Annotated in this window: 52 protein-coding genes (1 of these 52 running past the window's edge); 27 read left to right on the plus strand and 25 right to left on the minus strand. The window is 44.0% G+C overall.

Translation table 11 applies throughout. The features are described 5' to 3' along the window. Window positions 1-189: 189 nt before the first annotated feature. From IW644_RS18330 to IW644_RS18340, 3 genes are all read right to left on the minus strand, one after another. Window positions 190-639: a flavodoxin gene (locus tag IW644_RS18330; RefSeq protein WP_179982595.1), complete on the minus strand. Its 450-nt coding sequence runs from the start codon at window positions 637-639 to the stop codon at window positions 190-192. A gap of 53 nt (window positions 640-692) precedes the next feature. Then, window positions 693-1,472: a tRNA pseudouridine(65) synthase TruC gene (gene truC / locus IW644_RS18335; protein ID WP_269918850.1), complete on the minus strand. Its 780-nt coding sequence runs from the start codon at window positions 1,470-1,472 to the stop codon at window positions 693-695. A gap of 68 nt (window positions 1,473-1,540) precedes the next feature. After that, complete coding sequence (locus IW644_RS18340) at window positions 1,541-1,885, minus strand: YqcC family protein (protein WP_269918812.1); 345 nt, start codon at window positions 1,883-1,885, stop codon at window positions 1,541-1,543. Between the two features lie 237 nt (window positions 1,886-2,122). Here IW644_RS18340 and IW644_RS18345 point away from each other — a divergent pair, with 237 nt between their 5' ends. Continuing rightward, a complete protein-coding gene (locus IW644_RS18345) occupies window positions 2,123-3,172 on the plus strand; it encodes a DUF3549 family protein (RefSeq protein WP_269918813.1) in 1,050 nt (349 codons plus the stop codon). After that, window positions 3,173-3,475: a DUF3301 domain-containing protein gene (locus IW644_RS18350; protein WP_269918814.1), complete on the plus strand. Its 303-nt coding sequence runs from the start codon at window positions 3,173-3,175 to the stop codon at window positions 3,473-3,475. A 981-nt stretch (window positions 3,476-4,456) separates the two neighbouring features. Here IW644_RS18350 and IW644_RS18355 read toward each other — a convergent pair. Beyond that, window positions 4,457-5,104: a GNAT family N-acetyltransferase gene (locus tag IW644_RS18355; protein ID WP_179982591.1), complete on the minus strand. Its 648-nt coding sequence runs from the start codon at window positions 5,102-5,104 to the stop codon at window positions 4,457-4,459. 227 nt (window positions 5,105-5,331) lie between these two features. After that, a complete protein-coding gene (locus IW644_RS18360) occupies window positions 5,332-5,697 on the minus strand; it encodes a DUF3192 domain-containing protein (protein WP_179982590.1) in 366 nt (121 codons plus the stop codon). Between the two features lie 376 nt (window positions 5,698-6,073). Here IW644_RS18360 and IW644_RS18365 point away from each other — a divergent pair, with 376 nt between their 5' ends. After that, window positions 6,074-6,385 carry a hypothetical protein gene (locus IW644_RS18365; RefSeq protein WP_269918815.1) on the plus strand — a complete coding sequence of 104 codons (312 nt, stop codon included), beginning with the start codon at window positions 6,074-6,076 and terminating at the stop codon, window positions 6,383-6,385. 62 nt (window positions 6,386-6,447) lie between these two features. Here IW644_RS18365 and syd read toward each other — a convergent pair whose 3' ends face one another. Continuing rightward, the gene (gene syd / locus IW644_RS18370; protein WP_269918816.1) at window positions 6,448-6,990 is read right to left on the minus strand and encodes a SecY-interacting protein; all 543 of its coding nucleotides are present in this window, start codon (window positions 6,988-6,990) and stop codon (window positions 6,448-6,450) included. Window positions 6,991-7,152: 162 nt separating this feature from the next. Here syd and queF point away from each other — a divergent pair, with 162 nt between their 5' ends. The 7 genes from queF to IW644_RS18405 all read left to right on the plus strand — a co-directional run bounded on the left by queF (window position 7,153) and on the right by IW644_RS18405 (window position 15,087). Continuing rightward, window positions 7,153-8,013, plus strand: a complete 861-nt coding sequence (queF, locus tag IW644_RS18375) for an NADPH-dependent 7-cyano-7-deazaguanine reductase QueF (protein WP_269918817.1) — start codon at window positions 7,153-7,155, stop codon at window positions 8,011-8,013. A 74-nt stretch (window positions 8,014-8,087) separates the two neighbouring features. Beyond that, entirely contained in the window at window positions 8,088-9,644 is a 1,557-nt protein-coding gene (locus tag IW644_RS18380) for a diguanylate cyclase (RefSeq protein ID WP_269918818.1), read from the plus strand. 10 nt (window positions 9,645-9,654) lie between these two features. Continuing rightward, window positions 9,655-11,016 (plus strand): nucleotide 5'-monophosphate nucleosidase PpnN, encoded by a 1,362-nt coding sequence (ppnN, locus tag IW644_RS18385; RefSeq protein ID WP_269918819.1) that lies wholly within the window; start codon window positions 9,655-9,657, stop codon window positions 11,014-11,016. A gap of 197 nt (window positions 11,017-11,213) precedes the next feature. Continuing rightward, window positions 11,214-11,588 carry a DUF3192 domain-containing protein gene (locus IW644_RS18390; RefSeq protein ID WP_269918820.1) on the plus strand — a complete coding sequence of 125 codons (375 nt, stop codon included), beginning with the start codon at window positions 11,214-11,216 and terminating at the stop codon, window positions 11,586-11,588. A gap of 11 nt (window positions 11,589-11,599) precedes the next feature. Next, window positions 11,600-13,210 (plus strand): histidine kinase, encoded by a 1,611-nt coding sequence (locus IW644_RS18395; protein ID WP_269918821.1) that lies wholly within the window; start codon window positions 11,600-11,602, stop codon window positions 13,208-13,210. Between the two features lie 219 nt (window positions 13,211-13,429). Next, complete coding sequence (locus IW644_RS18400) at window positions 13,430-14,437, plus strand: isocitrate dehydrogenase (RefSeq protein WP_012517475.1); 1,008 nt, start codon at window positions 13,430-13,432, stop codon at window positions 14,435-14,437. A 338-nt stretch (window positions 14,438-14,775) separates the two neighbouring features. Further along, entirely contained in the window at window positions 14,776-15,087 is a 312-nt protein-coding gene (locus IW644_RS18405; RefSeq protein WP_269918822.1) for a ComEA family DNA-binding protein, read from the plus strand. Between the two features lie 128 nt (window positions 15,088-15,215). On the opposite strand, the gene galU is transcribed toward IW644_RS18405, so the two are convergent. The 4 genes from galU to wecA all read right to left on the minus strand — a co-directional run bounded on the left by galU (window position 15,216) and on the right by wecA (window position 19,337). Further along, window positions 15,216-16,109 carry a UTP--glucose-1-phosphate uridylyltransferase GalU gene (gene galU / locus IW644_RS18410; RefSeq protein WP_118490083.1) on the minus strand — a complete coding sequence of 298 codons (894 nt, stop codon included), beginning with the start codon at window positions 16,107-16,109 and terminating at the stop codon, window positions 15,216-15,218. Window positions 16,110-16,405: 296 nt separating this feature from the next. Beyond that, window positions 16,406-17,278, minus strand: coding sequence for a glycosyltransferase family 2 protein (locus tag IW644_RS18415; protein ID WP_269918823.1), 873 nt, complete (start codon window positions 17,276-17,278; stop codon window positions 16,406-16,408). Then, a complete protein-coding gene (locus tag IW644_RS18420; RefSeq protein ID WP_269918824.1) occupies window positions 17,275-18,162 on the minus strand; it encodes a glycosyltransferase in 888 nt (295 codons plus the stop codon). The genes IW644_RS18415 and IW644_RS18420 overlap by 4 nt, the downstream gene beginning before the upstream one ends. A 113-nt stretch (window positions 18,163-18,275) precedes the next feature. Continuing rightward, on the minus strand, window positions 18,276-19,337 hold the full coding sequence (gene wecA / locus IW644_RS18425) for a UDP-N-acetylglucosamine--undecaprenyl-phosphate N-acetylglucosaminephosphotransferase (protein ID WP_269918825.1): 1,062 nt from the start codon (window positions 19,335-19,337) through the stop codon (window positions 18,276-18,278). A 519-nt stretch (window positions 19,338-19,856) separates the two neighbouring features. On the opposite strand from wecA, the gene IW644_RS18430 reads away from it, so the two are divergent. The 8 genes from IW644_RS18430 to galE all read left to right on the plus strand — a co-directional run bounded on the left by IW644_RS18430 (window position 19,857) and on the right by galE (window position 27,844). Next, window positions 19,857-20,255 (plus strand): hypothetical protein, encoded by a 399-nt coding sequence (locus tag IW644_RS18430; RefSeq protein ID WP_179982578.1) that lies wholly within the window; start codon window positions 19,857-19,859, stop codon window positions 20,253-20,255. A gap of 4 nt (window positions 20,256-20,259) precedes the next feature. Then, on the plus strand, window positions 20,260-22,089 hold the full coding sequence (locus IW644_RS18435; RefSeq protein WP_269918826.1) for a polysaccharide biosynthesis/export family protein: 1,830 nt from the start codon (window positions 20,260-20,262) through the stop codon (window positions 22,087-22,089). A gap of 2 nt (window positions 22,090-22,091) precedes the next feature. Further along, entirely contained in the window at window positions 22,092-22,871 is a 780-nt protein-coding gene (locus IW644_RS18440) for an ABC transporter permease (RefSeq protein ID WP_269918827.1), read from the plus strand. After that, window positions 22,868-23,542 (plus strand): ABC transporter ATP-binding protein, encoded by a 675-nt coding sequence (locus IW644_RS18445; protein WP_269918828.1) that lies wholly within the window; start codon window positions 22,868-22,870, stop codon window positions 23,540-23,542. Before IW644_RS18440 ends, IW644_RS18445 begins: the two co-directional genes overlap by 4 nt. A gap of 12 nt (window positions 23,543-23,554) precedes the next feature. Next, window positions 23,555-24,673, plus strand: a complete 1,119-nt coding sequence (locus IW644_RS18450) for a capsule biosynthesis protein (protein WP_269918829.1) — start codon at window positions 23,555-23,557, stop codon at window positions 24,671-24,673. A gap of 215 nt (window positions 24,674-24,888) precedes the next feature. Further along, complete coding sequence (locus IW644_RS18455; RefSeq protein ID WP_269918830.1) at window positions 24,889-26,409, plus strand: peptide MFS transporter; 1,521 nt, start codon at window positions 24,889-24,891, stop codon at window positions 26,407-26,409. 113 nt (window positions 26,410-26,522) lie between these two features. Beyond that, window positions 26,523-26,825: a DUF6170 family protein gene (locus IW644_RS18460; RefSeq protein WP_179982573.1), complete on the plus strand. Its 303-nt coding sequence runs from the start codon at window positions 26,523-26,525 to the stop codon at window positions 26,823-26,825. Next, complete coding sequence (gene galE, locus IW644_RS18465) at window positions 26,822-27,844, plus strand: UDP-glucose 4-epimerase GalE (protein ID WP_198814628.1); 1,023 nt, start codon at window positions 26,822-26,824, stop codon at window positions 27,842-27,844. Before IW644_RS18460 ends, galE begins: the two co-directional genes overlap by 4 nt. Window positions 27,845-28,045: 201 nt before the next feature. Here the strand turns inward: galE and IW644_RS18470 are convergent, their stop codons facing one another. The 10 genes from IW644_RS18470 to ccmA form a co-directional block, all read right to left on the minus strand. Next, the gene (locus tag IW644_RS18470; protein ID WP_269918831.1) at window positions 28,046-28,978 is read right to left on the minus strand and encodes an MlaA family lipoprotein; all 933 of its coding nucleotides are present in this window, start codon (window positions 28,976-28,978) and stop codon (window positions 28,046-28,048) included. Between the two features lie 2 nt (window positions 28,979-28,980). Then, window positions 28,981-30,270 (minus strand): c-type cytochrome biogenesis protein CcmI, encoded by a 1,290-nt coding sequence (ccmI, locus tag IW644_RS18475; RefSeq protein WP_269918832.1) that lies wholly within the window; start codon window positions 30,268-30,270, stop codon window positions 28,981-28,983. Then, the gene (locus tag IW644_RS18480; protein ID WP_442864468.1) at window positions 30,267-30,824 is read right to left on the minus strand and encodes a cytochrome c-type biogenesis protein; all 558 of its coding nucleotides are present in this window, start codon (window positions 30,822-30,824) and stop codon (window positions 30,267-30,269) included. Before IW644_RS18480 ends, ccmI begins: the two co-directional genes overlap by 4 nt. Continuing rightward, complete coding sequence (locus tag IW644_RS18485) at window positions 30,821-31,477, minus strand: redoxin family protein (RefSeq protein ID WP_269918833.1); 657 nt, start codon at window positions 31,475-31,477, stop codon at window positions 30,821-30,823. Before IW644_RS18485 ends, IW644_RS18480 begins: the two co-directional genes overlap by 4 nt. After that, window positions 31,477-33,534, minus strand: coding sequence for a heme lyase CcmF/NrfE family subunit (locus IW644_RS18490; protein WP_269918834.1), 2,058 nt, complete (start codon window positions 33,532-33,534; stop codon window positions 31,477-31,479). Before IW644_RS18490 ends, IW644_RS18485 begins: the two co-directional genes overlap by 1 nt. Window positions 33,535-33,537: 3 nt before the next feature. Beyond that, window positions 33,538-34,032, minus strand: coding sequence for a cytochrome c maturation protein CcmE (gene ccmE / locus IW644_RS18495; RefSeq protein ID WP_269918835.1), 495 nt, complete (start codon window positions 34,030-34,032; stop codon window positions 33,538-33,540). A 73-nt stretch (window positions 34,033-34,105) separates the two neighbouring features. Next, window positions 34,106-34,315 (minus strand): heme exporter protein CcmD, encoded by a 210-nt coding sequence (ccmD, locus tag IW644_RS18500; RefSeq protein ID WP_269918836.1) that lies wholly within the window; start codon window positions 34,313-34,315, stop codon window positions 34,106-34,108. 1 nt (window position 34,316) lies between these two features. Next, window positions 34,317-35,105, minus strand: coding sequence for a heme ABC transporter permease (locus IW644_RS18505; protein WP_269918837.1), 789 nt, complete (start codon window positions 35,103-35,105; stop codon window positions 34,317-34,319). After that, on the minus strand, window positions 35,105-35,770 hold the full coding sequence (gene ccmB / locus IW644_RS18510) for a heme exporter protein CcmB (RefSeq protein ID WP_179982563.1): 666 nt from the start codon (window positions 35,768-35,770) through the stop codon (window positions 35,105-35,107). Before ccmB ends, IW644_RS18505 begins: the two co-directional genes overlap by 1 nt. Next, window positions 35,770-36,393 (minus strand): cytochrome c biogenesis heme-transporting ATPase CcmA, encoded by a 624-nt coding sequence (ccmA, locus tag IW644_RS18515; RefSeq protein ID WP_269918838.1) that lies wholly within the window; start codon window positions 36,391-36,393, stop codon window positions 35,770-35,772. Before ccmA ends, ccmB begins: the two co-directional genes overlap by 1 nt. Window positions 36,394-36,652: 259 nt before the next feature. On the opposite strand from ccmA, the gene IW644_RS18520 reads away from it, so the two are divergent. Then, the gene (locus tag IW644_RS18520) at window positions 36,653-39,214 is read left to right on the plus strand and encodes a flagellar hook-length control protein FliK (RefSeq protein WP_269918839.1); all 2,562 of its coding nucleotides are present in this window, start codon (window positions 36,653-36,655) and stop codon (window positions 39,212-39,214) included. Between the two features lie 11 nt (window positions 39,215-39,225). Next, entirely contained in the window at window positions 39,226-39,543 is a 318-nt protein-coding gene (locus IW644_RS18525) for an EscU/YscU/HrcU family type III secretion system export apparatus switch protein (RefSeq protein WP_025254245.1), read from the plus strand. A gap of 51 nt (window positions 39,544-39,594) precedes the next feature. Here the strand turns inward: IW644_RS18525 and IW644_RS18530 are convergent, their stop codons facing one another. The 4 genes from IW644_RS18530 to IW644_RS18545 all read right to left on the minus strand — a co-directional run bounded on the left by IW644_RS18530 (window position 39,595) and on the right by IW644_RS18545 (window position 43,608). Next, window positions 39,595-40,791: an ABC transporter permease gene (locus IW644_RS18530; protein WP_269918840.1), complete on the minus strand. Its 1,197-nt coding sequence runs from the start codon at window positions 40,789-40,791 to the stop codon at window positions 39,595-39,597. After that, window positions 40,775-41,596, minus strand: a complete 822-nt coding sequence (locus IW644_RS18535; protein ID WP_269918841.1) for an ATP-binding cassette domain-containing protein — start codon at window positions 41,594-41,596, stop codon at window positions 40,775-40,777. The genes IW644_RS18530 and IW644_RS18535 overlap by 17 nt, the downstream gene beginning before the upstream one ends. A 305-nt stretch (window positions 41,597-41,901) precedes the next feature. Continuing rightward, window positions 41,902-42,948 carry a recombinase RecA gene (gene recA / locus IW644_RS18540; RefSeq protein WP_179982559.1) on the minus strand — a complete coding sequence of 349 codons (1,047 nt, stop codon included), beginning with the start codon at window positions 42,946-42,948 and terminating at the stop codon, window positions 41,902-41,904. 120 nt (window positions 42,949-43,068) lie between these two features. Continuing rightward, window positions 43,069-43,608: a CinA family protein gene (locus IW644_RS18545; RefSeq protein WP_269918842.1), complete on the minus strand. Its 540-nt coding sequence runs from the start codon at window positions 43,606-43,608 to the stop codon at window positions 43,069-43,071. 144 nt (window positions 43,609-43,752) lie between these two features. Between IW644_RS18545 and mutS the strand changes: the two genes are divergently transcribed. From mutS to eno, 3 genes are all read left to right on the plus strand, one after another. Then, the gene (gene mutS, locus IW644_RS18550) at window positions 43,753-46,365 is read left to right on the plus strand and encodes a DNA mismatch repair protein MutS (RefSeq protein WP_269918852.1); all 2,613 of its coding nucleotides are present in this window, start codon (window positions 43,753-43,755) and stop codon (window positions 46,363-46,365) included. Between the two features lie 156 nt (window positions 46,366-46,521). Then, window positions 46,522-48,153, plus strand: a complete 1,632-nt coding sequence (locus IW644_RS18555; RefSeq protein ID WP_269918843.1) for a CTP synthase — start codon at window positions 46,522-46,524, stop codon at window positions 48,151-48,153. Window positions 48,154-48,212: 59 nt separating this feature from the next. Then, on the plus strand, window positions 48,213-49,505 hold the full coding sequence (eno, locus tag IW644_RS18560) for a phosphopyruvate hydratase (RefSeq protein WP_269918844.1): 1,293 nt from the start codon (window positions 48,213-48,215) through the stop codon (window positions 49,503-49,505). A gap of 192 nt (window positions 49,506-49,697) precedes the next feature. Here eno and IW644_RS18565 read toward each other — a convergent pair whose 3' ends face one another. Continuing rightward, window positions 49,698-52,655, minus strand: a complete 2,958-nt coding sequence (locus IW644_RS18565) for a TonB-dependent receptor (protein WP_269918845.1) — start codon at window positions 52,653-52,655, stop codon at window positions 49,698-49,700. Between the two features lie 521 nt (window positions 52,656-53,176). Here IW644_RS18565 and IW644_RS18570 point away from each other — a divergent pair. From IW644_RS18570 to leuC, 4 genes are all read left to right on the plus strand, one after another. After that, window positions 53,177-53,929, plus strand: coding sequence for a hypothetical protein (locus tag IW644_RS18570; RefSeq protein ID WP_269918846.1), 753 nt, complete (start codon window positions 53,177-53,179; stop codon window positions 53,927-53,929). A 433-nt stretch (window positions 53,930-54,362) separates the two neighbouring features. After that, a complete protein-coding gene (gene leuA, locus IW644_RS18575) occupies window positions 54,363-55,922 on the plus strand; it encodes a 2-isopropylmalate synthase (protein ID WP_269918847.1) in 1,560 nt (519 codons plus the stop codon). Beyond that, entirely contained in the window at window positions 55,923-57,020 is a 1,098-nt protein-coding gene (gene leuB / locus IW644_RS18580; RefSeq protein ID WP_118490115.1) for a 3-isopropylmalate dehydrogenase, read from the plus strand. 9 nt (window positions 57,021-57,029) lie between these two features. Next, window positions 57,030-57,671, plus strand: partial view of a 3-isopropylmalate dehydratase large subunit gene (gene leuC / locus IW644_RS18585; RefSeq protein WP_269918848.1) — the start only. Its footprint extends 759 nt past the window's final position; the window shows 642 of its 1,401 coding nt (coding positions 1-642); its start codon is at window positions 57,030-57,032; the stop codon falls past the right edge of the window.

Below are 57,671 nucleotides of genomic sequence, written 5' to 3' on the forward strand. Positions count from 1 at the left end.
TTCAACTTGGTCTACAACTGCCAATTTAAAAGCGAGAGAATAATCTCGTTGAGTTCTTTTACTATCTGATTTCATAACACTCTCCAAATTAAGTTTGAAAAGTGTCAACGCTATTTAGGATGGGTCACGCATATAAAAAAGAGGCGCCTTAGCGCCTCTTTTTATTCTTAACCCATAAGCCATCAACGCTTAAGACAAAAGCTTGTCCTTGATGGTGTTAACCCACTCTACCACGTCTTTTTCTGGCTCTAGGGTTTCAATAGCATCAACTTCTAGCATATTAGTAACCGCGTTACCTTGCAGTTCAGTAAGTAATTCTTGGAATTGTTTACCTGCTCCACAAAAGCTTTCGCCATAGCTACTATCACCTAGCGCTGCAACAGCGAAAGGCTTGCCCGTTAGCATCGGTGATTCGTCTTTTAAATCTGAAAACACAAACTCTAGGTTAGGTGGAACATCGCCCTGACCTGTCGTTGAGGTGATAATTAACAGTGCGTCAGCATCAGTAAAATCGGCTACTGAAGGGTCGCTTTCGAGTGAACAATCTACTCCCTGCTCAGCTAAATTTTCTTCCACCTGCTCAGCTACGTGTTGCGCGTTACCGTATACTGTACCCGCAATAATTTTCAATGTTGCCATTTTTACCTCTTAAACCAATGATCGTCGCCCATGTCGACAGGCGGAAAGTATTTCTATCTTATCAAGCTAAACGGTTTTAACCTGTTTACGAATTGTTGCATTTCATTGTGCATCTCACCATTAATCGTTATCCATTTACCGCTAACAGGATGAGAAAAGCCCATATGAGTACAACTTAAGGCCAAATTATTAAAATTAAAGTGCTGTTTAGCGAATTTGTTTTGCTTCCCATCGCCGTGAGTTGTATCGCCAATAATGGGGTGACGAATGTGTACCATGTGTCTTCGAAGCTGGTGCTTACGCCCAGTACTGGGAGAAAGTTTTACTAAAGAATACCTAGCACTTTGGTATCTACCTACAGGCTCGGGCACTTCAAACTTTGCGAGTGACTCATACATAGTGGACGCTGGCTGAGGAGCTTGCTGTGGCCTTTTATGTTTGTCTGCAATTTTGTCATAACGGTACTTAAGGGCATAATCAATAAAGCCGGTATGGTTGACGAAGCCTCTAACCACAGCGTGATATACCTTAACCACCTGCTTATCCATCATTTGTTGGCCTAGCTTTGCCGCATTTTCTGAGCTAAAACTAAATACCAAAACGCCTGATGTAGGTCTATCTAAGCGGTGAGCTGGAAACACGTGCTTGCCGATTTGATCTCTAAGCGTCTGCACCGCAAAAACGGTTTCATGCCTATCTATAGGGCTCCTGTGTACTAGCAGGCCCGGGGGCTTATTTATCGCAATGATATGATCATCTTGGTATAAAACAGGCAAATGCAGAGAGCTCGCGCTGTCTTGTTCTTCAACATTGGCTTTTTGACTAGACTGCATTTCTAGGCGCTCTATTGCATCATCTGACAGGCCCTTCTGTGGGATACCTGAAGCTTGGCCTAGCTTACTCATCCAATGTCTCCACTGGCAATATCGTCAATATTTTTTAGCGCGGACAGAGTACTTTGATTCGCGGGTGATAAATATACTTCTGCTGCGGGTGTAATTTGCATCGCTGGTATAGGGTGCGATTGGCTCAGTAAAATGCGCATTTTGGGTATAAAAATAAAAGCTAGCCAAGCTTCAAAAGAAAAACAATCCGCTGCGAAAGGTACTTCACTTCCTATAGCATTTTTAAGCGCTTGGTCATTGGGTACTTCATCTGGCCAAACACCATCTTGCTGCATTACAGCTTCTAATTGCTCAAGTGCGTTGATGAAAGCTAAATGACGGCTACTATTCGCTTGATTCACTACTTCTCCGCTATCCTAATATGCTTCAATTTATAGCGCGCAGTATATCAGGGGCTTAAGGTCAACATAAGTCAGTGTGTTGTATCGTTGAAATTCTTCTGCTGTGATACCATTAATGAGGTTTGCTGATGGCCCCCTGCAAATATAAGCACGCCCTAGAGGTGGTTGATCTTTGCTGAACATCAAAGGTCTACGGACCTAGCAACATTTAATTAAAGCAGTATTTTGGAACGAGTTATGAGCGCTAACAGTATCAATTCTATCAGTGAGTTTTTGTTACACGCAGGCACTGAATATCATGTTTTTGATTTAGGTCGACGTATTGAACCCACAGATAATCAGACGTTTCTAGAAATAGAAAATGGCAGTGCTTACGCGCCCTACCCTCGTCAACAACATGCGTGGTTCGGTATTGTTTTTTGGAACAAAAATGCTTCTTCGCAACACTATATATGGTTTATAAAGCTGCCACTTGATGAGCAAGGCTTGGTCGTTGCAGCTGCTAGAAATCATTTTCTAGAGATTATTGTGGATGCATTAGGGAAGTCGATTGCAGAAGATACCGAAAATGCACAGCAATTGCCCGACAACCCTTACTCCTTCGTTCCGAACCAATCGCAACTTGCTCAGTTTAATGCGCTAGTCAAAAGCACGTTAAACCATCCCTTAAGCGAAGAAGCGCAGAAAGTTGAAGCTTACATCCAAGCCCCGCAGCTTGTGGATTGGCAACAAATATCTATGCAAAGCGTGGCAGATTTTATACATGGTTTCAGCAGGCACGCAAAGCGAGGTGTATTAGAAGAAGCAATTAAAGCCAATGTAGCACTTTACTCAGATGTGTTTGTTAATACGCTTATGGAGACAAGCGAGAGCGTTTCTTTGTCAGATAACTTATTGGCTATGTATTTGAGCAAAATTGATGATGGCGACGACATTAATCTAGCGGCTTTAAGAGGCACGTCTGAAGGAAGCTTTAACCCAACCATAAATAGTAAGCTACTAGACTTATTGAAAAATGAAAAAACGCAGCGTATCGATATTTTAAGTGTTATTGCGGCACGACATTTCGAGCAAATGGAACCGCTCCTACTTAGTACCTTTTTAGAACAAGCTGCAAAAGTTGACGAAAAAGAAGGTCACCAAGGCGCCTTATTTGCTGGTTTCTTTTCTGATTTAGTCCAAATTCCGAAATTACGCAGACAAGTACTTACGCTCCTACACTCAGACGCCAACTCGGATATTCTAAGCAAAGCATTTCAGCGGTTGTTTGCGCAGGCGAGAAAATAGATGACGTTACTTGAATTGGTCATATGGTTAACAATTGGTTTTACTGGCTATCAATTTTGGCGTATTCGGGCTATTTCAGAACGCACAAACGCTTATCTAAACCAATACTGCGATAAACATGGTCTGCAATTGTTAAGTGTAGCAAGGGCTAAAACTCGGTTCTCATTTAAATTTGGTAAACCAGACTGGCACAGCTTATTTTACTTTGAGTTTTCAAGTAATGGTGAAGACAGGTATACGGGCGAAGTCGAATTGATAGGCGTAAGAGTTATGCGAACCGAAGTACCTCCGCATAGGGTGTAGATGCTTATGCTCAGGGGGTTACAGATTTTTCAGTACTAAGAAATAATTTTCAGAAAACTGGAAAATAGGCTTCCCAAAACCGCCAAAAAAAAGGGGAACCTGACGGCTCCCCTTTTTCCTGGAATTTTGAGTATCCTTCTCCGCGATCCTTTGCGACTAAAATCTTCCCGATTAAAATCCGTATACGCCCCTTTCCATCTACTCTCGCGACTTCCTGTGCGAGCTACACTTCCATGCGTAGGTCCCTTTCCTTTTTTCCTTTGTTACTGCACATCCTACATGCAGTGTTCCTCATCCTGAGGCTGTCCTTGTCAGACTCCGCTGACCTTCCCTTCCTTCGTCCTTTATTTGCTGCACATCCTGCTACAGCTTTGCTAATCCTTTAGCATGTCCCTCTTTCATCCTTGGTTTGCTCGTCCATGCAAACTAGAAATTCCTTAGAGGCCGCCTTGCCTTTGGCTCCTTGCCACTAGCTCCCTGCTAGCTTTGTCCTTATCCATGCTACATCCTGTCTGTGACATTCCTATCACACATGCTATCCATGAAATCCGTTCGTTCCCTTCAGTCCTTTGTCACTTCCTTGTTTCGCAATTCCCTACTGCGTCCCTTCCTTTTACTCACAACCTTGTGAGAATCTCTTCCTTAAGTTGTCCTAATTTATTCCTTTAATAAATTCCTGACTCAATCCATGACTCGTCGTGTTTCCTTGTGACATGTTCATAGTATCCCTTCCAAGTATTACCGCCATATTGAATTACAGAGATTTAAGAAAAGTTTTTGTACGACTTTTGACTAACAAGAAAAAGTCCTTAAAAAACAAAGGCTGTATACTTTAGTATGAATAACTCTTTCAGAATTTAGGTAAGATCACTCACAGCATTTGTAGGAAATGTCTTACAAACGCTGTGGTAAATTTGGCGTAAAGATTGGAACTGTTTTTGGCGATATTCTGATAGGTGCACTGTTTTGAATAATAAAGCATCATTTCTGTCTAAACATGACTTCCCCCTGAACATGGGAAAGGCTTAGTTGTCCAACAACCTGGTAGTTATCGTCGTTAAAAAACGTACGATGTTTATCTACGGTCACAAATACCGAAACGCCTTCGCTTTTGTCGTCTTCTTCGACAACACTGTCGATGGCGCCTAGCAATATATGCCCAAGACCGTGGTGTTGATAATCAGGATGCACCGCAATAAAACTCAACATATGAAAATTATCTGCAGGTACTAACGCTCTTACTTTCTCTTCTTTTTCCAGCATTTGTTTGGTGCCGAATAAACCTGCGGTTAGCAGCATTCTCAATCGCCAGTGCCAGTAACGCCCTGCTCCAAATGCCGCATCTGGTGCGGTAAGGCATGCCACTGCAATCAATCTATCTTCGTCAAATAAACCAATCATGGGCTGCTCTGCTACCCAAAATGCGTTAAGTTCCTCGCGAATGGCTGAACGAAGGCGACTTTCATAACCTTCTTTTTCCGCCTGAAAGATATCGATAAATAAGGGGTCGTCCACATAAGCATTGTAAAGTATAGATGCTGCGACTTTGAGATCGTCAACTGAAAGGTAAATCGCTTTGACTGTGTCTTGCAAGGGGGCTAACGCGTTATTGTGGGCATCGGTGTTCATAAGGGGCTCCTTGTACGCAAAGCTGTTTAGTTATTTTTACCAGTCTCAGTAAAAGTTCGGTAAAATAAGAACAAGTGGTCAACACGGCACTCACTTTATTTTCGCGCCATCACCCACTCACACTGTCTAAACTTTAGCCTACTTGAAAACCCCTTTCATGTTAACTTTTAATTAACATTTAACTTTTCATCAATTTCTACATCGCTACACATTTGCAAAATCACCAATTAGTGCATTAGGCTGTATGCGCTATCGCCCCACCCGACTAAGCTACTATTTCTAAAAACAAGGGGCGTACACTCATCTTTCGTCGTTATACCATCGCCCATTGTTTTTTGCGTGCGGTAATATAGTACGCGATATGTACCATCTTGCTTTTCAAACAGCTCGTTAAAGTCTGCAACGCCCATTTTTCTTAAAACACTTTCATAGCTTGTGCCCGTCTCAAGATTTGCGATATGTTTGCGATTATTAAACTCTCTATCTTCCCAATCAGCGCCATAGTGGCTATCTGACCCGCCCCCTACAGATACGACACAGCCAGAAAGCAAAACAGAAGATGCTAAAGCTACAGAAAGAAGAACCGTTTTCATGTGAATTCCTTAAATATTGTGTGTTGTTTTTTATTTTTAAATTAACAGCCTAATGGCCTTTCAGTTGCAAACCTTACAATTGCAAACATTGTCAGTACTTATAACCATGTAGAGTATTACGCCTACTATGTGAATTGACACTGAATGCTGACTGCACCGATTATTTTTCATCCACTTGATGGTGTGAAAAAACGTGATGCAAAACTAAATAAACAAGAATAGTACCAAAAGCATATCCTTCTGATTTATATAAACTTTATTTACCACTCAACTTTTACACATTTGAAAAGTAGTGAAATCAGCAACTTATTAGTGAAATTGACTATGTGAACGAGCTACACTAGCTACAATCGCGACCTAAAAACTTTTTACTCTCATGTCAAATTCGAACTTACAGCAACTTCACGTTTTATGTCTTCAAATGCATCAAGAAGGCAAAACGCCAACGGTAGGCATTTTAAGGTCTAAAGCCCCATTCAAGGTGTCAGTTACAGAAGCTATTGAAGCAATTAAGCGTTTCAATGCACATAAGCCTCAGCTTGACGTCACGGGCAAAGAAGCCCAATCTGCACAAAGTACTTCGTTAAATACACATCGACCAGACAGCCTTCAAGCGCGTGTGGAAACATTAGAAAAGGAAGTCGCTGAATTAAAACAGGCACTACTTAAATTGATGGATGCTCAGTAAACACTAATGCGAACAAAGAAAGTAGTGACTGTTTGTAGGTGGGTTATATAAAGGCGTTATTTTCAAGCACGAGGAGTGAGTTGCTCAAGAAATACGGCTAGAGATGGGGCAAGTATTTTAGCAGGCTCCCTTCCTACTTGTTCTAATGCAACTTCACCGCTTTCGTTGACAACCGTTAATATAAAATCCTCTTCGTCTGTTAACCCGAAAAACAACGTAGGTGCTTGTTTGAGCCTTTGCTTCATTAACAAGTGGCCGATTAAATTCTGTTGTAGCCTTTCAAAGTCTTCGCTATTAAACACTTGAAGCAATTCGCAGTTACCTTGAGGTGCCATTGCCTTTAAATTGTCACTGTAATAACGAGTGAAAAACTGACAATAATCTGGGTTGAGCGTTAAGGTCAGTGCTTCTTCAACATTATCGAAAGAGTGTGGAGGAGATTGCAGCACGGGAGCCCAACTGACAAGCTCACCGTCATTCGCACTATTTTTATAGCAAGGCGATGGCCACTCGCTGTCAAATTCGATTTTTAATCCCTTAACTTCAGCTTGTTCGACATAAGATGATACAAATTTATCTAATTGTGCAGGAATTGTTAGAGCCATTTTGACGTTACCCTCGTATTTTTGGGGTACACTATACAACTAAACAGTTAAGTCAATACTCGGCTTGCTTAGGCTGTGCTGCTAGTTCATAACGCACCCTCGTAAAATTACGCTGTAGCAGCACGCCAGTTAGCACTTTAAGTAGATAGATGAAAGGTTCTTATGTCGACTGACAATTCGCCTCAAAAAATTATTATCTCAGCACCTGATGACCTGTCTCTGGGCAAACAGGTCGATTATGAATTTGAATACAACCCAAGCTTATTGCAAGGGGTACCTCGCAGTTTAAGTCGAGATACGTTATCCCTTAACGATTCAGAATTACCGTTTGACGGAATAGACACTTGGACGGGATATGAACTTTCTTGGCTTAATGAAAAAGGAAAGCCTAATGTGGCAATTTTGGAGTGTCACGTTCCAATAACTTCCCCAAACCTTATTGAATCAAAATCGTTCAAGCTATATTTGAACAGTTTCAACCAATCAAAGCTTGCTTCACCAGAAGAGGTTCAAAAAGTTCTCCAAGCTGATCTATCTAAATGTGCAGGGGAGCAGGTTCAGGTAAAACTCATTCTTCCTCAACAGTTTACCGCATTGCAGTTTAAGGAATTCGAGGGAATATTATTAGATAACCTTGATGTGGAAATCGAGCAATACTCACCTAACACACAATATTTAGCGGTTACCGAGAATAATGCCGATACCAAGGAGACTTTGGTTTCTCATTTACTTAAATCTAATTGTTTAATCACAAGTCAGCCAGATTGGGCTAGTATTCAGATTAGATATGAAGGAAAAGCCATTGATCACGAAGGGCTTTTAAAATATCTGGTTAGCTTTAGGCAGCACAATGAATTTCATGAGCAATGCGTTGAGCGTATTTACAACGATATTATGCAGCATTGTAAGCCCGCTAAATTAACAGTGTGTGCTCGTTATACCCGGCGCGGGGGGTTAGATATCAACCCTTTCCGTTCGAATTTCGAAGCACCTTATGCTAACCATCGTCAGGCGCGTCAGTAATACAGCGATGAAGCACACAAACAAAAGCTAACTAAATCGCAACGGTAATTGCGAGTTAGAACAAAGACGAGATTATGGAAGCAAAACAACTACAAGCCCTAAAACAAAATAACGCGCTTCTTTGTCAGTTTATCGTGAGGCTCTCAGCATTTTATGAGGGCTTTTCCGATAAAATAGATTCCGAACTCAAAGTGCTGCGCGGTCATCTTTCAGGTACACCTAATTTTAGCCTTGCCGCTGTAAGCATTGAGAAGCTCAACAAATCTCTTCAGCGTCAAGAAATCACTTTAAGAAAGTACAGTGTTGACACCGTTTCGTCGCTGGAAGATGCAATGAAACAGTTGCAGAAAATTGTCTTTGAAGACAACGAATTGAAAAGCCTTACTACACAAGAGTTAATTAAACTAAACCAGCCTGTAGGCGATATCTTCAGTATCTATAAGCTTTACGCCAAAGCCATTGCGCTTCACCGCATTGCGCTGAATAAAGAAATGATAGGGCTTGAACCTTCTAATGAGATTGGAAGCTCCGCAGAGGTACAGCAAAATGTCCCTACTCGTTCGGTACAAGACGACAATCCACATTACCGTTCAATTCTCGTTGAACTCAATCATCTCATCGCTTCTTATGCACAAAAGAAACAGAACGACCAGCAGCTAAACGATATCAAGCAACGTCTTGATGAGGGCATGAGTGAAGACCAGTTGCTTAAAAGCTGCGTAGTTATTTTGCGAATGATTGTGCAAGATGCAATGTCTGAAGCAAGCCTAACTGGCAAAGTTATACAGAGCCTTCATCGTTCACTTGGTGAAGTCAGTAACGACGTTAATATAGCCATAGAAGATAGCCAAGCGCAGTTCGAACAGCGCAAAGCCGGTACAGAACAGATTAAACGGCACATTAGTTATATTGAAGAAACTGTTTCAGAGAGCGAATCATTAGAATCCCTCAAAGAGAAAACCCAGCTTCGCGTAGAAAAACTTGTAGCAACGTTAAGCGAACAGCAAGACAACGACGAGCAGGGGCAAGAAGCGCTTTTGGCACTGCTATCGTCCATGCAATCGCGCATTGATACATTGCAACAGCAAACCAGCGTTTATAAAAAGAAGCTAGCTGAACAAGCGATGCAAAGTCGTACCGACCCGCTCACTCGTTTACCAAATAGACAAGCTTATAACGAGAAACTGGATGCCGCTTTCGCTAACTATAAGGAAGATGGGACAACACTCGCCGTTGCCGTAGTAGATATTGATCATTTCAAATCGATCAACGATAGATTTGGTCATGCCGCCGGTGACAAAACTCTTCAAGTGGTAAGTAAGTTTTTGAAACAGAACCTTTCTGAAAAAGACTTTGTCGCACGGTGGGGAGGCGAAGAGTTCGTGATGCTACTGCCTGAATCACAGATGACAGAGATTGACGAAAAGCTTAATGAAATTAGAACTAAACTAGCTGCTATGCCGTTTAAATTTAAGCAAGAGAAAGTCAAAATTACTGCATCATTTGGCGCGACCTGCTTTGGTAAAGAAGACACAACAGAAACGGTTTTCGAACGCGCGGATGAATACCTTTACAAAGCGAAGCGAAACGGCCGCAATCTTGTAGTAACTGATTTAAGCACTGACTTATAAGGTGTGAAGTATGAAGAAAGTTCAGCTTAATCCCGTTGGCTCAATGAGTCAGCTTTCGCAAGTGGAAGTATCCCGCCTCCAAGATGCAACAAATAGCGAGCTCTTCTCCATGTTTAGAAACTGCAGCCTCGCAGTATTAAACAGCGGTGTGGATGAAGACAATTTTGAAGCGCTTTTCGCCCCTTTTGAAAATTTTGAAATAAAACTCATCCGCCGTGAGCGAGGCGTAAAGATCGAACTTATTAATCCACCAGAAGTTGCATTTGTAGACGAAAAGCTTGTTCGCGGTGTTCATGAACACTTATTTGCTGTACTGCGTGATTTACTTTACATGGGCAACAAGTATGCATTTCTCCATCAAACAGCGACTGCTGAAGGAAGTGAGATCACCGATATGGTGTTTGACATGCTACGTCACGCTAAAGCCCTTGAAGGTAACGATAGCGTGAATACTATAGTGTGCTGGGGCGGTCACTCTATCAATCAAGTCGAATATAAATACACGAAAGAAGTAGGCTATCAGTTAGGCCTGCGCGATATGAATATTTGCACTGGGTGCGGACCAGGCGCAATGAAAGGCCCCATGAAAGGGGCGACGATAGGTCATGCCAAGCAACGTCACAAATCCGGTCGATACATTGGTATTTCTGAACCCAGTATTATTGCCGCAGAACCACCTAATGCGATTGTGAACGAGCTCATTATCATGCCAGATATTGAAAAGCGATTAGAAGCCTTCGTGAGATTAGGGCACGGCATCATTGTATTTCCAGGCGGTGTAGGAACAGCTGAGGAACTGCTTTATTTACTTGGGATATTGATGAATGAGCGCAATGCGCAACAACCATTCCCTTTTATACTAACCGGTCCTGCAGGCAGCGAAGAGTATTTCGAAGCAATAGATACTTTTGTAGGGGCCACGCTAGGCGCACAAGCCCAGTCAAAATATCAGATTATCGTGGATGACCCTGAAGAAGTCGCCCGTACTATGAGTAAACACCTTGAAAAAGTCCGAAAATTTAGAGGGGCGATGGGTGATGCTTTCAGCTTTAACTGGTCACTTAAAATCGAACAGGACTTCCAACAACCCTTCATACCCACTCACGAAAGTATGGCAGCACTACAGCTTCATTTAGATCAAAGTAAAAGCGATCTTGCTGCAAATTTGCGTAAAGCATTTTCAGGCATTGTTGCCGGGAATGTAAAGGCCGAAGGCATCGCACAAATTAAAGAACACGGTCCCTTCGAGCTTACCGGCGATAGTACACTTATGGACAAAGTGGATACATTATTAGAGTCATTTGTAAAACAGCACAGAATGAAGCTTCCCGGCAGTGCCTACGAACCTTGTTATGTTGTAAAAAATGGCTAACCTAGCAAATTAAGAAGGTGACGCATTTGCTTACGTTTACTACTTATGTTTAATAGGCGTTTTAAGGTACACTTGCCTAGAGTATTGTTAAACAGAAAAATGTTACGAGCTGCAAGTTTACCTTGTTAAATGGTCATGCTTTTGGGCACTGATGTCCCTCACTAACATTTGAGTACAGAAAACGAGAAGTAACGGTCATGAATACCAAGGTTATTCGTCTAATTTTAGCTGGCGTCGCGTTATACGCGGTGTTTGTTTTTATGGTCATCGCCTTTTACCCTGATAAACCTGAAAATATGGATTGGAAAGACCGTGAAGAGTACAACCGCGTTCAAATTACTAAGCTGAAGTTGGGCAGTACACGAGAAGAGGTGCTTGCTTTGCTTGGCTCTCCTGACATCACAGAAGCTAAAAGGCAAGGTGCTACAGCGATTCAGGTTATGTTTTTTAGAACCCAGCATGTACGTGCAGACGGTTTAACAACACAAGATGAGTGTACGCCTTTACTGTTCGAAAACGATAAGCTTATAGCTTGGGGTGAAGGGGCTTACTCTAGCTATCAAAAAAGTTAAAAGGATGGGGAGTGACCGGCATCATTTCCACACTTAAACGCCTTATTCATATAGGCGAAGCTGAGTTATCAGTCGAGCAGCGTATTAATCATTGGTTAAAAAACGCAAAACGGATATTGACGTTAGTTAATGCAAACCCAGCCCTAGCTGCGGCCACCCTTCACATCGATAACGACTTACCTAAAGACACGCAACAACTTTTGCTATTGGCACTGTTTGGCAAGCTCTGTCGATTTAACGACCATTACCTACAGCACGTTCTCGCGTCTCTACTTGCCACCTTTTGGCTATCAAGCGCTAAAACACCACGAGATAGCATTCCTGAAGTCATTCGCTTTTTGCGTAAACACAATCTGGCCATTTGGCAAGATACGGTAAAATTGCAAAAAGCCTTTCAGACGGGAAAATACATTAACTTTATCGCAGATAACCGACTAAACCTAGCGCAGAGACTTAGCCTTCTCTCTGGTGTTTTCGCAACAAATGCGAAAAAAAACGATTACCAAACGGTGTTTACCCACATAGCCTGTCGCCTCCCTGCCTATCATCGCCATCATATCGCACCGCTTATTCAGCTATTCGAAGGTTCGCTTCCTGGATCAAAAGTTTTTGCTAATGGTGTGCCTGGCGCGTTGGTAGATGTTCAGCAAAATCATGGTTATGTATTTACGCTCAGCAAGGATGACGAAGATGGTAAATGGCTTCCTTTATCGGCTATTCAAGCTCCGGTGCTTTTATCATTACCCTTTGAGCATTTTATAGCACTGTATACAGACACCGCCAATGCCAGAGCGAATCAGGGCGGCACTCCGTACCTGCCTTCAACATTCGCTATTCAACACCCCCCAAAAGCGCTTATTACCATTATCGACGAATTGCAAAAGCAAGATGTGGTGATTGAACAACTGTGTGAAAAAATTGAAAAAGTCCCCACTTTTAATCATTTTTTGATGCTCACTGCGAGTCAAGACAACAGATTGCAACTGCCAGTGAAAAGCATAAAACAAGCTGTATTAACCTACGGTATAGAACGAGTGGGCGACATGCTTATTCAGTTCGCTCTTTTAGAGCGGCTAACGCAAAATCAATTTCCACTTATGGGAATGTGTAAGCAAATAACCTTACTAGCGTGCTCATTTTCTAGCTACTTTGCACAAATTGTAGATTCGAAGTTTACGCCGCAGTCGGCAGCCTTAACGATGACTTTTATTTGCACTCCCCTATTCACACTCCCAGGTTTCAAAGTATCTAAATCCTTGCCTGTTCGCCTCGACAATATCGTATCTATTAATAACGCGTTTAAAGTGAAGTCCGATACGCCTTGGCTAGCAATAGCGTCGGAACTCGCTGGTAGTTGGCACCAGAGTTCTACCTGGCGCGCGGTAATACATCAATGTGGAAAAGCGAGCACCGAAGTTCCAAAATCGATTCAAAAAGAACAGGCAGTCTTGGTGTTGAGCTTTTCACTTGCGAAAGCATGCTTATTTAATCAGGATGTTTATACGTTACTGCAAGATATTAACGCGAAAACCCTTTTAAGGATTTTAAGCTTAGAACCCAATGATGTTCTCAGTGCGCTTGAGTCTAACGGACAGCTACTTTTTTGTCCCCTCCCTTTATAGCGGATTAAGAACCTTACCACCTCAATTTATCTTTACGAATGGCTATAACTTAGGCCAGCTATCGGGTAAAATACTGCTACTTTTGCTGTGCTTTACCCTTTTTCCCTACATTTTCCATTATAATATATAAGCAGGCAAAATTTGGCACTTCACGCGCCAAACTAATAACTGAATAAACCTAACGATTTTGATAACAGAATTACCAGAGGATCCCTCCACATGACTCAGCAACGTATTACAGTCATTCGCGGTGACGGCATTGGCCCGGACATTATCGATGCGACCACAAAAATTCTAGATAAGGTTGGCTGTGACTTTGCCTATGACTATGCCGATGCGGGCTTAGTTGCACTGGAAGAACATGGCGAGCTTCTACCTCAAGAAACACTAGACCTTATCGCAAAAAATAAAGTTGCGCTTAAAGGCCCTTTAACTACGCCAGTTGGTGAAGGCTTTACGTCTATCAACGTTAGTCTTCGCAAGCAGTTTAAACTGTACGCTAACCTACGCCCGGTAATGTCTTTTAAAGGCACAAAAGCACGTTACGAAGATATTGATATCATCACTGTACGTGAAAACACTCAGGGTATGTACTCTGGTCTCGGGCAAGTTGTTTCAGAAGACGGCAACGAAGCTGAAGCAATGAGTAAGATTACTCGTGACGGCGCTGAGAAAATCGTAACTTTCGCTTATGAGCTAGCACGTCGTGAAGGCCGTAAGAAAGTAACAGCGGTTCACAAAGCAAACATTCTTAAGTCAACATCAGGTCTATTCCTAAAAGTTGCCCGTGAAGTTGGCGAGCGTTATCCAGACATCGAATCTGCTGAGATGATTGTAGATAACTGCTGCATGCAGCTTGTCATGAACCCTCATCAGTTTGACGTTATCGTCACCACTAACCTTTTCGGTGACATCCTTTCAGACCTGTGTGCGGGTCTTGTTGGTGGTCTTGGTATGGCACCAGGCGCAAACATTGGTGAAGACTGTGCAATCTTTGAAGCTGTTCACGGTAGTGCTCCAGATATCGCGGGTAAAAACCTTGCGAACCCTACATCTGTAGTACTTGCTGCAGCGCAAATGCTTGAATACCTAAACATGGGTGATAAAGCAGAGAAAATTCGCGCAGCATTGAAAGACGTTATTGAATCTGGTGACCGCACCACTCGCGACCTTGGTGGTGAAGCCGGTACAACAGAATTTACCCAAGCGCTTCTTGATCGTCTATAAGCGTCTTGTGCTGTAGCACTGTTATTATTTTAAAACGGGCTTTCTAGCCCGTTTTTTTATACATTACCCTCCACTTCCCGAATAAAAACTGTACTAAAACTGGACTACCGCTTTTTTAGCCCGCCTCTATTATCTTGCTTGTACACGCAGAGGTGCTTCGCGCTTTATTACTAATCGCTACATCGAATAGACTCTAATCTTTATGCCAAGTTAGATTCGATAGTTTTAAGACTAGAAAGCGTCAGAGCACTGTGGGTACATAACTTTAATCCCATTTAGCTAAAACGTAATACCAGAAAAACAGGTCGCGTATTTAGCAACACATACAAGGAAAGATGATGAAAAAATTAATCTCTGGCTTACTCGTTCTATCAGCGTTAGCTATTCAAGCTCCTGTGGTTCATGCTGAAGTAGAAAGTAATAAGCAAACACAGCATAAAGAAACAAACCTACAGCAGCGCATCGACTTAAACTCAGCGACCGTGGAGCAGTTAATTTCGCTACCAGGTGTTGGTCAGTCCAAAGCAAAAGCGATTGTTAAGTACCGCGAGGAAGTGGGGCCGTTTCTTGAAGTCGCGCAACTAACCCAGGTAAAAGGCATTGGCGAAAAAATGCTAAGCAAGATAGAAAATCATGTGCGTGTTAAGTAAATGACATTAGCTTAACGACTCTAAACGATAATCTATTAGTTAGTCTAGCGGCGTTCAAAGAGTGATTAAAAAAAAATGCGCCAATATCGGCGCATTTTTATATTACTTATAGCTTCCGAAATACTCTATTATTTCACTACCGACGCTAGGTACTCTTTAAACTCATCACCTAAAGAAGGATGGCGTAATGCATATTCTACATTAGCTTTCATGTAGCCTAACTTGCTTCCGCAATCGTGGCTCTTCCCTTTCATGTAGTAAGCATCTACTTGTTCAAGCTTCATCAGTGCATCAATAGCATCAGTAAGTTGAACTTCGCCGCCCGCACCTGGTGGTGTAAACTCTAGCAAGTCCCAAATTTTTTCTGAAAGCACATATCTACCTACTACAGCTAGGTCTGAAGGCGCTTCGTCACGAGGTGGTTTTTCAACCATTGCGTGAATTTTCGCTGAGTCACCTGGAGTGATAGCCGCGCCATCAAGATCAGCAATACCAAACTTAGAAATATCTTCTTCTGGTACCTGCTCAACCATAACTTGGCTAACACGGCTAGTATTGAATTTGGCTACCATATCAGCAAGGTTATCCTTTTTAGGATCGCTTGCCACATCGTCGATTATCACGTCAGGAAGCACGACAGCAAATGGAGCATCACCGATTAACGGGCGAGCGCATAATACAGCGTGACCTAACCCGTTAGCTACGCCTTGACGGATATGCATGATAGTTACGTCTTTCGGACAAATTGACTGAACTTCTTCTAAAAGTTGACGCTTAACACGCTTTTCAAGCGTTGCTTCAAGTTCAAATGAAGTATCAAAGTGGTTCTCAATGCTGTTCTTACTAGCGTGAGTTACTAGAATAATTTCCTTTACACCAGCCGCAACACATTCACTAACAACGTACTGAATTAGTGGCTTATCAACCACAGGTAACATCTCTTTAGGGATAGCTTTCGTTGCCGGAAGCATTCTCGTCCCAAGACCTGCTACAGGAATTACCGCTTTTTTAACCTGACTCATAAGTTAATATCCTTTTTTAAAATCCTAGTTACTCGCTTAAGACGGCGCTTTGCCGTCATTTATTTCTTAAGCTTATCTATATTCGCTATTATACAAAAGAGTAATGCAATCGATGTTCCAATTACCCTTTTAGAGCATTTGTGTCTTGAAAATGGGCATTACGGTTATTTTTCACTCATTAATGCACAAAACTTGGGATAAATAATATCTAATGCACCAATACAGTGAAAGCGCAGTGAGTATATTTTTCACTTTACTTACGGACCATTCGTTTAGAAGTAGCTGATTAGCGACGCTTATTTAACACACTTTTTTGATTGAATAGGACCGCCGGTGCGCATAAAACCATCTTTTAACCCGTGACGCATATACTGACCTCTCACTTTACCCTGCCTAAAGCAAAATCGATTAACAAGATACCTTACGGGTATTGCACAAACATGACGAAGCTTCCAATAAAGCGGAACGTAGCTACGTCGGGCTAGAATAAGCACGTTGCGAAATTGATAGTAGAGTCTAATTGGAGTACCTTGTTTAAACATAACGCCACATACTTTTACCCTATCATCGCCTTGCCGATGAGGCATACAAGCACTTAATGACTGGTAAATGGCCATACCCTTTGCTCGAGCTCGCCAGCACCATTCGTGATCAACACCATCAATGAAAAGTGCCTCTTCCTTTCCGCCCACTCTCTCAAAAGCCCGACGAGAGATAAGCATGCCCGAGGCAATAATTTGTTTCACTTCTTTCAAGCTATTGGAGATTTTTTTACCTTTTTGAAGCACACCCTGATCAACACAATCAGAAAATTGACAGTAAATAGAGGGACCTATTGCGGCGATAGGCGCTTCTTTCTCCAAAGTAGTAAACTGGCGTAATAATTCATTGGCAATGCTGGGTGTAAACTGGCTATCTTGGTCGAGCAGGAAAGCGTATTCAACACCTTTATCAAAGAGCTTTTCCAAACCTATGTTTTGAGCTTTGGCAATACCCAAATTGGTTCCGCAATGAATGTAAGTGCAGAGAGATGTATTCAAACGCTCATCAGTGTTGGCAGAATTATCGACCAATACTAAATCCCACTCAGGCGCCGAAAAAGCCTTAATCACATTATTAAGGTGCCCTATATCGGGGTTATAGAGAATTACGACAATCCCTGTTTTCAATGCTTACCAAACCTCTCTAACAAATGTCTGTCGAGCTTATATGCTAATTTAACCACTTTCCCTGGCATTAAGCGCAGTGATAAGACACCGCAAGCATAAAAAAAGTTATAGGGTGAAAATTGTCTTAGTTTGGTGATTGCAAAGATGCGCGCTTTAAACTCATTGAGAGACTTGCTCAGCCCACGTCGCTTATAGAAGTTATTTACTCTTCTAAACTTTAATAATCGGTCCTTCAGATTTCTAAAGATATAACCTTGCGAAGCTAGCGAAACCCAGAAAAAATAATCTTGGGTGTTAAGTAGGTCGCCATTGTATCTGTGGCCGTCATGAAACACGCTATAACGGATCACCACTGTAGGGTGATTTAGCGAGCAGCGCCTAGGTAGTATTCGGGTTATTTGTTTGTGCGAAGCGGGCATTACTCTCGCACCCACCTTTTTTCCACTTTCGTTTATCTCAGTAAGCGCTGAACCGAGTACGGAAATATTGCTATGCCGATTTAGGTAAGTGATTTGGCGCAAAAGTCGGTACTCTTCAGAGATATCGTCTGCGTCCATTCTCACGAAATAAGAGGGGTCAAACTGCAAACCAAAATCAATAGCAGAGTTCATGCTACTTGCAAGGCCGATATTTTGGCTATTTTGCGCTAAAATAATTCTATCGTCATTCTTTGCAGCTTCTTGAAGTACTTGAGTTATAGGCTCTGGTACCGGCCCGTCAATAACAATGATGAAGAGAAAATCGGTATAGGTCTGGCCTGTTATACTTTCGATGGCCTCTCGCAGCCATCTCGCATTGTCGGCTTGATAAACGGCCATTGCGACAATCGATTCAACATGCTTTTTTTTGTTTTCGTTGTGAATGACGGAGAATTGATTTATCAAGAATTATTTACCAGCAATAAAAATAACAGAGAAAATAAAAGCGCTTTTATGCGCTTCTTTTTCGACGGTATGTTACAGAGATTTCATGCAACCTGCTATGAGTTTTACCGAATCTACGTCCTGACTCGCTTAATAAAGCGAAGTACGCTCCATATATGCTGAATCACTAGACTATAAACAACTAGAAGCCCAATGAAACCATAAAACATGACCGCTTCAGGTACTTGATAAACTTCGCCTAGGATACCGATAAGGCAATAGCACGCACCTAGGCACAATATTGCTACCAATGACTGCCGACTGCTTAACCCTGCTCGCATGAAAATATTGTGAAGATGCTGCCTGTCTGGTTTCAACATAGACTGCCCCTTGCGCGCACGGCGATACATGATTGCAGCCATATCCATCAAAGGAAGCCCAACAAGCCACACTGCCGTTATAGGCCTAAACGCAGCCGTTTCACCTTGGGTATGATCAACAAGCAGCCATACAATCGTGAGACCGACAAACATACTGCCGGCATCGCCCATAAATATCTTGTTCCCTTTGAACCCTTTCCAACTCAGGTTAAACGCCAAGAAAGGAACAATAGCTGCCACAATAATAAGTGGCTCCATTATAGAGGCGCCATTACCAGTGAAAATTAAAAAACCTGCCACGGTAAGCAAAATAACTAAGCTCATACCGCCTGCAAGACCATCAATGCCGTCTATCATGTTAAACGCATTGATAACGCCAACAACACAAATAATGGTGAAGAAATAGCCACCTAGGTCGAGCAGCACCTCGCCGGTGCCAAAGATATTGCCTAACGACGTAATATAATTCTGCGCACTCCATGCCATGATGGCGGCCACGCCAAATTGACACATAAGGCGACCTTTCGCACTTAAGTCAAAGCGGTCGTCCAGCATACCAAGCAATACTACAAAAGCAGATGCGGTAAAGAACAGCGGGTTATTTTTCATCCACACATCGGTGGCGACGCTTGCAACAAGTACGGCCATAAATATAGCCACGCCCCCCGTTAAAGGGACAATACCTGCGTGGCGTTTACGTGCTGTAGGTTGATCAACTAAGCCAAACTGATGCGCTAGAGGCGTCATCACCACTAAAAGAATTAGGGCTACGAAAAATGCAGTAAAAAGCGGGACGAACTGCAAGTACGCTAGCATAAAACACACAACCTCTCGTCACCGGTTACCGAAACACGCGAGTTTTCCAGCTTGACCAATGCACTTGTAAATTTGTTTAAAAAGCTCAATATCGATTCCATATTTTTACAACTTCCATTTCTTCCAGCGCGATGAGGGTTTATCTTTATAACTATGCGGGTCGAAAACTGCCATATGATATAAAACATTTGTTTAAGTAACCACCCCAATTGCAAAATTATCGTTTCAAAACATTTCGTAATAGTTACAGTTACAGCTGCGATCACCCCGCACAGCGATTACGCTAATTGCCACATGAAACCGTTTCGTGATACCTCAGTTACTCGCAAATACAAAATGTAGACGTACCACAAGCGCAATTATTTCACTAAGTATTAAATTTCCTACTCATTGTGAACTTTCCAATAACAATATAGTCATTTTGAAGTCTTAAACCTCAGCGCCACTGCGATAGCAAACATGCTTTTTTTAAAACTTATGTTATCCTAGCGCGAAATTGCTATATGGATATGAAAGCTAATGTTCAAACAATTCCAACGTTTAATTTTGCCGTTCGCACTAATTGTGAGCGCCGCAGGGTGTACTAACTCACCTACAGTTACCGAAGCTGACATACCCTTGGTGCACTCTTCTCTTGCATATTCCCTAGCACCGGAAAAAGAGTCTGCAATAAATATTCCAAAAGCCAATATTTATTTTGATAAAAAGGAATCTTTTTCAATACGCTTTGGCGGCTATGATTACGCAGCCACCAAACACTACATTTCAGCCACCGGCAACAAGTGTATCCGCTTTTCTTTACAAGACAGTGACTCTGTTCAGACGGGCGCGCAGCGCAAAGTAACCACTTGCCAGCGGGATGGGCGATGGAAAGTCGTTTCTCCTCTCGTAGTTTCGGCAACCGCGCAAGGTGAATAAGTTAATGAAGTTTATGGATATAAAAAACACAATCAAAACGCTTTCAGTAACAGCGTGTTCAGCAGTAGTTGGCTGCCTTCTTTTGCAACCTGTTTTCGCACAAAGTGTCGAACAACTACAGCAACTAAGAGAAAGGGCTCAACAATCGCAGAGCGGAGGTGTTACACAATCGGTCTCTCCTCTGAGTATATCAACGCAACGAACTTTACCTGGCGCTACAGACTCAGCAAGTTCTATGGGGCAATTTTCCACTCAGCCGCGAAACGGTGTAAATTTACCTGGAGAGCCTACTATTGATACGGTTTTCCCTGCTCAACCCCCTATGGAAAATCCTCCATTTGCTGCGAACCTATTTATTGGTGGCTTTGAGTCAGAGCGCAGTTCAGGCTTAAACGACAATTACTTGGTTGCGCCTGGCGACAAGATAAATATTTGGTTATGGGGCGCGGTCAATTTCTCTAGCGTAGTTACCGTCGACAACCAAGGCAATATCTTTATTCCTAACATCGGCCCTATCCGCGTTGCGAATACACCGGCAGGTAGTGTAAACCAGACAGTTACTGCAAAGATTAGGCAAGTCTACACAAACGACGTGAATGTCTACGTAAACCTACTGACATCGACACCAGTATCTATATTTGTATCAGGGCCAGTATTGCGCCCCGGCCAATACGCAGGCCTTGCTTCAGATAGTGTGCTCTATTATTTAAAACGTGCAGGCGGCATCGACTTCCAGCGCGGCAGTTTTAGGCAAATAGATGTGGTTCGCAATGGTAAGGTTGTAGCAACCGCAGACTTGTATGCCTTTTTTAGAAGTGGAAAGCTTCCAGAGGTATCCTTTAAAGACGGCGACACTATTTTAGTGCACCCAATTGGCAACACTATCGTTGTTGAAACCGGAGCCCGTAATAGCTTTACCTTTGAATTTCTAAATGAAGAGCTTAACGGTGGTGTAGTTAACTACTTTGCACGTCCTGGTGAATTCGCTTCTCATGCCTCAGTATCAGGTGTTCGCAATAATAAACAGTTCGCACGTTATTTAGATTTAAAAGAGTTCGCTTCTTTAGAGCTAAGCGCAGGCGACACGGTAGAATACATTGCAGATCATGAGCCGCAAATATACCGAATCAATGTTGCTGGCGCTTTCGCAGGCGCATCACAAATCATGGTTGATAAAGGCGCACGCTTACTTGACGTGTTAGACCATATTGAAGCTGATACCACGCTCTCTGACACACAAAATATCTACCTACTTAGAGAAAGTGTTGCCGTCAAACAAAAGGAAATTATTGAAGAAGGCCTACAGCGTCTTGAGAGAAGCATGTATACCGCGCCGATAAGTTCGACTGGTGAAGGTGCTATACGCGCTCAAGAAGCACAGCTTGTTGCAGACTTTATTGCGCGAGCAAGGCAAGTAGAGCCCCAAGGCCGTGTTGTCGTATCTGAAAACGGCGACATAGCTAATATTTTACTTGAACCTAACGACACCATCGTCATTCCTGAAGTGACTGACTTGATACATGTAGGCGGTGAAGTACTACTACCGCAATCTGTAGTATTTAACCCAGATGCAACGACTGAAGATTATGTAGCTTGGGCTGGCGGCTTTACCGAACGCGCTGAAGACGAGCGTATACTTATTGTTCGCAAAAACGGTAACGTCACTTTTTCAAGCGTGAACGACTCATTCCTTTCAAGCGACGAAAGCAAGCTTGAGCCAGGGGATCAGATTATCGTTCTGCCTGCAATTGATACCAAAGTACTGCAAGCTGTTAAAGACATTACTCAAATTGTTTATCAAATTGCTATTGCAGCTAACGTTGCTACTAACTAAGCATGGTAACTTTTAAAGATCAGCTCTATGCATGGAGGGGCGTAATTTTTGCGCTTTTCCTGCGTGAGCTTCAAAGTAAATTTAACGATAAATTTGGCTTGGGCTGGGCATTTTTAGAGCCCTTTGCATTTATTTTCGCGCTGTCATACCTGCGCGGACTGATCAGTGGCGATGATATCCACTCTATCCCTCTCTTTCTGTTTATGATGATCGGAATGGTTGGACTGCAGTCTCTGACTACATGCCTACAATCAGTTTCAACGTCCGTGCGAAGAAATAAGCCGCTCTATGCGTTCAGACAGGTTCAACCTATTTCAGCAATACTCACAGCTGGCTTCCTCGAGTTTTCTGTAAAGGTAGTGGTTGTCGCATTACTATGCCTTGCGCTTTACCTGATGGGTGAGACCTTTACGGTAAACGACCCATTGCTGCTGATATCTTTATTTCTACTTTTATGGGTATTCTCTATATCCATTGGGATGATCTTTGCTATTGCTGCCGCATTCGTACCAGAAGTCGATAAAATTAAATCAATGCTAACTCGCCCGTTAATGTTTATTTCGTGCGTATTTTTCAGCCTGCAAGACTTGCCCGAAGAGTATTGGCCGTATCTGACGTGGAACCCGCTTGTACATTTCAATGAGCTCGCGCGCTATGCATGCTTCGAGTCCTACGGGACCAAAGGGGTGTCATTAAGTTTTGTTGTAGAAATTACCATCGCCTTCTTATTTCTAAGCCTTTCGATGTACCACATCACGTGGAAGAGGGTGCTATCTCGATGATCAGAATAGAAAACTTAACAAAGAGCTATCCCAGTAAAATGGGCCCTCAGTATATATTTAAAAACTTAAATTTTGATTTTCCAACCGAGAATAACGTCGCGATTCTAGGTAAAAATGGTGCGGGTAAGTCAACCCTTTTCCGCATGCTAGCGAAAAGTGAATACCCCGACAAAGGCCGCGTTTTAACAAACAAATCTATGTCGTGGCCGGTGGCTCTGCAAACGGGTGTGCACCCGCAAATGACCGGGCGTGAAAACACGCGCTTTGTGGGAAGAATCAACAATGTTAAATCGCTTCCTGAATACGAAGAAAAGGTGCAACAGTTCGCTGAGTTGGGCAAACGCTTTGATTTACCGGTCAAAACTTACTCGTCGGGCATGCGCGCCAAATTGGTGTTTGCATGCTGCATGAATATTAATTTCGATATTTACCTTATCGATGAAGCGACATCAGTAGGCGATCCGCTTTTCAGAAAAAAAGCGCGTTTATCGCTTAAGGAAAAAAGCGAGCAGGCCGGCGTTATCATGGTGAGCCATGAGCTTGACCAAATACGCGAATTCTGTACCTCTGCCGTCATCATTGACGATGGAAAACTCACTTATTATCACGATCTCGAAGAAGGCATCGACGTTTATACGCAGGATGCAGACAATAAGAAATCACTTAAATAGGTTCAAATCACAGTGGAAAAATCTCTTACACAGCTCAATGCCCTTCTAAGTAAACACAAAATGCTGTTGCTTGTACTTCCTTGGGTACTGTATGCCGCCTATCTTGTTCTATGGGCGGCACCACAATACGAAAGTAAAAGTCAGCTTATCGTTAAATCAAGCGATGGCGGCAGCAGCTTTGACCCGTCTTCTCTATTAATGGCAGCCGGCGTATCTGGCGCATCAGGCGGCACGGAAAGCCAGCTTGTAGAAGCGTATATTCAATCTGCCGATATGATTAAGTATCTGGATGACACTATTGGTCTTCGAGAGCATTACATGTCCGACAAAGCTGATATGTTCAGCGGCCTGTCGTCTTCTCATAAGCAAGAAGACTTTTACCAGTTTTACTTGGATCATATTGAGGTAAGCGTTGATTCAGCGTCTTCCGTAATTAGCCTGCGTACCCGTGCTTTCGACGCAGAATACGCCCAAATAATCAACCAGGCTATTGTTGATAAGGCAGAAGAGTTTATTAACAACATCAATAACAACTTAGCGAAATCAAAGCTTACCTTTGCCAAAGGCGAGCATGAGATTGTTGAGCAAAAGCTTCAACAAGCAAAGACGGAAATTTTAGGTTTTCAATCTAAATACAACGTGCTTGACCCTACAGCTGAAGGCGCAGCGTTTCAGCAGATTGCTTTTTCATTAGAAGCAACCCTTGCTCAGAAAAAAGCTGAGCTAAGTACCATGTCCACTATGATGTCTAATGTTGCACCTGAAGTCATTAACATTAAACGTGAAATAGCCGCCCTACAAAAAGAAGTAGAAAAGCAGAAAGAGCGCATTAGTACTGCTGAAGGAGAAAGTGAGGCTCTGTCAGTGAGTGAGCTTATGGCGCAATACAGTAACCTTCAGGTTCAGCTACAGCTCGCTATTCAAGCGTATTCTTCATCGCTTATCACCCTTGAAAATGCGCGCGTAGAGGCGTATCAAAAGTTGCAACATTTGGTCACGGTAGAATCGCCTACCCTTCCAGACGATAATGCTTACCCAACGGTTATCTATAACCTAGTTCTTTTCGGTGTGTCATTGCTGCTTATCTACGGAATTGTAAGAATTGTAGTGGCAACCATCCGCGAACTTTAGGTTTTCCCTTTCAAGTAAACCATACTGTCAATTGGCTAAGTCGATTAAGACTTAGTCAATTGACACCGCTTTAATGAAGTTTGTCGCCCAAATCTTGTGTCTTTAAGCAAGCTCTAGTATAAGAAGCTATCCGCCTTACGGACGACTATCAAAGAGCCTATCCTATAAGTGCTCTACAATAACAACCATAAGCAATATGGAATTAAAATATAATTATGAAACCATCTAACGATACTAGCTTTTTCGGCCATCCAGGGGGCCTAAGAACGCTATTCTTTACAGAAATGTGGGAGCGCATGAGTTACTACGGTATGCGCGCGCTACTTGTTCTTTTCATGACAGCAAGCTTACAAACTCAAGGCTTAGGCTTTACTGTTGCAACGGCTGGCGCTATCTATGGCCTGTATACTGGTGCGGTATACTTTTTAGGTTTGCCTGGAGGTTGGCTAGCTGACCGCTTAATCGGTGGTAAAAGCGCTGTATGGTACGGCGGCATTATCATTTTCGCAGGTCACGTAGTACTTGCTATAGACTTACAAAACTTATTTTTCGTGGGTCTTATTCTTGTTGCTTCCGGCACAGGCTTACTTAAACCCAATATTTCAGCCATGGTTGGTCAACAGTATGGTGAGGATGATGGCCGTCGTGACAGTGGCTATGCGCTGTATTACATGGGTATTAACATTGGTTCTCTTATCGCCTACCTAGTCACTGGTTATTTACAGGAAAATTGGGGCTGGCACTATGCATTCGGTGCAGCTGCTATTGGTATGGCTATTGGTCTAATTCAATATTACTTCAGCAACCGATCATTATCGGCTGACTCTGTGGCGCCAGCAAATCCTTATCAAGGTGCGGCCAAACAGCGTGCATGGATGTGCGTATGGGCAGTAGTAGCACTAGCTGTTGTGGTCATAGTTCTTGCGCACATGGGCACCATCGTTATTGAGCCTGTTGCCCTTGCTCAGCAAGTTGCCGTTGCTTTTACGGTCATCTTCTTCCTTTACTTCGGCTTTATTTATTTTAAAGGCCAACTAAGCGACAACGAGAAGAAGCGCATGTGGGCGCTGTTCTTAGTGTGTGTTGCTTCAGCGTGTTTCTGGTCTGGCTTCGAACAGGCTGGTTCTTCACTGAACCTATTCGCTCAGAACTATACTGACCGTGTACTTGAAAGCGGATCGCTGCTTACATCTTGGTTTGGGATGGACGCTATCCCAACGGTATGGTTCCAGCTTTCAAACTCGCTATTCATTATAATTTTGTCGCCTTTCTTCGCCGCCCTTTGGATTAACCTTGCTAAGCGAATGATAGACCCGTCGTACACCATTAAGTGTGCTATTGGTATCGTTATTATGGCATCGGGCTTCTTGGTAATGTTTATGGCGTCACAATACGCTGCACAAGGCCTTAAAGTTGCACCTATGTGGCTTGTTACAACCTACTTCTTGCATACGGTTGGTGAGCTTTGCCTAAGCCCAGTTGCACTAAGCGCCGTAAGTAAGCTTTCGCCTAAGCGTTTTGCAGGGCAAATGATGGGGGTGTTTGTACTAACCTACTCTATCGGTAACATTATTGCTGGCCTGCTTTCTGGTAACTTTGATCCAGAGAAGGTTGAGCAAATGCCTGACTTGTATCTTCAAATTGCCCTATTCAGTATAGCTATTGCTATCGTGATTGGTTTAATGAGCTTTAAGTCTCGTTTCTGGGAAAAAGCAGGTATTGAAGAAAAAGCGTAATTTATTGTTAGCATGTTTTAAGTGTTGACCAATTACCCTACAATAACCGCCGCAACGTAACGTTCCGGCGGTTTTTTATTTAAGGTTTCGAAATAAAGGCTTAGAGCAAACCTATGAAGTTTTATTTTTCTACAAGAGACATTCCTGCTTTAAAAGGTCTTCCTTTAACAGAGCGCGTTAAGTTGCTCGACAAGGCAGCAAAACGGCTTACTGTTCCAGAAAAGACCTTACTGAATGTTCTAAAGCTACTCGTTATCGTGCCTGTGTTTGCTCTTATTCTTCAAACCGCATCAAATTGGACCTCGTTACTCTGGGCTTTTGTGGTATTTTTAGTTTATCCATTGGTTATAAAACCTATTCAATATTCCATATGCGCTAAATACATTGCGCAACCGTCTAGCAAGGAGAATGCATGAAGACCATCCTAGTCACTGGTGGTGCCGGCTATATAGGTAGCCACACAGTTCTACAGTTACTTGAACAAAACTACGGCGTTGTCGTACTCGACAACCTAGCCAATTCAAGTGCTGAGTCGTTGCGTCGCGTGGAAACACTGACGGGCAAGTCGGTGACATTTGTTCAAGGCGATATTCGCGACACTGCTGTGTTAGATGACATCTTCAGCGAGCATAATATTTTTGCCGTTATTCACTTTGCGGGCTTAAAAGCCGTTGGCGAATCTGTACAAAAGCCCCTTTCATACTACGAAAACAACGTGTACGGTACACTTACGCTATGTAAAGCCATGCAGAAGCACAATGTGAAAAATATTGTGTTTAGCTCCTCTGCTACGGTTTACGGCGACCCAGCATCGCTTCCGCTTCGAGAAGATATGGCTACAGGCCAACCGACAAATCCTTACGGTATGTCTAAGCTGATGGTTGAACATATGCTCAGCGATCTTTATGTATCAGATAGCGATTGGAACATAGTGTTGCTTCGCTACTTCAACCCAGTTGGCGCACACGAGTCTGGCCAAATCGGTGAAGATCCGAACGGCATTCCAAACAACTTAATGCCTTATATCTCTCAGGTAGCCACCGGTAAGCTAGAGCAGCTAAGCGTGTTCGGTGACGACTACGATACCGTTGATGGCACAGGCGTTCGCGACTATATCCACGTTGTCGATCTTGCAAACGGTCACTTAAAGGCACTTGATCGCTTGAACCTCAATATGGGCTTGGACAAATACAACCTGGGTACTGGCCAGGGCTATTCAGTCATCGAAATGATCAAAGCATTTGAAAAAGGTTCGGGTAAAACCGTACCTTATAAGATTGCACCCCGTAGAAGCGGTGACGTAGCTGCCTGTTATGCCGACCCAACTAAAGCTGCCACAGAACTTAACTGGCATGCAGAAAAAGGCTTAGAAGACATGTGCGCAGACACATGGAACTGGCAGTCGCAAAACCCGATGGGCTATCCAAAGGACTAGTTTGCCGTTTGAACGCTGCCAGTAGGCTTGTTCACATACCAAGAATAAAAAAGCCATGCTGTTGCATGGCTTTTTTGTTTGAGCATATATAGCTTGGGTGACGTTGAAGTAAAGGTGGAGGTTGGGGTTGAGATTAGATAATAATAAATAACCCCTTCCCCCGAACTTTATCCGACTTCGTTCAATTTATTGCTCTATTCTCTATTTATCGTCTTTCGATTTTGCGTCTTTTTCTTTTAGCTTAGTCTTCTCAGTGGCATTAACCGGCGTATCTTCTTTCTCTGTAGACTCTTCGACAGCTTCTTCTGACGCTTCTTCATAGCTATCAAAGTCGCTGCCTTCCAACATAGCTTCGAAATCCGCAAAGTCATCAAGCTGCTCATCATCTATCGCTTTATCACCGCTTTTACCATCAGTAACGCGGAATTCTAGATTCTCAAAATAAGCATTCTTTACGAAAGCATAATCGTCAACTGATTGCTCAAGCTGTGCTTCTTGATCAAGTAATTGCGCTCTTGTTTCAAGTACTGAAATACCAATACGCGCTAAGTTTACCGAGCCTTCGAGCAAAGACATAGGAAAAGCAAAACCGTCAACATAGTCACCGGTAAAGCTTCGCGGGTCGCTTGGACCTAAAAATGGCAACATTAAGAAAGGACCCGTATCTAACCCCCACACGGCCAGTGTTTCACCAAACTGCTCACGTTTGCGCTCAATGCCAATTTTAGACGCAACATCAAAGGTGCCGACTAGCCCTACCGTAGTATTTATTAAAAAGCGTGCTAGGCTGTCTAAACCATCATCCACCTTGCCTTGAAACATATTATTTAAAAAGTTTGCTGGCTCTTGTAGGTTATCCGTAATGTTCACTAAGCCAGTTCGTGCAGGCTGAGGCATAACGGTTACGTAGGTAACTGTGATAGGGCGCAAAATATATGCATCCAATACATCCCAGTTGAAGTCCCAAATCTCGCGGTTAACCGGTTCAAGCGGATCTCGTGGGTCTGATGTATCTACTACAGCAGTATTTGACTTAGCCTCCTGCGATTGAGACTGCGCATCATTGGTCGCACAGCCTCCTAGAAAACCTGCGGCAATAATCAACCCGGTCGCGAGTGATTTAGACAAGTCCATACTTATAATTCCTTATCAATAATAATGCTTAGTGAAGATAGCTGATTGGCAGTAACGCTTGCGTTTACACTTCCCTGCCATTCTCCCTCAGCTACCGCCACATTGCCATCTTCCGATAGCCTTGCGGTAACCACTACATCAGAAAGCGCAGCAAGTGTAAATTGTGGCATCATAGCGTTTTCGGTAGATAATGTTACAGAAACCGGAAAGTCATCAATTGGCAACTTAACCACTGCAGCAGGCATTCTATTATCTGAGTTGGCATCTTGAGCAAACACAATTAAAAAGCCTTCTTTAGGCGCGCTTGCTTCAGCGTTATCGGACAAATTAACGGTGATGCTAAAGCCTGTAAGGGCTTGCTCGTTATCGCCTTGTATATCCGTCTCATCCGTAGGTTCTGCATCCGAGCGTAGTAACGCTACCATTTCGGTGGTATTTCCCTCAAGCTCTTTTATACGCGCAACTAAACGCTGGGCCATATCGCTATCTGCTGGCAGTTTACCTTCAACTTGCTGATAAAAACGGCGAGTAGTATTAAGATCACCAAGTTGAGCCGACACCACTGCCATCATAAGCGCGAGATTATCATTCTCAGGGTTATCATTAAGCAAGCCTAATAAGATAGATTGCGCACGTTCCAAGTTGTTTACATCACCCGTGGTCATTAAAGCCTGAGCAAGTGTAATACGGTTAGCTGAATTAGAAGGTGCTAAGCTCACGGCTTTATCAATAGCTTCAATAGCCTGCACTTCTTGGCCAACACTCAGCATTAATCTGCCAAAATACATCCAGCCTGTATCGTCTTCGGGGTCTTCTCGCAAACGCTGGCGTATAGCTAAGGCAAGGCTTGCGATATCTTGCTGAGTTAAATTGTTCGCGTTACCGCTGGCAAGTTGCTGACTTAGCTCGGGTAGCGCTTCAATAGACTGCTGGGCTTTCGCAACACGTTCCATCTGGTTAACTTGCGAATACACAATTGCTCCACATAACACAGCAAGTAGACCACCTATTGCCAGTGGCAATTTAGCGTTACCGGTTTTGTTTTGGTGAAATGCACTTTCATCCACTAGCGCCAATTTAAGTTCATCAACCGCCTGACGCTTGTCGTGCTCACTAATAAGCCCTTCTTGCACCTCGCGGTCAAGTTCGGCAAGGCGCTGCTTAACAATTTGCGTATTGCTCAAACTGTCTTGTTTGGCGTGATTTTTATTGCGAAGCCATGGAAAAGCGACAATTAAAAGAACAAGCGTGATTAAGCCTGAAACAATAATATAAAACTCAGACCAACTCATTCTTTCTCTTGCTCCAACATCTCGTCTGCTTTGGCTAGCTTAGCGGCCATATCTTCAGGTGGCGTTACCGATTTCCGGCGAATTACAACCAACAAGGCAATGAATATAAACAATACGGGGCCAGCCCACAGCCACATTGTCGCAGCCGTAACAGGCGGTTGATAATGCACAAAGTCGCCATAGCGCGACTTCATGAATTCAATGACTTCCTGCTCTGTTTTGCCCTGTTTGAGTAAGGTGTATACTTTTCGGCGCATGTCGTGGGCAATCATGGCGTCGCTATCTGCAATATTCTGGTTTTGACACATTGGGCAACGCAGTTCAGCGGTAAGTCTCAAAAAGCTCTCACGTTGCGCTGAAGTATCGAAGGTAAATTTGTCTTCAGCGGCGTGTACCGAGAAAGCGCCAACTATCAGCAAAAGGGCAAAAAACCTAGTCACTAGCGTTTTAAAAACGGAAAAGTTGATAGTTATATCGTGAGCAACATGTACATCTGTATCAACCTTATAGGCTTCACAAGGTATATGGGTAGCATTGCTAGCTAACATTCTCACTCACCTCCTTGAACACTTTGGGCGTCACTCATTACAGCGTCGACGTCCACTTTCCTATCTTCACCTACTTTGCCAGACGCTTCGGCAACTAGCTTATTGTAAAGCGGACCAACTTTTGAATTCCACACGCGCTCATTAATATCGCCTATGTGATGCATACGTATAATGCCTTCAGCATCAATCACAAAGTGCTCTGGTGCACCAGTAACGCCAAGGTCAAGGGAGGTATCGCGATAAACATCGAAGATATTGTACGCGTAGGGGTTGCCATAGCGGCTGAGCATGTCGGTGACTTCTTGCTGAACGCGACTGAGTGTTTTTGTGCCAAAGTCCGGGTCTAAATCCTGGTCGAAATACAACCCCACAATGTGAACATTCTGCTCATTCTTAAGCTGAGTAAGATACGGCATTTCGACAGCGCAAGTCACACACCATACACCCCATACATTCAAGATAGTCACCTTTCCTTTTAAATCTTCTGGGGTATAGGTTATATCTGGCTGCATAAGATCTGGCAGTGAGAAAGCAGGTAATGTTTTATCTTGAACTTGAGAGTCTAGCTCTCTAGGGTCAGAAAAAAGCCCCTTGAATAAGAAAATAACCAGCAAAGAAAACAGCACCAATGGAATGGCAACAAGTGGAGCTTTTTTCATTATGCGTCTCCTTTCACTGAAGAATTTGAAACAACGGATGCTTGCTCATTGCCTGTCGATGAGTTCGCATCATTACTGCCACCAAATACTCGCTTTATCTTTTTCACCTTAGCCATACGGTAACGCTTGTCGCTAATGGAAAAAATGCCGCCTATCGCCATTACTACCGCACCCGCCCATAGCCAGATAACAAACGGTTTAATGTAAATACGAATAGCCCAAGCACCGTTATCTAACGGCTCCCCCATAGCAATAAATAAATCTCGTGCTAGGTTTGAATGGATAGCCGCTTCTGTCATTGGCATGCGTTGAACAATATATAAACGTTTCTCAGGCTCTAAATGCGCTATTAATTCGCCGTTTTTATACACGTCGAATACGCCCTTGTCCGCTTCAAAGTTCGGGCCTTGTACTTTACGTACGTCTTTGAAGTTAAAATCATAACCACCTAAAGAAACGGTATCGCCAATGTCCATGCGAACATCCCGCTCCATTTCGTAGTTTGAAACAAGGGTAATACCGATGATGCAAATAGCAAAGCCAACATGGCCCAACACCATGCCCCAGTGGCTTGGCGTAAGTTTGCGAAGTTTAGATAGTACCGATGCATTATCAGAGCTACTTGAAGGCATAGCGGATAAACGCTGCATGACTTCTTGCACTGTGGTGACGAGGATCCAAAACACCAACACCATTCCTAGTACACCCATATAAGTTGGTTCGTCGTAGGCAAAGTTCACTAGTACACCTGCACTTAGCGCAATTCCACCTGCAACCAACAGTTGTTTTTGCAGTTCGCTGGCTTTTTGCTGCTTCCAACGCGTTAGCGGACCAAGCCCTAGCATCAATACAAAGGGCACAATCAACAAGGTGAACATTTGGTTAAAGAACGGAGCGCCTACGGAAATACTGCCTAAGCCTAACTCTTTGTGAACAAGAGGCAGTAGCGTACCGAGAAGAACAACTAATGTTGCTGCACACAGAAAGACATTGTTGCCCATTAACAGCACTTCACGAGAAAAGGCTTGGTAGCGTCCAGGACTTTTAAGCGAAGCCGCACGCATGGCATAAAGCAGCAATCCAAAACCGCTAAGTACAATCAATATGCCTAAGATGAACAAGCCTCGAGTAGGATCGCTTGCAAAAGAGTGCACCGAAACGATGACCCCGGAACGTACTAAAAAGGTACCTAATAAACTCAAACTAAATGCGGCAATTGCAAGCAGCACTGTCCATGATTTAAACGCCTTTCGCTTTTCGGTCACTGCCAGCGAGTGCATCAGGGCCGTACCTACCAACCAAGGCATAAACGAGGCATTTTCTACTGGGTCCCAGAACCACCAGCCGCCCCAGCCAAGTTCGTAATACGCCCACCAGCTACCTAGAGCAATGCCCACTGTGAGAAACGCCCAGGCAGAGATAACCCAAGGCCTTGACCAACGCGCCCAGGTTGAATCTAACTGACCAGAAATAAGCGCCGAGATAGCAAACGCGAAAGCGACAGAAAAGCCTACATAGCCCATATAAAGCATAGGCGGGTGAATGATCATACCAAAATCTTGTAGCAGCGGATTAAGATCGCGCCCGTCTACAGGGAAAAACGGCAGCATGCTGTTAAAAGGGTTTGAGGTAAGCAGCATAAATAAATAAAAACCAATGCCAACCATGCCTAATACCGACAGCACTCTAGCGACCATAGCAAGTGGAATACCCTTGCTGAATATCGCCACAGCTACTGTCCAGATTGAAAGCATCAATACCCAAAGTAGGAATGAACCTTCATGACCGCCCCATACAGCGGTAATTTTATAATAGATAGGAAGCCGGCTATTTGAATGCTGCGCAACGTAAGCGACGCTGAAATCATCGGTAACGAACGCATAGGTCAAGCACACATAGGCAATGAGTGTAAACGTAAATAAGCCAATGGCTAACGGCTTGGCAGTAGCCATTAACGTTTCATGCTGACGATGCGCACCCCATAAAGGATAAACCGCTAATAAAATAGACAATACCAACGCTAGCGTTAGCGCTATATTTCCAATCTCAGGCACCATAAATCATTTGCCTCCAGTGCCGTTAGACGACTCGTAGGAAGGCATATTTTCAGGTTTAACGTGCTTAATGCCCTTCATTTTTTCAGCTAGCTCAGGCGGCATGTATTCTTCGTCGTGTTTAGCGAGGACTTCCTGCGCTTTGATATTCTTCTCGCCGGTAAGTATCCCGGTTGCCACAATGCCCTGACCTTCGCGAAACAAATCAGGCAAGATGCCTGTATAAGTCACGGTAACCGTTGGACCAGTATCGATTAGGTCGAAGCTCACAGCCAAACTCTCTTGATCACGTTTCACACTGCCAGGTACCACCATACCGCCTATACGAAGACGCTGGCCAACCTGTGGTTTTTGTCCATTTTTGCCTTCAATAATTTCGCTGGGCGTATAAAAAAGGTCAATACTGTCGTTTAGAGCGTAAAGCATCAATCCAATTGCACTTACTACTAAAAAACCGATAATTCCTACTACGGTCAATCGCTGCTTTCGTCTCGGGTTCATGCAACTCTCACTTCGAAAAAACTAATAAACGATAAAAACGCAAATAAATGCCAAGTTAACTTCTAACGTTAAACTAAACGCTGTCTTGCTGTTGCTGTCGCGCTTTTTTAATGCGCGCTTTGCGTTCTTTTTCCACCACCACCTGCTTTAAAAGGCTGCGATGTTTAATAAAACTTTGTACGGCGACAATAGCCATTGCCACAAAAGTAACGCCAAACGACAGCCATACGTAAAACGCATAGCCCCCCATAGCTAAAAAATCGGCAAAGGACTCAAACTGCATCTTAATTGCCCTCTTTTCCAAATGTACTAGCCGTATCGCTTTGCTGCTTTGATATTGCTTTCATTGCAAGCGCTTGTACCCAAGGCCTGTGCATTTCTCGTAATACAATTTCGTTGCGTAGACGCACTGTGGTTAACGCACCAATAAAGAAAGCAAAACCCAGTAAGTTAATTAACAGCGGCCACAACATTTCAGGCGCAATCGAAGGGTTGTCAAATTTACTGATTGTTGCGCCTTGATGTAACGTGTTCCACCACTCTACTGAGTAATGAATAATGGGGATATTAACAACACCAACAAGAGCCATTACGCCTGCGGCTTTACCTGCCTGCTGTTTGTCTTCAAATGCACCGTAAAGGGCTATAACCCCCATGTACAAGAAAAGTAGAATAAGCTCTGATGTCAGGCGCGCATCCCATACCCACCAAGCACCCCACATAGGTTTACCCCAAGCCGCCCCTGTGAACAAAGCGATAAAGGTCATTACTGCGCCAATGGGAGCCATGGCAATCATGCTCATATAAGCAGTACGCCACTGCCAAACCATACCAACCAGGGCTGCAATTGCCATAGCAACATAAGTTCCCATAGACAAAATGGCGCTAGGTACGTGAATGTAGATAATACGAAACGAATCACCTTGCTGATAATCTTGGGGCGCAAAGGCAAGCCCCCATACAGTGCCTATGCTCAAACACACTAAAGCACCAACCCAAAACCAAGGCTGTAAAGTTAGACAAAGCTGGTAAGCACGCTCTGTTTTTGCGTAGGGATGTAACCACTTCCACATTAGTTTTGACTCACTTTTAAAGAATACGCGATGGCAAACGGTGCCAATGCCGCAGCCAATAAAAGCATGGCGGCAATAATAGCAAGTTGCGCATGATAAGGTAATTGCAGTGCGGCAGAATCCACAGCCGACGTGGCAAATATCAGTAAAGGAATAAAGACAGGGATAAGTAACAGTGCTAAAAGTACCCCGCCTTTTTGCAATCCAACGGTTAGCCCTACCGCAATGGCACCAATTAAAGAAAGTAGCGGCGTACCCAGCAGCAAAGTTAAAACAAGCGCGATATACATATCCACTGTTAAATTCAAAAACATTGCTAATAACGGGGAAAGCAAAAATAAGGGCACGAAACTAACCAGCCAATGTACGGTCACTTTCACCGCGCTTACCGCTGGCAACGCCATGCCAGAAAGTATGTACTGCTCTAACGAACCGTCTTGAAAGTCATCGCGAAACAGCCTTTCCATCGCCATGAGAGAGGACAGTATAGCGGCAATCCAAATTACCCCTGGCCCAATGCGCTGAAGGGTATCGGGAGACGGACTAACGCCTAACGGAAACAAAGTCACTACCATGGTTAAAAACATTAGTGGCTGCACCAACTCTGCTTTTTGCTTGAACGCAATCTGTATGTCGCGTTTGAAAATTCCTCGGTAAAGTGACATTAGAAGCGGTACTCCAAATCGAATACGCGGTGTTCACCTGCCGTCTTTGACAAAGGTTGGTGTGAAGTGGTGATAATGAGACCGCCGCTGCTAACGTGCTCTTTCATACTAGTTTCAAGCATATGAACCCCTTTCACATCTAGCGCTGTAAACGGTTCATCTAATATCCAAACCTTTGACGGCTTTAGCCACAGTCTTGATAGCGCAACACGACGTTGTTGCCCTGCCGATAAATACCTTACCGGCACGTCTTCAAGACCAACTAACCCCACTTTTTCTAAAACGTCATATAGTGTATTAACTGGTACCGATACCTTGTGCTGGGCTAACCAGAACGACAGGTTGTCTAATGCCGAAAGGCTACCATTAGTGCCGCTTTTGTGACCTAGATAAAGGAGATCATGGTAATAGCCTGACTTGTCCTTAGATACGTCTTTTCCTTGATAAAAAACGGTACCTAAATCAGGTGAGCTCAGCCCTGTGAGAATGCGAAGCAAGCTGGTTTTCCCCGCGCCATTCGGTCCACGCAAATACAACAATTCACCAGCACTAACGGCAAGTGAAAGCCCCTCAAAAAGGGTTCTGTCTCGTTTGCTGCATGTTAACCCGCGCGCCTCTAACACTGCCTAGCTACTCCAACGTTCAGAAGAGGTTGTAAAAAATGGCGCTAGTCTACCACATGAACGCTTTTTCGCAGTCGCGAATTCCAATTAAATATGATTTACTTCAACGACAAAGGCATTTTCACTTAGGTTATCTTGCCTTTGATGGGAAGTTTTTCTTTTTCCTATTGGTGGCCCTGCGTAAATTAGAAACAGCCCTAAATAGCTTTGCTATACTTTAATTAGTAAGGAAAAGCGCCACCGTGCCGATATTACAATCATGACAACACCATTATCATCACTATTGGCAGCCGCTTCGAATCCATCTTCTGGCTCGGCTTCAGCACCCTTATCACAAACAGGAAGTGTAAACGCTGCGGCTCAGGGGCAAAAAGGAAGTACGTCTCCCGCTATTACTAATGCCACATTGTCTCAGGCAGCCGCGTTAGATAATGCGGCAAAAGTAATCGTTGAACGCTTGCCCGAACGCGTATTAGCGATAAGCGCCCCGGTAAATAATAGTCCATCAAGTAGCGCTGCTTCAGCTTCACAAACACTAGGTATTGTTTTACCCGCCGAGGCAGATGCAAAACTGCCAAAGCAAGCAATTAACAATGCTCAGCTTGCTCTTGTGCCTCAAAGTACTCTATCTGACCAATCCGGTGCTCAGCGTGCGGTATTGCTTTTTACACGTTCCTCGCAACAAAACGCCGTATTAACGCCCTCTGATAAAGCGGATTTGTTCAAAGCCGTGGCAAAGGCGCTCGCTGCAAATAATGCTGCCGTAACCCTTAAAGGTGAACTCGCTATTTCAACAAAAAGCGAGAGCTTCGGGCAGCTTCAGATTAACAACTCCAAAAGCGACGTCCTGCCGCTTAACGACATAAGCACTGAAAAGCTCGATAATGCTGCTAAAACCGCACTTCAAAAGCTGCTTGGACAGCAAGTTGTCTTAAGGCTAAGTAGGGAAAGTAATGGCCATATCACACTTCAGATTTCTCAGGAGATCTCAAAAGCAGGCAATGATCCAAGAGTTAACGCCGGTAATCTCGCCACCATTACACACAAAAATATAAGTGCTAATTTACAACAGCAGGTTATTGCAAGTTCGATTAGACAAGGTGGCATCGCTATTGAGCACAATTCCAATAACCCTCCAAGTCTTACTGCTGTTATAAAAAGTTCAGGCACCAAACCCGACGTATTAAAAGCTGTATCTGCACTAACCTTGACTGATAGCAAGCTTTCAATACGTACAGTGCAACAAAGTCCAGTGGTACAAATAAACTTGCCTCAGAGCAGCTCATCTTCCTTAGCCATTCCTTCTTTAAAGGCAGAACAGGTAAACAAACTCGATTTATCACAACTTCCAAAAGTAACCGCAAAAGGGATCGATACCGTTTTAGATAAGGGTGCTGGAAGTATCCCATCTACTGTTGCGCACTTTGATAAAGAAGCCCCCACATCACTTAAAGGCTCGGATGTGCACAGGGCGATCACCGCCCTTTCTCGAGTCTTACTAAGCCAGACGGGCAATACAAACCAAGCGTTAAGCCAGCTTCTCACTATTGTTGAAAATGGAAAATTATCGCAAGATGCCGGTTCGACCAAAGCGCCTGAAGTGCAGCATATTAATAAGATATTACAGCAGCTAAAAGGCCTTGATGCGCTTAACGCCAAACCTTCTCAAGCCAGAGCGGTTAATGGGGACTTTATCGGGCCTCCCAAGCCTACTATTGAGCAATTAACGTTGGCGGCAAATGCGTTAAAGCAGTCGAAGACCAATGGGTTTGAAGAAACGGGGGGAATACAAGGAAAGGATAGTGGAAGTAAATCACCCTCTGTAACACAGGTATCACTTGCCTCCCTAGCTCAGTCTTTAAGCACACAAGCAAAAGGGTTATCAAATAGTTTACTGAGTAGTATTGCTCAACAGTTGGCAGCTATACAAAGTAAGGGGGCAGAAGCCCCCCCTATTATTTCAGACACCGATAAGCCTCTTGCTAGCGTAAAAGCAAGCGAAAGCTTCGTGGGAGAGAGCGTAAATACTGCCAACGACGTTAATAGCGGGCCTAAAAAGCTCGCACTAGACATGAACGACCAAGGATTATCTCAACGCTTGCAGCAGCTTATCTCAACACAAGCCTTGGTGACTACTCCGATTAATTTAACTTCGCCTGTAAGTTCATCAAGCTTCGTTCAAGGCATGGTTGCGTTAGTTCAGTTGGCGCTAGCAGGCCGAGCCATGCAAAGACAGCCTAGTTTAAAAACCCAAATAGATGCACCCGATTCTATCGTTTCAAAGACGCTATCGAATATGGGAGTGACCACGCAGCCAAGTCGTGTTAGCCAAGACATGAACCAGTTAGACGGGCGCCAGCAGTTGCTTTCTCAACTCAAAACCTTGCTAAGCAGTCATCAGCAAAGCAAAGTAGCGAATGTCGATTCCCGTATTCAAGGACAAGATAGTTTCTATTACGTTTTACCGTCGCTTTCACAACATCACAGTCCGCCCGAGCTCTTGATAAGTCGAGACCAAAGCGGGCAGAAACATAAACACGCACAAATAGGCCAGCGCTCGCTTTGGAATATCACGATGAAACTAGACATTGGAGATAGCGGGCAAGTATTGGCGAAGTCAAAGATTGATAAAGACACGATTAACTTAGACTTATATGCATCGAACGATGAAGTGCTCAGGCGTATTGGCGACACACTACCCTACCTGCATAAACGCCTTTCCTCTCTCGGACTCGTGGTTGAAAACACAAGTTACCAGCGAGGACATATCCCTGAAACGTTAAACACACGCCCTCATCAAATATTTGAAACTAGGGTTTAGGTGGAAGGAGTATGACTGATTCTCAAAAGACAAAACGCGCTATTGGCCTAAAATACGATGGCGGCGACAAGAAAAATGCGCCGAAGGTAGTATCTAAGGGATATGGAGACTTAGCTGAGGCAATAATCGCCATGGCTGAAGAAACGGGGATACTTATTCATGAAGACCCGTATCTAAGTGAAGTTCTCACCACATTAGATGTAGGGCAAGACATACCCGAGTCACTTTATTACGTCATCGCTGAACTTCTTGCTTACTCGTATGTTTTGCAGGGGAAAATCCCCCCTGGGTGGGAAGGTATTATCAAACGAGTGGATTTTGAAGTGTGAAAGAGCCCGCTTTAAGCGAGCTCCTTTGCGATTCATTCAATACTTTCCAGACTATCTGAACAGCACTTTTTCTTTGTTGAACCAATGGATACAAAAGAAAATAAGACCTGCTGCAATGACTGCTGTAGACGTAAATATGCCAAATAGCGCAAAGTAGTCCATGGTGCCTTTGAACAATTCTTTCATAGCAAGGGCAACGTTAGTTAGTGGTACCCAAACCCAGCCACCTTTAAGCTCTACTCCCGGCATCATCGCAATGATTACGGGGAAGATAACCACCATAATTAGTGACCCCATATAGCTTTGCGCTTCTTTAAAAGAGCGGGCATAAATAGAAAGCGATAACAATACCGCCGCAAATACTGCGACCACTGGCACTAACATCAAGAAAATCAGTAGGAAATCTACAAGACCTATCATTGACATGATCTCAACGACGAATTCAACAGCCATGCCTTGGGATAACACTAGCCCCCATATGGCCATGGAAGACACCGTTATTAGCGCAGTAACAATGCCTGCGGTGGCTACCGTAAAGAACTTACCCAATACCAATTTGTGACGATCCATTGGCGATATAAGCAGGGTTTCTAAAGTACCACGTTCTTTTTCACCTGCGCCCAAGTCTGAGGCTGGCGCCATTGCACCTTGTAGGCACAAGATGAATATAAAGTAAGGCAGCATACCGCCTAAACGTTCACCCCACACTTCGCGATCATCCGCCACATTTTGCTTTTCTATTTTGATTGGCTTTAGTAAAGCCTCTTGCTGAGTTTCATCAAGGTTTAGCTGTGCAAACGCGCTTTGCTGAAACGCGTCTGTATATTCATCAATAATATCGGAAACACGCCCCATAACTTTGTTAAGGCCTGCATCGTTTAAATAAAGCTGAATCTTATGTTGCCCTGAACTTAATACATCACTATCGAAACTCTCTGGTATAACCAACACAAAGTCCAACGTTTCGTTTTTAATGAGTTTGGCATAGTCGGTCTCATCGCCAATCGAAACTGGCTCAAATTTATCAGAGGCATCGTTAAAAGACTGCACAATTTGCGGTGCATAGGCTTCGCCAACAATCGCGTATTTCAATACCGCGTTCTCTGCTTTGTCCGCCGCTGAACTCATAAAAAAGAATGCGACACCAAAGATGGCAGGGAATAATAAAAGTGGTAAACCAATCATAAATATGATGGTTTTCTTATCCCGTAATAGCTCTTTGAACTCCTTTTTAAAGATTAACCACATTGCTCATCTCCTCAGAATCCATTGAAAGTGTTTTTAGGAAGCTCTTATGCATTTGCCCAGCCTCTGCACCATTACCAGAAAGTGCACTAAAGGCGGCAAGCGAATCGTTAAATACTGTTTCTCCTTGATTAATGACTGTTACTTTGTCACAAAGAGCTTGTACTTCGTCGAGGTGGTGGGTAGAGAAAATTACCGGTGTACCTTTATCCTTAAGACGTTGGATAAATTCCATTACGGTACTAGTCGCCATAATATCAAGGCCAGTTGTAGGCTCATCGAGAACCACCAACTCTGGCTCGTGAATAACCGCACGGGCAATCGACACTTTTTGTTTCATGCCTGATGAAAAATTCTCCGCTCTTCTATCAAGGAAGGTTTGCATATCGAGCAAGTCAGCTAACTCTTCAATACGTGCATTAATCACATTTTTTGAAATGCCGTGTAGCTCACCGAAGTAGCTAATATTTTCACGCCCACTTAAACGGCCGTATAGACCCGTTGAACTGGAAAGAAAACCAATCTTTTTTCGCGCAATGTTTGGGTTAGAAAGTACGTCTTCGCCACCTATGAGCACTTTACCGCTGTCAGGTTTAAGCGCTGTTGAAAGCATACGCAATGTAGTGGTTTTACCTGCGCCGTTAGGCCCTAGCAGTCCCAGAACCTGACCTTTTTCGCAAGTAAAAGACACATCCCTTACTGACTGAAAATAACGCCCTTTTAAACGCGGGTCCTTCTTCTCTTGTTCGCTAAGCTTTTTCGGGTTTTCCACCGTAAAGCGTTTAGCGAGACCTGATATTTCAATCATTCCCTTTTCCCTCTTGATGTAAGCTGTTCTCAATATTAATCGTTGTTCAAGGCATTATTTGCTGTAACCGCAAATTTTCCTTATTTATATTCTGAAAAGTTGAACCTTGGAAATACACCATAATCCAACCTTTCTTTGTAGTCTTCGCTTATCGTACTTTATTACAGCATTCCCTGTTTTTATTTTTTGTACAAGTTTCAACCGGATATTAAGTGTTAGTAAATATTTCTTAATATACCCTGCGTAGCAAAGGCATAAAAAAACCCACCTTTCGGTGGGTTTTTAAGATACTTGTAAAACCTATCTTATTCAGGAAGTACGTCGTCTTCGCCCTGTGGCAAGGCTTCTTCAGCCTGCATGGTTTTAGAGAGCAATAACTCTTGACGGATCTTGGTTTCGATCTCATTAGCGGTTTCAGGGTGTTCCTTAAGATACTTCATTACGTTCGCTTTACCTTGACCAATGCGATCGCCTTTGTAGCTGTACCAAGCGCCGGCTTTATCAACAAGCTTCTGCTTAACACCAAGGTCGATAAGCTCCGCCTCTTTACTAATACCTTCACCGTAGCGGATCATAAACTCGGCTTGCTTAAACGGAGGCGCGACTTTGTTCTTCACTACTTTCACGCGGGTTTCGTTACCTACTACCTCGTCGCCTTCTTTAACTGCACCGATACGGCGGATGTCTAAACGAACAGAAGAGTAAAACTTAAGCGCGTTACCACCAGTAGTGGTTTCTGGGTTACCAAACATTACACCAATCTTCATACGAATTTGGTTGATGAAGATACATAGCGTATTAGAGCGTTTAATGTTAGCCGTAAGCTTACGCAACGCTTGTGACATTAGACGGGCCTGAAGACCAACGTGAGAATCACCCATGTCACCTTCAATTTCCGCTTTAGGTGTAAGCGCTGCTACCGAGTCAACGATAACAACGTCTACTGCACCTGAACGTACTAGCATGTCGCAAATTTCTAGCGCTTGCTCACCAGTATCAGGCTGAGATACCAATAGTTCATCGATGTTTACGCCAAGCTTTTCAGCGTAAACTGGGTCTAGAGCGTGCTCAGCATCTACGAACGCACAGGTTTTACCCTTCTTCTGCGCTTCAGCAATAACTTGAAGTGTTAGCGTGGTTTTACCTGATGATTCAGGACCGTAAATTTCTACTACACGTCCACAAGGTAAGCCACCTATACCTAGAGCGATATCAATGGTTAGTGAGCCAGTAGAAATCGCTTCAATATCCATGGCTTGGTTGTCGCCTAAGCGCATAATAGCGCCTTTACCAAACTGCTTTTCAATTTGGCCAACTGCGGCGGTTAAAGCTTTTGATTTGTTATCGTCCACGTATGTATCCTCTAGGATTTGCGGTTAAATTCTTTCTTGGTGCTTTCCATGTATTGTATGAAATTACCAAATAATGAACACATTCTATACTGTACAAGCATACAGTTTCAACCAGTGTTTTTAAATTTCGCTCAACATTTTAACCAAGTGCGTTATAGCAAAGGTAATAGCATGCTCTCGCACTTCGTTTCTATCACCACTAAACACTTTTTTAACTTGTTCTTCTTTCTGATCACATAAAAAGCCAAACCACACCGTGCCTACTGGCTTTTCTTCGCTGCCACCGCCAGGCCCAGCGATGCCGCTTACGGTCACAACTAACTGCGCACCGCTATTGCGTCGCACGCCTTCTGCCATTTCTTTTACCGTTTGCTTCGACACTGCACCATGATCTTTAAGCGTCTGCTCGGTAACGCCTAATATGTTCTGCTTCGCATCATTTGAGTAGGTCACCCAAGATTGATTAAACCAGTCAGAGCTTCCCGACACGCTGGTGAAAGCAAAAGCAATCCCCCCACCTGTACAGGATTCTGCACTAGATACACTCCAACCTTTTTCTCTAAGTGCATCTCCTAGTGCCTGAACTTGCGCAGATAATGCGCTATCAAGCTTTAAAGGGCTGGCGTTTGCCGTCGAATCAGTTGAAAATGTTGTGCTCATTTGGATATACCTAGTTACACCTGTTGTGCTTTATCAGATCTTCGCTTGATCTTAGTGAGCGTGAGTTTATCATTTATTCCCCTCAACAGGCATTAAACCCAGCAACAAATTCGCAGAGGCATTTTTTTGGAATCACATACTCCTATGATGCGCCAGTACCTGACTATTAAGGCGCAGCATCCGAATATTTTACTGTTTTATCGCATGGGCGACTTTTATGAGTTGTTTTACGACGATGCCAAAAAAGCTGCGGAATTACTGGATATATCGCTAACAGCAAGAGGGAAATCTGGCGGCGAGCCTATCCCTATGGCGGGTGTGCCCTATCATGCGGTGGAGAGCTACCTCTCGCGCTTAGTCAAGATGGGCGAGTCGGTTGCCATTTGTGAACAGGTTGGCGACCCTGCCACCAGTAAAGGCCCTGTTGAACGCGCAGTGCAGCGCATTGTTACTCCCGGTACAGTGACCGATGAAGCGCTACTAGAAGAACGTCGCGACAATATTCTTGCGGCAGTGTGCGGTCATAGTATGCATTATGGTTTGGCGACATTAGATGTCACCAGTGGCAGGTTCGTTATCTTTGAAAGCGATAGTGATGAAGGCCTATTGGCGGAGATTCAGCGCATTAACCCAGCAGAACTTCTTTACCCTGAAGGGTTTGAAAGTTTGGCATTGGTTGAAAATCGTAAAGGGCTTAGACGCCGCCCTGAATGGGAATTTGACATCGATACCGCCACCGAACAACTAAATGCTCAGTTTGAAACCAAAACGTTAGACGGCTTTGGTGTAAAAGGTATAACAAAAGGTCTAGGCGCAGCCGGCTGTGTTTTGCAGTATGTAAAAGATACTCAGCGCACGGCGTTGCCGCATATTCGACGCATTCAAACCGAGCAGCAAGACAGCCGTGTACAGCTTGATGCTGCCACGCGTAGAAATTTAGAGCTTACTCACAATTTATCGGGTGGGCAGGAAAATACACTATTCAGCGTGATGGATACCACAACCACCGCCATGGGTAGTCGTATGCTACAGCGCGTTATTCATTCGCCTTTAACAGACCAGCATGAACTTCACAGCCGCTTAGATGCTGTTGAAACTTTCATTAACGACGACCCTGAGGATATTCGACTAGCGCTAAAACACATCGGTGATATAGAACGTATTATGGCTCGCTTAGCCCTTCGCTCTGCGCGCCCTCGTGACTTTGCTCGCCTAAAAAATGCATTTAATGCACTGCCTGATTTACAAGATGCCTTAGCTAGGTTCGATACAGGGCAAGTCAGAAGTATCAGCGAAACCATTGGCACTTACCCAGAGCTTCAAGCCTTATTAAACGATGCCATTATTGATAATCCGCCAGTAGTAATACGGGATGGCGGCGTCATTGCCGAGGGCTACAACGCAGAGCTTGACGAACTGCGCAAGCTATCACAAGGCGCTACTGACTACCTAGATGCTATGGAGCAACGAGAGCGCGAGCGCACCGGCATTTCCACGTTGAAAGTGGGCTATAATAAGGTCCACGGTTTCTTTATTGAGATTAGCCGTGCAAACAGTGCGTTAGCGCCTGCTGAATATATTCGCAGACAAACCCTTAAAAACACTGAGCGCTACATAACGCCAGAACTTAAAGAGCACGAAGATAAAGTATTAAGTAGCCAAGGCGCTGCACTTGCCCTTGAAAAGCAACTTTATGAAGCACTGTTCGACAATTTTGCACCATACCTAAACAGGTTAATTGAAACGGCTTCTGCGCTTGCTAAGCTTGATGTACTGTGCTGTTTTGCTGAACGTGCCGTGTCACTTGATTGGTATCGCCCAAACCTAAGCCAAGAATGCGTACTTACCTATGACGCTGGTCGCCATCCTGTGGTTGAAAACGTGATGAAAGACCCTTTCATTGCTAACCCACTTCAGCTAGATACCGAACGCCGCATGTTAATCATTACCGGTCCTAACATGGGCGGTAAATCAACTTACATGCGACAAACCGCGCTGATTGCGTTACTAGCCTGTATTGGTAGCTTTGTACCTGCTGAAAATGCCCATATAGGAAAGCTTGACCGGATATTTACGCGTATTGGAGCATCTGATGATTTAGCCTCAGGTCGTTCAACCTTTATGGTCGAGATGACAGAAACGGCGAACATACTAAACAACGCGACAGAAAACTCGTTAGTATTAATGGATGAAATAGGACGCGGCACCAGTACCTATGATGGTTTATCACTGGCTTGGGCCTGTGCAAGTTACTTAGCAAAGCAGCTTAATGCTTATACCCTTTTTGCTACCCATTATTTCGAACTTACTGAGCTTCCTGAAACACAAAGTGGCGTGGTAAACGTGCACTTAGACGCGATGGAGTTTGAAGATACCATACGCTTCATGCATACCGTATCAGAAGGCGCGGCGAGTAAAAGCTTCGGTTTACAGGTTGCGCAACTTGCAGGTGTACCTAAAGCGGTAATAAAAGCGGCCCAACAAAAGCTTGCCGTATTAGAGTCGTCACACCTCATGACCAGTGACGAGGCGGAAGCTGCTGGTAAATCAACTGAGTCACAGCGTACTCGTAAAGACCTAAATAAAACAAGCGCCTCAGGCAAAGCCAAGACAAACTCAAAAGGCCAAGCGGAAATGCTATTTCCAGATAAACCACACCCCGTGGTAGAGACACTTGAAAACTTATCGCCCGATGAGCTATCACCGCGCCAAGCGCTAGACCTTATTTACACACTTAAGCGTCTAAGCCAGTCTTAAACCAAGCTTAAGCGCGTATAAATTGCGCATCATGTGGGCAAATTGATTGTCTGCCCACATGATTTTGCGTATACTATCGCCCCGTCCAAAGTGTAGCTGGTTTTGTTCTAAACTCAGCCTATATTTACCATACAACCCAAACGTTCTAGGTTTCGCATGACAAATTATATTTTCGTCACAGGTGGTGTAGTTTCATCGCTAGGTAAAGGTATTGCTGCAGCATCGCTGGCCGCAATTCTGGAAGCTCGCGGTCTCACCGTAACCATGTTAAAACTCGACCCTTACATCAATGTCGACCCGGGCACTATGAGCCCTATCCAGCATGGTGAAGTATTTGTTACTGATGACGGCGCTGAGACCGACCTCGATCTTGGTCACTACGAGCGTTTTATTCGCACCCGCATGACAAAGCGCAACAACTTTACTACCGGTCGCGTGTATGAAGAAGTACTTAAGCGCGAACGTCGCGGTGATTACCTTGGTGCAACTATTCAGGTTATCCCTCATATCACCAATGAAATTAAGCGTCGTGTAATTGAAGGTGCTGAAGGTCATGATGTAGCTATTGTTGAAGTGGGCGGAACCGTAGGTGACATCGAGTCACAACCTTTCTTAGAAGCAATTCGCCAGCTTGGTACCGAAGTAGGCCGTGAACGCGCTATGTTCATGCACTTAACGCTAGTACCTTATATGCCAGCGTCAGGTGAAGTAAAAACTAAGCCTACACAGCACTCGGTAAAAGAACTGCGCTCTATTGGTATTCAGCCAGACATTCTTGTGTGCCGTTCAGTGGGTTCATTACCAGCCAGCGAACGTTCTAAAATCGCGCTGTTCACCAACGTTGCTGATAAAGCGGTTATTTCACTTAAAGACGTAGACAGCATTTACCGTATTCCTGCTGCACTTAAAGCGCAAGGTATGGACCAGCTGGTTGTAGACCGCTTTGGTTTAGAGTGCAACGAAGCAGACCTATCTGAGTGGGAACAAGTGCTTTACGCTGAGTCTAACCCTACAGCTGAAGTAAACATCGGTATGATTGGCAAATACGTAGAATTGCCTGATGCCTATAAGTCAGTTAATGAAGCGCTTAAGCACGCCGGTCTTAAAAATCGCCTTACCGTGAACATTCATCACATCGACTCACAAGATGTGGAAAGCAAAGGCACACAAATTCTAGAGCAATTAGACGCTATCTTAGTACCTGGCGGCTTTGGTGAACGCGGTATTGAAGGTAAAATCGCGGCAGCCCGTTATGCTCGAGAGAACAAGGTGCCTTACTTAGGCATTTGTTTAGGTATGCAAGTCGCGCTTATCGAATATGCACGTAATGTGGCAGGTATGGAAAACGCGAACAGTACTGAATTTAATCCAGACACACCTTATCCTGTTGTAGGTCTTATTACCGAGTGGTTAGACGCTGCGGGTACCACTGAAGTACGTACAGAAACGTCTGACTTGGGCGGCACTATGCGCCTAGGCAGCCAGCTTTGCCACCTTATTGAAGGCACAAAAGTTCATGAGATGTATGGCGAGGCTGAGATTTACGAGCGTCACCGTCACCGTTACGAGGTAAATAACAACCTACGCGACCAAATTGAAGCGGCAGGATTAAAGGTAAGTGGTTTGTCCACTGACAAGCGACTTGTAGAAGTGGTGGAAATCCCTGATCATCCATGGTTCATTGCGGGCCAATTCCACCCTGAGTTCACATCAACTCCTCGGGATGGACACCCACTATTTACTGGTTTCGTTGCTGCGGCAGGAAAATACCAGAAAGAAAATCACTAATTTCTAATAAAAGGGGTGCTCTCTCCCGTTGCGCCCCATTCAATTGTTGAGGAAAAAACATGGCGAAAATTAGTCGCATTATCGGACGCGAAATCTTAGATTCACGCGGTAACCCTACTGTAGAAGCAGACGTATATTTAGAATCGGGCGTAATGGGCCGAGCTGCAGCACCATCTGGTGCCTCTACTGGTAGCCGCGAAGCACTAGAACTACGCGACGGCGACAAGTCTCGTTACCTAGGTAAAGGTGTAACAAAGGCAGTTGCAGCAGTTAACGATACCATCGCGCCAGCACTTATCGGCAAAGATGCACTAGCACAAGCTGATATCGACGGCATCATGATTGACCTTGATGGCACAGAAAACAAAGAGACCCTTGGCGCAAACGCGATCCTTGCTGTTTCTCTTGCTGTAGCTAAAGCGGCAGCGGCGGAAAAAGGCGTAGCGCTTTACGAGCACATTGCTGACCTAAACGGTACTGCTGGTCAATACTCGATGCCTGTACCTATGATGAACATCATCAACGGTGGTGAGCACGCTGACAACAACGTAGACATTCAAGAGTTCATGGTACAGCCAGTTGGCGCGAAGAGCTTCAAAGAAGCACTACGTATGGGTGCTGAAATCTTCCACGCGCTTAAGAAAGTACTTTCTGCTAAAGGCCTTAACACGGCAGTTGGCGACGAAGGTGGTTTTGCACCTAACCTTAGCTCAAACGCGGAAGCACTAGCGGTTATCGTTGAAGCCGTTGAAAACGCTGGCTACAAAATGAATGAAGACATCACGCTAGCGCTAGACTGTGCGGCGTCTGAATTCTACAAAGAAGGCAAATACGTACTTTCTGGCGAAGACAAGAGCTTCGATTCAGAAGCGTTTGGCGACTACCTTGCAGACCTTTCTTCACAGTACCCAATTGTATCAATTGAAGACGGCCTAGACGAAAGCGACTGGGACGGCTGGGCAAGCCTAACTAAGAAGATTGGTGACAAAGTACAGCTAGTTGGTGACGACTTGTTTGTAACTAACACTAAGATTCTAAAGCGCGGTATCGATAACGGTATTGGTAACTCAATCCTTATCAAGTTCAACCAAATTGGTTCACTAACTGAAACTCTTAACGCAATTAAAATGGCGAAAGACGCTGGCTTTACAGCGGTTATCTCTCACCGTTCTGGCGAAACTGAAGATGCGACAATTGCTGACCTAGCAGTAGGTACAGCGGCGGGCCAAATCAAGACTGGTTCACTATGTCGTTCTGACCGTGTTGCTAAGTACAACCAATTGCTTCGCATTGAGGAAGCGCTAGGTGACGCAGCTACTTACAAAGGCCGTAGCGAAATCAAAGGTCAATAAGCTTAAGCCAAATATGGTTTAACTAGTTTTGTTGAAAGGCACCAGCGTAATACGCGGTGCCTTTTTTTTGCCCAGCGAAGCTGGCAAACAAAAAAAGCCCTAACTGGCGTTAGGGCTAATGCACACATCACAACCACACTTTGTGATCCAGGGTGTATATACTGCCGCGTGCCACGGCAGTTGTTTTACAAATTAAAAGCGATAGTTTGCACCTACAGTAATTCTTCGGTCAGTAAGACCTTGGAAGCACAGAAGTGAGCCTTCGTTAACACAGTACTGCTCTACTTCAGACTCAGTAATGTTTACTGCCTCAACACCAATATTAAGGTTTTCGTTAACATCGTAAGTCACACTTGCATTTAACTGACCACGGTCAGCTTGTACTGCAGGGAAGCCCCATGGGAAGCTAGACGTACTACCGAAGTCATCGGTACGGTAAGCTTCACGCCATGTGTAGCGCATACGAGCAGATAAACCAAACTTCTCGTAGTAAAGCGTAATGTTGTAAGCGTTCTCTGAAAGGTTAAGAAGGCCTTGAACTGCCGTTACGTCGATATCTTCGACACCCGTAGTAGCAGCGAATACGGCGTCTGCACGGCTTGTCGCAGAATTTTCTAGTTCACCACCAGAGAATTCTTGTATTGTGTAGTTAGCAAGCACACCGAACCCTGATGCCCAGCCTAGTTCTTGTTCAAAGCTGGAAAGGTCATATTGAACAGCAATTTCGATACCCTTCTGTGTTGTTTCAGCAGAATCGTTTACTTTCGTCTCTGTACCAACACAAACACCTGTACCTAAGTCTGGGCCAAACACGTTAATATCAGCGATAGGGTTGAAGATACCACCACCTTCACATGGGTCAGTTAGGTCGCGGTAACCTGTTGTAGGGTCCTCAAAGGCACTTACGATTTGGTCTACGTGTAACTCTTTACGCGTCTTGTGGAAAAAGCCTACGCTTAACACGCTCGCCTCAGCGAAATACCATTCAGCGGCTATGTCGTAAGAAATAACCTCTTCAGGTTTCAAGTTAGGATTACCGATAGCTACGTTCGGGTTAGGGCTAGTACTAAATGTTACCGATGTAGAAAGGTCATCAAAGTTAGGACGGCGAATATCTTTACCCGCGCCAAACCTTAGTACAACATCATCCGCCACGTCAGCAACTAAGTTAAAACGTGGTAGGAAGTAGTTATAATCAGATTCAGATACAATTGTAGACACAACATCGTTGCCGGCATCATCTTCCGTTACTGAGTTACCCGTTGAAGTTAAGTCAGTTTGAACGTAACGAAAACCGAAGTTACCTCTAAACATTTCATACTCGAAGTTAGCTTGAGCATAAAGTGCGTGCGTATCTTCTTCGATATCAAAGAAACCTGACGAACTTGCCGTTGGTTGACTCAATGATCGTGAAGAGCCATGTGCTTCAAGCGCACCCTGCAACGTAGCTAATACACCGTCTGGGTCAGAAGAAACTAGCTCAGGATCGATAATAAGAAAGTCTTCTACATATAACTCTCTACCATCAGCTTCGTTGAAGTTGTCTGGGCCAGCCACTAGCAAATTAGAGAAGAGATCACCGCGCGGACTATCTTCCATTGTTCGCAAACCTACACTCGTGCTGATGTCCTGCATCATACTGCTAGACTTGTTGTAGCGGTAACCAAAATCAACCGATGTGATAAGGGAGTCAACATAATAAGTAAAATCGACTCTGAACGCATCTTCAGAATTTTCCACCACATCACGACCAATATTTACGTCGCGAAGCACTACATTGCTTGGGTCCAGCAATTGCTCTACCGTTGGTGCATACTCAGCGCCTTCTGCAATGCCAAAGGTCAATGCACCACCAGTCAGGTCATAGGCAAAAGGAACAGAGTTATCGTTACCGCCACCAGCATCTAACGGCGCATTCGGGTTGATAAAGTTAAGGGTTGTATTAAAGCTTGGCGTAGTAGTATCAGACGATGAAGAGGCTACCTCTGCAAATACGCTCCACTTTTCGCCCTGCCATTCTCCACCTAGACGGAAAATTTCACTCTTCGTTACACGAGAATTTGTATCTGTTGATAGACGTAGGTTCGGATCGTCGTCATCGTTTTCCAGGTTTACAGGTATAACGCCACGTAGTGCCGCCTGGATAGAGCCTAGGTTTGTACCACCTAAAGAACCAAAATCGATAGTTTCAAACTCGTCTGGAACAGAAATGTCATTTAGCGCACTTACACCCGATGCTTGAACACGAGAACTTTCTTGCAAACGTTCTTGATCGTTAATAATGGCGTCAAAGAAAAACTTAGTGTTGTCATTCGGAGCCCATTCAATAGTACCTACTAGGTTTTTAGTTTCGTACTCGAAGTTATCGTAATCTTGAACGAAGAACTGGATAGGTAGAAAATCAAAAGACTGAGCACTTGCTACGCCACTATCTGAAGCAACTAAGTTATCTCTATCTGCGCGAGGACGAAATGCCGTTACGTCTTGCTGAGCATAACTACCACTTATAACAACACCAATGGTACCGTGGTCGGTATCCCAGTTATCACCAAACGTGCCTGAAATACGAGGTTGAAAGTTGCTATCGGTGGTTAAGCTGCTGTTCTCACCTTGTACACGAAATGCTGCAAGCTGTTCATTAAGCTGTAAGGGTCGGATTGTTTTTAGGTTGATCGTACCACCCACTGAACCTTCGATGGTTTTAGCGTCGGGCGACTTAGTCACTTCCAAGCCAGCAATAATTGCGGCTGAAACGTCTTCAAAATCAATACCGCTTCGACCTGCACCAGAACCAACTGTTGAAACACCGTTAATTTCTGTACGGTTAGCATCGGTACCACGAATTTGTACGCCTGTACCAACACCCGCTTCACGAGTAATCTGAATACCGGTAATGTTCTCTAATACTTCTGCTAAGTTCTGGTCCGGTAACTTACCAATGTCCTCTGCTTCGATAACCTCAACAAGGTTATTTTTAAAACGTTTTTCATTCATTGCGCTCGCGAGTGACGCACGGATACCCGATACTTCAATGACTTCTACATCTTCGTTTTGTTCTTGCTGTGTTTCTTGTGCATTTACTGATGCGGTTAGGCTTAGTGTCGTAGCCGAAAGTACCGCAAGTGTAATCTTTGATAATTTGTGTGCCATGTGTGTTTTCCTCTTAAGGATTGAGGAATGTCTAATCACTCATTCCTTACCACTTAATTGATTTGCAACTTACCCGCCCTGCAAACTTGTCTTACACCTACTTTACAAGACAGTTACAAAAGTAAGACAAGTTTTTACATTGGTCAACACAAAATGTTAAAAAATGGTCAATTTTGTTTATATTTTTGGCATTACCAATATTTATAAAGGATGGTTACATAAGGTTTAACATCATGAAAAACACCAAATACCCGTTACAATACAATGACTTATGTATTCTAAATGTATTTTTCGTTGTTTTTAACATTACTTACACAAGCGGTAAGCTCTGCAACACAATTGGTCATACAGGTTAGTTATTAATAAGTAGTATGCCAATCCATCGTTTAAAAAAAGGATGAAACTTAAATTTGGCGTTCGCTCAGCTCATTGGAGACAATACCTATTGAAATCGCCATGTGGCGCTTATTGCCGTTTCTTGATACGGTTAAACAATAATCAAACACATGTGCAGATAAGTAATGACATCAGAGAAACCTTCTTCTCGATCTCAAACAGGCTTTTTCAGTGAATCGGGTGAATTAGGGGGAAGCCATGCGCAGTTCACCGAAATTTGTACTGCGCTCTATGAGAGAGAATTATTGACACTTGCTCATTTGAACACAAACAACGCGTCGATGTTGAAACGTCGAATGGGCGGTCTGCCCTATCATATTCGAAGCGTAGCTCGCTTTATGGTTACACAACTTCAATTGTCCCCTCCGCTGAAAGTCGATACGCACAACGGAAGTTGGTTTTCTAAGCAACCGGGTAAGTGCCCTGGTTTAACGCAAGATAATGAAAAATGTGTGCAATGGTTTAAAAAGAACACAGATTACGGTTTAGTTGTTCCTGTACTTGTTCAAAGCATTGAAGGGCTTACGATTGAACTTGACTCTATTGATATGTTTCGGGAGTCCAGAGATAAGATTCACTTAAATAAGCATGGTTGGTTCGATTTAGGCGAAGGCCAATTAACTAAAAAATGTGCGACACAAGATACTATAAACACTCAACCTACTGATGAAATATCAAAAAGCGTATTTTCTTCGTCCCAACTATCAAGCACCACACTTACGTTGTTAAAACCTACTAAAGCTATAATGAGTAGTGCTTGCTGCGGTCATATGTGGAACTATAAATCAAAAACTAGCCCGCGTTCTCTTTCGTTACGTGAAATGCGCTTATCCACTCGGCTCGATTGGAAAAGTTTCACTTCAACACGCAACAAATAATAAATATTCACTTTTACTGCATGGTATCTCACTAATCCAAACATCATCCTTTTAAGCTTTTTAGTATATGCATCCTAACAATTGGCTTAAGCGATATTAAGATTTACTGAATATAGCGTAAAGTGTGAGGCACCTTAAGCCTAAAGAGCAGATATTAGGATGAGCATCCTAAATAATTAAAAGATAGCTTTTATATACGAAAAATATACTCATTATCGTAAACAATGGTTGACCTCTCCCCGTCACATGGGTACATTGTCGCTATCAACTTGGTCAGCAAAGAAACAACAGCAAATGCGTATTCGTTTTCTTCTTCTATCTCTACTCCTTATGGCAGCCAGACTGCACGGGTAGATTGCGACCAGCGATTTAATTTCACAAAAACCCGTGCTCAGCACGGGTTTTTTTTTAACTATTCAACTGAGAGAGCGTCATGACAAATCAAGTGAAGATCTTTGATACCACATTGCGAGACGGTGAGCAGGCCTTACCTGCAAGCCTAAGTGCCAAAGAGAAATTACAGATCGCGCTGGCGCTCGAACGCTTAGGCGTAGATATTATTGAGGCGGGTTTTCCCGTGTCTTCTCCTGGTGACTTCCGCTCTGTACAAATGATTGCAAAAGAGGTTAAAAACTCTGTTGTTTGTGGCCTATCTCGTGCTTTGCCTGGCGATATTGATGCCTGTGGTCAAGCGCTAAGCGTTGCCGAACAATTCCGTATTCATACCTTTATTGCTACCTCCGAAATTCACGTTGGCGCTAAGCTTCGCAAGTCACAAGATGAAATTGTTGAAATGGCGGTGAAGGCGGTTAAGCATGCTCGTCAGTACACAGATGACGTAGAATTTTCGTGTGAAGACGCTGGCCGTACTCACATCGACTATCTATGCCGCATGGTAGAAGCTGCGATTAATGCCGGTGCAACTACCGTTAATATCCCAGATACAGTGGGCTACACTACCCCCACAGAGTTTGGCGGTATCATCCATCAGTTGTTTAACCGTGTACCTAATATCGACAAAGCCACAATCTCTGTTCACTGTCATAACGACTTGGGTTTAGCTGTTGCAAATTCATTGGCAGCCGTTGAGCAAGGTGCAAGACAGGTAGAATGCACGATTAACGGTATTGGAGAACGTGCCGGTAATGCATCGCTTGAAGAGATAGCCATGATCTTACAAACCCGTAAGAGCATGTTGGGCATTGACACCAATATCAACTCTACCGAAATTTCTCGCACCTCTAAGTTAGTTAGCCAGCTTTGTAATATGCCGGTTCAGGCAAACAAAGCCATTGTAGGTGCCAATGCGTTTAGTCACTCATCAGGTATTCACCAAGATGGTGTCTTAAAAGCGCAAAATACCTATGAAATTATGACGCCGGAAAGTGTAGGCATTAATAAGAATAATCTAAACCTAACCTCTCGCTCTGGCCGCCATGTAATTAAGCACCGCTTAACAGAATTGGGTTACAAGGCAGAAGACTACGATTTAGAGGCAGTGTACGACGCCTTTTTGAAACTAGCGGATAAGAAAGGTCAAGTATACGACTACGACCTTGAGGCATTATTGTTCTTCGATAAGCAAAAGCATGACCAAGCACACTTCCAGTTGCTTTACCTTCAAGCAAACTCAGGCCGTGAAATCATCCCAAGTGCTACGGTCAAAATGAAAGTGGGCGATGAAGAAATTACCCAATCCAGTATTGGAAATGGACCTGTAGATGCGGCGTATAAAGCTATTATGTCTATACTGGGTCACGAAGATGTAGAAGTTGTCGACTTTAAACTAGATTCAAAAGGTGAAGGTGCCGATGCCTTGGCACAAGTGAGCGTTATCGCCACATATAAAGGTCGCCGTTTCCACGGGATCGGGCTTGCTACAGACATTGTAGAAGCCGGCGTAAAAGCTTTGATCTTCGTATTAAATAACACTTATTTAGCCGATCAAATTGATCAGCAGAAAAATCAACAAGAACGCGTTGCAGGAGTATAAATGAGCCAGTATTCAATTGCCGTATTAGCCGGAGACGGTATCGGCCCAGAAGTTATGCAGGAAGCCAATAAGGTTTTAGATGCTGTTGAAAAGAAGTTTAACGTTAGCTTAAACCGTACTGCATACCCTGTAGGTGGCTACGCCATTGATACTGAAGGTGAAGCTCTGCCCTCTAAAACCTTGCTGGGCTGCGAGCAAGCCGATGCAATTTTATTTGGCAGTATCGGTGGCCCTAAATGGGACACATTACCGCTAGAGCAGCGCCCAGAGCGTGCCGCATTGCTTACTCTTCGCAGCCATTTTGACCTGTTCAGCAACTTACGCCCTGCTCGCATTTACCCTGGCCTTGAAAGCTTATCTCCTCTTCGAGAAGACATTGCAAAATCAGGCGTAGATGTTTTAGTGGTTCGCGAATTAACTAGCGGAATCTACTTTGGTCAACCAAAAGGTCGTGAAGGTGAAGGCGAAGAAGAATTCGCCTACGACACTATGCGCTATAGCAAACGTGAGATTCGCCGTATTGCTATAGCGGCATTTGAAGCTGCACAAAAGCGTCGTGGTAAAGTTACCTCAGTCGATAAAGCTAATGTACTGGTTACTAGCCGACTATGGCGTGAAATTGCTGAAGAAGTAGCAAAAGACTACCCAGATGTAGAGCTTGATCATATCTACATCGATAATGCCACTATGCAAATCATGAAGAACCCAGCACAGTTTGATGTCATGCTATGTTCTAACCTATTTGGCGATATCGTTTCTGATGAATGTGCAATGATGACAGGCTCTATGGGTTTGCTGCCATCGGCAAGCATGAATGAAGAAGGCTTTGGCCTTTATGAGCCAGCCGGCGGCTCAGCGCCTGATATTGCAGGTCAAGGCATTGCTAACCCTATCGCACAGATTTTATCAGCCGCTATGATGCTTCGTTTTAGCATGAACTTGGGCGATGCCGCAGACGCAATTGAAAAAGCAGTCGTAGCGACACTAGAAGCAGGTGTACTTACAGGCGAGTTACTACCAGCAGAAAAGCGCAGCCAAGCGGCAAGCACGTCGCAAGTAGGCGATGAAATCGTTAAACAATTAATGGCGCAGGAGTAAAACAACCTCATGGCCAAGACCTTATATGACAAAGTGTGGCAAGCCCACATTATCGACCAAATCGGTGAAGACAGTTTAATTTATATCGACCGCCACTTAATTCACGAAGTGACGTCACCTCAGGCATTTGCTGGCCTTAACGAAAAAGGCCGCAAAGTGCGACGCCCTGATCGCACGGTGGGCACCATGGATCACAGTATCTCAACCCGTTCACTGGCCATTGATGCATGCGGTCCAGCTAACGCGCTTCAGCTACAAACCTTGGCAAAGAACTGCGAAGATCACGGCATACAGCTGTTTCCAGTGGGCCATCAAAAACAAGGTATTGTACACGTTATGGGGCCTGAACTAGGGCTAATTCAGCCGGGTATGACGGTAGTATGCGGTGATTCACATACGGCTACCCATGGGGCATTCGGTGCACTGGCCTTTGGTATTGGTACCTCTCAGGTAGAGCACGTACTGGCCACACAAACGTTAAAACAAAGCCGCGCTAAGAGCATGCTTATCAATGTAAATGGTAAGCTTCCTGTAGGTATTACGGCAAAAGACATCATTCTTGCCATTATCGGCAAAATTGGTCACGCTGGCGCTACTGGTCATGTTATTGAGTACGCGGGTGAAGCTATCCGCGGTTTAAGCATGGAAGAG

The organism is Alteromonas sp. PRIM-21, assembly GCF_027563165.1.
In the GTDB taxonomy this organism is placed as follows: Bacteria; Pseudomonadota; Gammaproteobacteria; order Enterobacterales; family Alteromonadaceae; genus Alteromonas; species Alteromonas macleodii_A.

Excerpts from the sequence above, each read along its gene's own strand:
- IW644_RS18400 (WP_012517475.1), top strand. The coding sequence starts at position 13,430 with ATGACTCAGCAACGTATTACAGTCATTCGCGGTGACGGCATTGGCCCG.
- IW644_RS18380 (WP_269918818.1), top strand. The coding sequence starts at position 8,088 with ATGGAAGCAAAACAACTACAAGCCCTAAAACAAAATAACGCGCTTCTT.
- IW644_RS18390 (WP_269918820.1), top strand. The coding sequence starts at position 11,214 with ATGAATACCAAGGTTATTCGTCTAATTTTAGCTGGCGTCGCGTTATAC.
- eno (WP_269918844.1), top strand. The coding sequence starts at position 48,213 with ATGGCGAAAATTAGTCGCATTATCGGACGCGAAATCTTAGATTCACGC.
- IW644_RS18330 (WP_179982595.1), bottom strand. The coding sequence starts at position 639 with ATGGCAACATTGAAAATTATTGCGGGTACAGTATACGGTAACGCGCAA.
- IW644_RS18460 (WP_179982573.1), top strand. The coding sequence starts at position 26,523 with ATGAAGTTTTATTTTTCTACAAGAGACATTCCTGCTTTAAAAGGTCTT.
- IW644_RS18555 (WP_269918843.1), top strand. The coding sequence starts at position 46,522 with ATGACAAATTATATTTTCGTCACAGGTGGTGTAGTTTCATCGCTAGGT.
- IW644_RS18355 (WP_179982591.1), bottom strand. The coding sequence starts at position 5,104 with ATGAACACCGATGCCCACAATAACGCGTTAGCCCCCTTGCAAGACACA.
- IW644_RS18350 (WP_269918814.1), top strand. The coding sequence starts at position 3,173 with ATGACGTTACTTGAATTGGTCATATGGTTAACAATTGGTTTTACTGGC.
- IW644_RS18520 (WP_269918839.1), top strand. The coding sequence starts at position 36,653 with ATGACAACACCATTATCATCACTATTGGCAGCCGCTTCGAATCCATCT.
- ppnN (WP_269918819.1), top strand. The coding sequence starts at position 9,655 with ATGAAGAAAGTTCAGCTTAATCCCGTTGGCTCAATGAGTCAGCTTTCG.
- wecA (WP_269918825.1), bottom strand. The coding sequence starts at position 19,337 with ATGCTAGCGTACTTGCAGTTCGTCCCGCTTTTTACTGCATTTTTCGTA.
- syd (WP_269918816.1), bottom strand. The coding sequence starts at position 6,990 with ATGGCTCTAACAATTCCTGCACAATTAGATAAATTTGTATCATCTTAT.
- IW644_RS18365 (WP_269918815.1), top strand. The coding sequence starts at position 6,074 with ATGTCAAATTCGAACTTACAGCAACTTCACGTTTTATGTCTTCAAATG.
- galU (WP_118490083.1), bottom strand. The coding sequence starts at position 16,109 with ATGAGTCAGGTTAAAAAAGCGGTAATTCCTGTAGCAGGTCTTGGGACG.
- IW644_RS18430 (WP_179982578.1), top strand. The coding sequence starts at position 19,857 with ATGTTCAAACAATTCCAACGTTTAATTTTGCCGTTCGCACTAATTGTG.
- ccmB (WP_179982563.1), bottom strand. The coding sequence starts at position 35,770 with ATGTCACTTTACCGAGGAATTTTCAAACGCGACATACAGATTGCGTTC.
- leuA (WP_269918847.1), top strand. The coding sequence starts at position 54,363 with ATGACAAATCAAGTGAAGATCTTTGATACCACATTGCGAGACGGTGAG.
- leuB (WP_118490115.1), top strand. The coding sequence starts at position 55,923 with ATGAGCCAGTATTCAATTGCCGTATTAGCCGGAGACGGTATCGGCCCA.
- IW644_RS18440 (WP_269918827.1), top strand. The coding sequence starts at position 22,092 with ATGGTAACTTTTAAAGATCAGCTCTATGCATGGAGGGGCGTAATTTTT.
- IW644_RS18570 (WP_269918846.1), top strand. The coding sequence starts at position 53,177 with ATGACATCAGAGAAACCTTCTTCTCGATCTCAAACAGGCTTTTTCAGT.
- IW644_RS18505 (WP_269918837.1), bottom strand. The coding sequence starts at position 35,105 with ATGTGGAAGTGGTTACATCCCTACGCAAAAACAGAGCGTGCTTACCAG.
- mutS (WP_269918852.1), top strand. The coding sequence starts at position 43,753 with ATGATGCGCCAGTACCTGACTATTAAGGCGCAGCATCCGAATATTTTA.
- IW644_RS18535 (WP_269918841.1), bottom strand. The coding sequence starts at position 41,596 with ATGATTGAAATATCAGGTCTCGCTAAACGCTTTACGGTGGAAAACCCG.
- IW644_RS18565 (WP_269918845.1), bottom strand. The coding sequence starts at position 52,655 with ATGGCACACAAATTATCAAAGATTACACTTGCGGTACTTTCGGCTACG.
- IW644_RS18360 (WP_179982590.1), bottom strand. The coding sequence starts at position 5,697 with ATGAAAACGGTTCTTCTTTCTGTAGCTTTAGCATCTTCTGTTTTGCTT.
- galE (WP_198814628.1), top strand. The coding sequence starts at position 26,822 with ATGAAGACCATCCTAGTCACTGGTGGTGCCGGCTATATAGGTAGCCAC.
- IW644_RS18345 (WP_269918813.1), top strand. The coding sequence starts at position 2,123 with ATGAGCGCTAACAGTATCAATTCTATCAGTGAGTTTTTGTTACACGCA.
- IW644_RS18485 (WP_269918833.1), bottom strand. The coding sequence starts at position 31,477 with ATGAAAAAAGCTCCACTTGTTGCCATTCCATTGGTGCTGTTTTCTTTG.
- IW644_RS18455 (WP_269918830.1), top strand. The coding sequence starts at position 24,889 with ATGAAACCATCTAACGATACTAGCTTTTTCGGCCATCCAGGGGGCCTA.
- IW644_RS18470 (WP_269918831.1), bottom strand. The coding sequence starts at position 28,978 with ATGGACTTGTCTAAATCACTCGCGACCGGGTTGATTATTGCCGCAGGT.
- queF (WP_269918817.1), top strand. The coding sequence starts at position 7,153 with ATGTCGACTGACAATTCGCCTCAAAAAATTATTATCTCAGCACCTGAT.
- IW644_RS18405 (WP_269918822.1), top strand. The coding sequence starts at position 14,776 with ATGAAAAAATTAATCTCTGGCTTACTCGTTCTATCAGCGTTAGCTATT.
- IW644_RS18530 (WP_269918840.1), bottom strand. The coding sequence starts at position 40,791 with ATGTGGTTAATCTTTAAAAAGGAGTTCAAAGAGCTATTACGGGATAAG.
- IW644_RS18525 (WP_025254245.1), top strand. The coding sequence starts at position 39,226 with ATGACTGATTCTCAAAAGACAAAACGCGCTATTGGCCTAAAATACGAT.
- IW644_RS18490 (WP_269918834.1), bottom strand. The coding sequence starts at position 33,534 with ATGGTGCCTGAGATTGGAAATATAGCGCTAACGCTAGCGTTGGTATTG.
- IW644_RS18445 (WP_269918828.1), top strand. The coding sequence starts at position 22,868 with ATGATCAGAATAGAAAACTTAACAAAGAGCTATCCCAGTAAAATGGGC.
- ccmI (WP_269918832.1), bottom strand. The coding sequence starts at position 30,270 with ATGAGTTGGTCTGAGTTTTATATTATTGTTTCAGGCTTAATCACGCTT.
- truC (WP_269918850.1), bottom strand. The coding sequence starts at position 1,472 with ATGCAGTCTAGTCAAAAAGCCAATGTTGAAGAACAAGACAGCGCGAGC.
- IW644_RS18545 (WP_269918842.1), bottom strand. The coding sequence starts at position 43,608 with ATGAGCACAACATTTTCAACTGATTCGACGGCAAACGCCAGCCCTTTA.
- IW644_RS18435 (WP_269918826.1), top strand. The coding sequence starts at position 20,260 with ATGAAGTTTATGGATATAAAAAACACAATCAAAACGCTTTCAGTAACA.
- ccmE (WP_269918835.1), bottom strand. The coding sequence starts at position 34,032 with ATGAACCCGAGACGAAAGCAGCGATTGACCGTAGTAGGAATTATCGGT.
- ccmD (WP_269918836.1), bottom strand. The coding sequence starts at position 34,315 with ATGCAGTTTGAGTCCTTTGCCGATTTTTTAGCTATGGGGGGCTATGCG.